A 56,032-nucleotide genomic window follows, 5' to 3' on the forward strand; every position below is an offset into this window, starting at 1 on the left:
CAATAATTGCAGCCGCGCAGAAGGCACATGAACCCGCTCGTAGAGTACGCCGCTGGCCCAGCCCTCAAACGCCCCGCTCGCGCCCAGCGAACCCTTGGCCTCGCAGTCCAGAAACACATTCGGGCCAGCAGCCAGCAGGCCGCTCGCGAAGTCGTTCATGCCGGCTTCGCTCCATGCGTGATGCACCAGCACCTGCTGCCCATTCACGACAAACCCCTGCCGTCGATAGCCAGCAATCTCCGCCACAGGAGCCTCGCTGCGGACCTCTTCCAACGTAATCCTGCGACCGCCCCAGTTCACACGCACTGCGGAGCTTACGAAGTGGCGCGCTGTCACGTTCCTTACCCAGGCATCGCGCACGCGGTCCATTTGGATCGCAATCCAAGAGTGATCCTCATCCTTCGGATAAGCCGCATCGTAAGCACTCTCGAGCCTCAGCCCCTCAATGCCGATATGCGTCGGCGTATCGTCCCTTGTGACCTTCGCAACCGTGCCGAGACCGTAGTGCGCTTCAAGCGCCGTAGTGATCGGAGCATCGAGCTCCACCATCTTCCTCGCAGCATCGATGCTCACAACCGTGCGATCCCACCGCAGATCATGCGAGCCAGGCTTCCAGTCCAATCGCTGGTTCGCGAAGGTTCCCGGAAGACCACTCATACTGATCGCGCTGATCCATTCCTGTGTGCTCGGCCGGCGCACCACCACCGCATCCCCCACGGTGAGTCCTTCGACCGAAGCCAGCGTCAACGTGCGGCTGCCCGCGCGCGCATCCTCTGTGACGTCCGCAGGTTCTGCAGCTGTCGGATCGCCCGCAGCCCCGACCAGGACCAGCGACCGCCGATCCGCACCCTCGGCAACGATGGCCGTCGTCGCAACGCCCACACCGCGCAGCACCACACCGCTGACTCGCAAGTGAATCTGTCCGCGTACCCGATACCGTCCCGCCTGAAGCAGCAGCGCGCCTCGAAAGCCATCCGGCCGCAACGGCATCGTAGACACGCGATCCAGCGCTCCCTGCAGTAGCAGCGTGTCGTCTCCGCCGGACGGCCTTACCGTCAGCACAGAGGGCACAGAAGGCAGCCGCCCTCCAGCCTCATAGCCCGCATACGAGAAATCGATGCCTACTGGATTCTTCGGCGGTCGAACGCCGGTCTGCGCGAAGAGCCTTTCAGAAAACAGCAGGGTTGCGGCAAAGAATGCGATGGCGGCGGTCCTCTTCATATGTCTCCAGGGTTCGTGCGACATCATACCTCCGGAGCTGTCAGACCTGCCAGCAGATCAGCTTGACAACGTCCTGCGCCGGTTCATAGCATCGGTGCCGCTGAACACTTACGACTCTGCAGTCGCTCTGGCAACGTCTCCGCCCCGCGCGGAGCAAAAGGAACCAATATGTCTGAAATGAAGTGGGGACGGCGCAGCTTTCTAAAGCGCGCAGGTCAAGGATTAGCGGGCGTGTCATTGCTCAACGTTGTGCCCTCGGCGCTCGACGCGCAGAAGAGCGCGACCAAGGCCGTCGCAGGTGCTCCCACTCCTCCGGTTGCAAAGGTCCATCTCAACGTCCGCGATCTCGGCGCAAAGGGGGATGGCACGACCAAAGACACATTGGCGATCCAGCAGGCTCTCGATCGTGCAGCCGTCCTCGGCGGCGCTGAGGTGCTGGTGCCCGCCGGCAACTACCTCACCGGCCCCATCGTGCTGCGCTCCAACACAACCCTGCGCGTAGAGGAAGGAGCAAGCCTCCTCGGCTCACCCGACATCGCCGACTACCCGTTCAAGCAGGTGCGCTGGGAAGGCCGTTGGATCAAAGGTTACGGCGCATTCATCTCCGCCGAGGACGCCGAAAATATCGCCATCGTAGGCAAAGGCAAGATCATCGCCAGCTCAGCCATCAAGGGCCGTGTAGTGCACGCAGACGGCTCCCCGATGGTCTATACGAGGCCTCCCGCCGGTGCCCGCCCCAACCCCGATGGTCCCACCAACGTCGCGCGAGAAGACATCCTGCGCCATCCCGCACTGATGGAGTTCACGCACTGCAAGAACCTGCTCGTACAGGACGTCTACACCCAGGGCAATGACATGTGGTCGACCCATCCCGTCTACTGCGAGAACGTAACCTTCCGCAACGTCACGGTGCACAGCGGGGCCGACGGCATCGATGTGGACTCCTGCAAAGGCGTCGTGATCGACGGCTGCGACTTCGAAACCCGCGACGACTGCATCTCGCTGAAGAGCGGACGAGGCATGGAAGGCAACACCATCGGCGTTCCCTGCGAAGAGGTACGCATCTCCAACTGCACCTTCCGCGACGCCATCTGGGCCTGCATCGGAATCGGCAGCGAGACCTCTGGAGGCATCCGCAACGTCCTGGTCGAGCGCTGCAAATGCCTCGGCGCGAAGACCTTCGCCATCTACATCAAGAGCCGGCCCGGCCGCGGCGCGTTCCTCGAAAACATCGTCATGAACGACCTCGAGGTCTCCAACGCCGGCCAGGGCTTCCTGCGTATCAATATCCTGAACAGTGGCCTGCAGGATCCGAACCCTGTCCCCGGCGAGGCCGGCATCCCCACCATCCGCAACTTTTCCTTCAGCAACATTCGCGTGACGGACGTTCCCATCCTCGTGCAGGCCGACGAGATCCATCCTGCCAAGCCCCTTGAGGGTCTCGTGCTCTCCAACTTCTCCGGAACGTGCGGCAAGGGGATCGCGCTCGCCAATGTGCATCGGGCGGAGCTGAAGAACATCACGGTAACGGGTTTCTCCGGCCCACTGCTCAGCACCTACGCATCGACCGGCAAGGGACTCGCCAACGCCACCACCTTGCCCGCCCCAAAGATCTCCGAACCGGTCGCTCCCCCCACCCAGCCCTACGTATTGAGGTAGAGACCACAAAATACACCCGGTCGGTTATGCGTCATGAGCTTATCCGCGGTGATGGGGAAGCCGCGCACTCGTATGCCAGTGGCATGGAAGATCGCATTGCCTACTGCGGCGGCAGTCCCGGTGATATGCGTTTGCATGGCTGCGTTTTCGAGTTCCGAATGATCGTGCTGTCGGCTTCCGGAGCATCAACGCCGATCATGCATGCGGGCGCCGTGTGGAAGCGAATCGTCGCTTCGGCGGTCTTATTCGTGCCAAATACCAACGGGCGGCAGCCGAAGCTGCCGCCCGTTGGCATTTGGTCGAACACTAGAAGTGGAGCTTTGCCGCAATCTCGATCTGCCGAGGCGTGTAGCTAAAGCCGCTATTGTTGGTCTTCGTTACTTGTCCGAAGGTGCTCTGGTAAGTGGCCGTGGAACCGGACAAGGTATACGCTGTTGAGCTGACTGCGGAGACGTTCTGGTGGTTAGCAATGTTGAATGCCTGCCCGAACAGTTCCAGGTCGTAGCGGTCGTGAAGGCGGAAGTCCTTCTCGAGCCGAAGGTCATCGACCATGATGCGCGCTTGGAAGAAGTTATTGAAGCCCAGTTGCGGAAGGATCGCGGGGCCACCGGCGCCGTTGAATGAGCCCGCGATGCCGGCCGATCCACTGGTGCTCGCCGTGTATGGAAGGCCCGTCTGAATCTGGTAGGTCGAATCGATCTTCCAGCCGTTCGTGACATAACGCAGCGCGTGACCGACGTTGAAGTCGGGCAGGCTGTATACGGCATAGGCGACAAGCCGGTCCTTGATGTCCCAGGAGCTGTTGCCGTAGTTGACGCGAGGGTTCTGATAGGGGTCATACCAGGCCATTGTGTTGCCTGCGGTCGACGCATTCTGCGAAAAATCCAACGAGTGGGCCCACGTGTAGTTCACGTCGAACTGCAGACTGTGAAGGCTGCGGTTCTGGAACTCCACCACCAGAGCGTTGTAACTCGAGTTCACGTTGCTGGTGTATTCGGTGATGGCCTGAAAGTTCGTCGCGGATGCACCCAGCAGTGCCGTGTTGCCGTAGGCCGTGTAAGTAGGGATCTGCAACACGGTACCGTTCGCGATGGGGCTCTTGCCCGTCGTGTCGGCGATCGTGATGCTCTGCGTGGTCGTGGTGGGGTTCAGGTTTACGTCGAGAAAGTTAGGCAGATGACGGCCAAGGCCTCCGAGGTAACTGACTCCGAGCACGTTGCCCTTCGCAAAGTCATGCTGCAGGATCAGATCGAACTCCTGCACCTTGGGCATCTTCAGGTTCTGGTCGAGGAAGTACGCGCTGGGCTTCACCGAACCCGAAGCACTGAGCTGGCTGGCGCTGAAGCGGTTGGGAAAGAGCGGCTCCGCAGATAGGCCGTTCTTGAAGGTAACGGTGCTCGATGCCTGCGTGGCAGGGCTGCCCGTCGACGACAGTGCGGTTCCCAGATTGCCGTTGGTAATACGGCCGACATAGATTCCGTAGCCGCCACGCAGTACCGTCTTGCCCTGGCCGAAGATATCCCACGCGAAACCGACGCGAGGAGATACGCCTGACTTGTCGCTAGGAGTGTTATTGATGCCATTGAATGGCACAAAGCTGCCGGTCGCCGCAGTGAGGGCTGCCGAGGGCTTGGGCAGGTTTTCGTAGTCGTAGCGAACACCGGCCTGCAACGTCAGACGCGGAGCAACCTTCCAGTCATCCTGAACGAAGTAGCCCTGGTCAAAGGTCGAGAAGTCGAAGGTCGTCGGGCCATAGGACTGCTGGAAGCTCGAATAGCAGGGATACGTGCCGACACCGGAGACAGTCGCTGTCGCGGCCGATAGCAGCGCGGTGGTTGCATTGCACGTGCCGCCGTTGTAGCCCTTCGAGTAAAGGTCTGCGAAGTAGTTCGCAAAGTTCAGGCTGTAGGTGAACTTGCCTTCGTAGTATTGCGACTGGTTGGTGAGATCGTAATTGTGCACCATGTCGACGCCGAACTTCACGTTGTGACGACCGTGTGTAAAGTAGAGATCGTCGCCGATCTGCCACTTCCGTTCATCCGGGAACGCAGGACGGAACCCGTAATAGGGTGCACCCACGTAGAAGCCGGCCGTTGTGTATAGCTGCACGTACGGATCGTTGCCATCCGGCGTGATGAGATTGTTCTTGTCATACGCTGTCGTGGGCTGCAGGCCTTCATCATTCAGCTCGCGACCATATTGGTAAAGCAGCTCGTTGCTGAGGCTGGTTGTGACCTGCGTAATGAGCTTGGCCACGCCGTAGTCCAGCTTCACGAAGTCCGTACCGGCCGAGTTCAGGGAGTAGCCACCCGTCGCCGTCGTCTGCACGCCGCCAGGCGAGTCCCATCGCAGGCGGTGATAGAGAACGCTGAGCCGGTTCTTCGGGTTGATCGCCCAGTCAAGCTTCGGTGTGTTGATCTCCTGGTACCCGGTGCGTGGAATCGGGCCAAGGTCGGCGCTAAGGGCGTTGATACCGGACTGGTAGAGCGACGCCGCTTGCGTGTAGGTAACGTGGCTGCCATAGGTGGTCTGCGCGGACTTCGAAAGGCGCGCAGCCAGGGTGCAGATCTGCTGGTCCAGCGTGGTGTTCGCTGTAGTGACTCCGGTTGTGGAAGTGGGAAGGTAGCCCGTCGAGGTGCAGGCTGCGTCGCCCGCAGCCGCAAGGGCATCGGGGGTCTGATAGAAGACCGCGGGGTTGTTGGGCACGCCGATCATCGGGAAGATGTGCGAGTGCTGATCGTAGGTATAGATCCAGAACAGCTTGTCCTTGATCAGCGGGCCACCGACGGTGAAGCCGTAGATCTTGCGCAGATCCTTGGGCTTGAGCGGCGTGGTCACGTTGGCTCCGTTCACAAACGTCGTCAGCGTCGACTGCGGGTTGAATGCGGCCCACTTGCTCTCGCGGTCATAGAAGTACGCTTCACCGTGGATGTCGTTGCTTCCGCTCTTGGTCACCGAGTTGATCACGCCGCCGGCCGCACGGCCGAATTCGGCCGGATAGACGCCCGCGTTCACCTGGAACTCTCGCACCGCGGAGCCGGAGGTCGAATACGCCTCACGCGTACGGCCACGCTCTTCGGAGAAGTAGGCCTGGTTGTCATCCGCGCCGTCGATCTCAACGTTGTTCAGGATCGTGCTGATGCCGCGAACGCTGATTAGGCCAAAGCCGCTCGTGTCGACCGTCACGCCAGGCGTAAGCAGCGCCAGCGCCGACCATCGACGGTTGTTGACAGGAATGTTGTCCAGCGCCTCGGAGTTGATGTTCGAAGAGAAGCTGGGTGACTCAGAGTCAATGACCGGTGCTTGCGCTGTTACCTCGACCATGGTCTCGGCGCCGCCGGCACGCAACGTCGCATCCAGCCTGGTTGCCTGACCGACCTGCACGACAACATTCTTCGCCTGGTAGGAGCCAAAGCCGGGGTTGCTGATCGTTACGGTATAGGTTCCGGGCTCCAGCAGCGGAGCGGAGAAGACGCCCGAGCCATTGGAGTGAAGAACCGTCTCTGCGCTCGTCGCGTCGTTGACGATTCTCACGGTCGCATTGGGGACCAGCGCGCCCGTGGAATCCATCGCGTCGCCTGTGATCGCACCCTGGGTACTCGTCTGAGCATGCAGCGACAGCGTCAGGAACACACCGCTGTGGCACAGGCACAGTAAGAGAAGGTATCGAAATAGTCGCGTCATCATATTTCTCCTCAAAATGAGTGGTGCTATTGGTGATTGGGGTCTATGTGGGGAAGCAGATTCTGACAACTGGCAGTCGGAAAATCGATGGCAAGCAGAGCTGCGGCAGTGCAAGCGACGTCCTTCAATTCCGCTCGGGCAAGATGTTGTGGTCTTATGCCCGGACCATAGGCGATGAAGGTTGCGTCGAGCTCTTTCGGCCCGGGCAGATAACCGTGCATCCCCCGCGTCTCCCCGGAAGATGTCACCCAGGGCCCGCTCTGCGCGGATCCATTCGTATATCCAGGAGCCAGGCTTACAGCCAGAAAAGCATCTGGAAAAGCATGCCTCTTCTGAAGTTGGGCCCGATCCAATATCGTGCCGATACCCCATGTGCCCTCGGCCTTCATTCGTTCGAGAGTCCCCTGAACAAGCGCCTTTGCGGCCTCATCTTTTGGGTCTCTCACTCTGAAGGAGACCGTGCCCCCTGTGATCTGGGCCGCCACCCTCCAGCAGTTCGGTTTGGAGGCTTCAGCCGCCAGACCGAGACTGTTGAGAAAGGCGTTCGGCTGGAAATCCTTCGACACGGGAAGAAATCCGTGATCGCTGACGATCAACCATGAGGTGCGGTCGGATAGTCCTGCGTCGTTTACCGCGCGGCGGATTTCACCGATGGCTTCGTCGATCGATTCCAGCGTCCTGTACGCTTCGCGGCTCCCTGGTCCATAGATATGCTCCTCATGATCGAGGTCAGTCAGGTGTACGAGAAGCAGGTTGGGCTTGTAGTTGCGGATCAGGAAGGCTGCCTGCTGAGCCCTGCGCGAGTCGGGCACATGGGAAGTGATCTCCTTTGCGCCTTCTGCTTTCTCGAACTTCGCGAACAGCCCGGGCGTGCTCAACGCGTGTTGAAGAAGAAGTTGCTCCTGGCTCTCCGGCTGCCCGAACTCGGGGAAGTTCCAATCGATAGCGGCTCCCACCGTCACAGGCCAGAAGACGCCCGCGGTAGTCAGGTGCGCATGGTGCGCAGCATCCCAAAGGGTCGGAACTTGGATGAGTTCAGAGAACCACATCCAGGCTCCACGCATCTTCCCTTCAGGGTCGAATAGCGTGTTGCTTACGATGCCGTGCTCTGAAGGGTCTTTCCCCGTGACGATCGTGGTGTGGCTGGGATAGGTAAGCGTCGGGAACACACCTACGAGTCCTTCAGAAGCTGCGCCACCCTCTCGCATCTCGTTGAGGTTGGGGGTGCGGAGTCCGAGCGTTCTCGTATCGAGCGCAGTCTGAGCGATCAGGCCGTCCACCGAGATGATTACCAGATGACGTTCAGCTGCGCGTGAATTCGAGATGGCGGATGTGCTCTTGCTTAACTGAGCGTGTGCCGAAACGAACGCGACACAAAACACAAGGACAAGCACACAACGGCGGAGCATAGGGCGGATGCACTCCCAACGAGGCACACGTCCAGCACTCACGCAATGAGAAGACAAGGTTTTTGCGGTCATCACACCTGCATCCTCCTTCAAGGGAGCCGAAAATGCAGGGGGTCTACGGAAGGTCTACGGAGGGGGTACCCCGGTGAATCATGTGCCAGTAACAAACCAGGCCCACACATTCAACAAACTGACACATGGCCCAGGTATTCTCCACGCAGTGCGAGCAACTGAAGGGGCTACACCCAGCGTTCTGGACGATATGCAAAACCCCGGTATGACATACTCCGGGCCGAAGTCCGACCCTCGGTGGATTGCACTCCAAGCGATCTTAGCGAGCCGCCAATTCGCAAAATCTGCACGCCTCAGCTCCTTTCTTCTTTATATCGGGATCGCCGAATTAGAGAATCGTCAGGACGAGGTCACCGAGCAGCAGATCGGCCTTCATGTCTTCAAGCGGCCTGCGGACTTCAATTCTGCGGAAGACAACATCGTTCGCACCACCGCCCGGCAGCTCCGGCAGCGTCTAGCCTTGTACTACCAGGAAGACGGCAATGCCGATGAGATCAGAGTCGATGTCCCTCGAGGCGGATATCTCCCGGTCTTTCAAACTCGATCGGTGGTGACAGTTGAGCCTTCGCCAGTTCCCTCTTCCCCTGAAGCGAATAGCCCGGCGCTAGCTCCCGTCGGTGGAGAGGAAGAAGAGATCAAGTCTCTCCCGTCCGCTCGGTGGCCCTTCCTGCTGGCCGGAGTCGCATTTCTCCTTGGGATTGGTTGCACACTCTTAGTACGTTATTGGGGCTCTCACCAGGAGAGCCGCCCGTCCGTCTCGCACGCCCTTTGGTCCGTTCTCTTCACCGCGGGTCAACCAACGGTTTTTGTTCCCGGGGACGCCGGCCTCACCATGTATGACAATCTGGCTCGGACACAAGTTGGAGTGAACGACTACATGACCGGCGCATATCTTCGAGAACCTGCTGCTCAGACACCAGCTGGCTATCGATGGACTCCGCTTGCAGGTCGACGCTATGTAAGCATCGTGGACCTGCGATTCGCGGATCATCTTCGAGCGCTTCCCGAGTTCCGTTCCGAGCGATATCAGATCGTCTACGCTCGTGATCTGCACGTTACCGATTTTCGGAACTCCAATCTGATCCTTGCCGGTGGACCTATCCACAATCCGTGGATCGAGGTGTTCGATAAGGGCCTCAACTTTCACTTCGTCTACGACGGCCCAACGAACGTCGTGCGGGTGATAAATCGGTCGCCACAAAAGGGCGAGTCCGCGGTCTATACGTGGTCTCCTGATGCGCCGAACCGCGGCTATGCGTATATCGCTCTTGTTGACAATCTCCAACACGATGGCAAGGTACTGCTGGTCGAAGGAACCACCATGGGCGCTGTCGATGCGGGCGAGTCCTTCCTATTGAATGATCCCAGGATCGGCGAGATCCTGCAGAAATCTCACACATCTGGCCAAAGGCTTAATAACTTCGAACTCCTGTTGGAGTCTGCTGTGATCGACGGAATCAGTCTGCATACAAACATTCTTGCTACCCGATTTCACTCTGCCTCTTAGGTCAACCGCTTCCTTCACCCGTGACGGGTGGAGGTCGGCAGGCCAGCTGAGATCGCGGTGCACCACGGCTACCACAGCTCATCGCCTGAGATCTAGCGGCCTACGCCATCACGCGCCACGCCAATAGATTGATGTGTACTGCGCTCGCTCCCATGCTCTGGGTGCTCAGCAATAGCTCGAAATGCGGAATCTTTCCGTGATTCCGTTGGATCTTCTTGAGAAAAGGCAGCAGCTCGGTATCGTCCGACACAAAGTCCCAAGCGGCTTCAGTCCCTGCCATCGAAGTCCCCTCGATAATAAGGGCGTTTCCATTGCCTGAGAGGTTCGGCACAAAGGCCACTACACCAAAGACCTGATGCTGAGGATCTCCATCCACGGAATCGTAGCGTGCAGCCTCACCTGCCTGCGGAACTCGATTGAAGACTGAGAAGACTCGTGCTTTGTAGTCGTTCTTTAGAACGAAGTTCATATTGCGCTCGAAGAGCTCATCCCAGGGATTGGCTTCTGCCGCGCCAATCAGGATCACATTGCCATCCTTGAGGTCATTGGGCCGCACGTCGCGAGCGTAGCGCACCTGGAGATTGTTCTGAGCCGCTTGCGCGATCCCCGCAAGTTTTACTGCCGCTTCCAGATCCACGATTGAGGTATATCGCCGGCCGTTGAAGTCGGTCCGCAGTCCGCGCATGGCCGAGGACATCGAAGGGTCAGGCGGCGTGCCGTTGGGGCTTCGATAGTCCCCGATGATGTATTCACTCAACGAGATCGTGCGCTGGTCGAACACATGCGAAAGCACAAGACCGGAGTCGGCCGGTATGACTAGCGTCTGCCGACCCTTTTCGAACATCTGGCTCCACAGTGGATGTTGCGCCGGGGGAATACCCGCGCTGCGACGAAAGTTCAGGGCAAGCGTAACGACAACCGCGATCGCCAGCACACCACACAAAGCCCAGGGCAAGAGCGCGCCGGCACTACGCGATGGCGCAACTACCTGCGCCGAAAAGTGAGGTGTTGGATGTTCAGTCGGTAAGAGATGAGAGGCTGAGTGCCCGCTCGGCGGCTCTTCGGCAACGCGGCGCGGCGCGAAGACCGGAACATACCCACCCTTGGGAATCACCAGGCGGATCTTCTCTTCGGCGCCCTCCTGCTCGTAGTAGAGATCAAGACGCTGCCGTAGGCGACTGGCCTGTGTGCGCACGATGCCATCCACGGACGAGTCATAATCCGGCGAGCGGCCAAACACCGCGCGACCGATCGTCTGTTCGCTCAGCTCGTTGTCTCGTCCGCGGAATGTCATGTCGCACAGGTGCGTGAGGAGCGTGCAGAGCTTGGCGCTGCGGGCAAAGGTCGGGCTGCTCACGATGCGGTCCACCAACTCGCGTTGGGCGAGTTGGGGCTGGTGGAAGGAAGCAGCGGGGACGGACGCTGGTTCGCCCGTGGAGCGTTCTCGCTTGAGAGTTTGCATGCGAAGCAGTCTCAGTCTACCGCTGGCGGTGTAAACAGTCGGTGAACCGTTCACGGGACTGTCACTGTATCGGGATACATGTCGTTTGTACAAAGTGCAGATTTGCAGAGGCTTCGCTAAGTATCGCTACCGTCACAGTGAATTCGCTTCAAGGAGGGGTTCGTCCCTGCTACCCATGTGTCGGACACACCAAACGCAATAACCCTCAGCTGTCCCCTTGAACCGATTTGCAGGAGCCCTACGCAATGATGTCTCTGTATTTGAACCCTTCCTGGAGTTTCCTTCGTTGGCGAAAGAATGCCCCATGGTTCCTTCTGATCCTCGCAGTCGGTTTAGTGCACCGCGCCGACGCTCAATTCGACTCTGGTGCCGTGCTTGGGAATATCAAGGATCCCTCGGGAGCCTCGATCAACTCGGCAACCGTGGACCTGACCAGCGTCGCCCGCGGCACCAAAGTGAGCCGGCAGACCGATGTCGGCGGCAACTACGAATTCGACAGCTTGCAGCCTGGTGACTACATCGTCTCGGTGTCCGCGCCTGGCTTTCAGGGGTCGAAGACCGATGCCTTCCGTGTAGAAGTGGGAGCCCGGCAGCGAGTCGACCTGAAGCTGGACATCGGCCAGGCCTCCGACACCATCGTTGTCTCCGGCGCCGCCACGCTATTGGAAACTGAAACGAGCGATCGTGGTCAGACAATCCAGGGACAGGAGGCGGTCACGCTCCCGCTGAATGGTCGCTCCTATGCGGACCTCGCTCAGCTCGTCCCGGGAGTCCGTCGCTCACTCATCGCGACGGTCGCCTCCACGCCGCCGCGCGATGCTTCCTATGATGTCAACGGCTTGACCTCGATGGACAACAACTTCACCCTGGACGGCATCGACAACAATGCCTACCAGGAAGCCAACCAGGGCTACTCCAACGAAGCGGTAATTCCCTCGCCCGATGCCCTGCAGGAGTTCAAGGTCCAGACCGACAACTACTCGGCAGAGTACGGCCGAGCCGGCGGTGCAATCGTCAACGCGACTACCAAGAGCGGCACCAACGCCTTCCACGGCGGAGCGTACGACTACTTCCGCAATACTGTGCTCAATGCCTTCGGACCGTTCTTCGGCACAGGAATCAAGCCGACTCTGGTGCAAAATCAGTTCGGTGGCACCTTCGGCGGTCCCATCCGCCGCGATCGCCTGTTCTTCTTCGTCGACTACGAAGGCCTGCGCTCGGTCTCGCACGCACTTACTACCGCCACTCTGCCCACAGCCGCCGAACTCACCGGCCTCTTCACCGTCGACGGCACTGCCAACGGCACACCGATTCCCATCAAGAACCCTTACACCAGCGCGATATATAGCAACGGGCAAGTGCCCCTGACCGATCCCAACATCGACCCGATCGCCCTCGCTGCGTTCAAGCTGCTGCCGACACCCAACATTCCGGGCGCGGCGCTAACCGCAGCCAACTTCCAATACCTGCCCGCCGCTCCCACCGTCGACAACAAGGGCGATGTGCGTGTGGACTACATCCGCAACGATCGCCAGAACGGCTTTGCGCGCTATAGCCAGCGTGCGGTGAGCTATTACCAACCGCCACCGTTCCCCGGTGCAGCCGGCGGTAACAGCAACGGCACACTCTATGCGCGCACGTGGCAGGGTGTGGCTGGTTATAACTGGGCAATTACAACGAACTCCGTGCTCGAGCTGCGCTACGGCCAGACCTTCACCGAGAGCGGCAAGAGCCCCGTCTTCCTCGACGCGCCTAACCTCCTTGCAGGCATCCCCAACGTGCCCACGGATCCCGCCTATACCGGCGGACTCAACGCCCAGGCTGTCTCGGGCTTCACGCAGTTCGGCGAGCAGGGGACCAATCCGCAGTACAACAACCCGATGCAGATCAACCCCCGCGTGAACTACACATGGGTGCGCGGCCGCCACTCGCTCAAGGTGGGCTACGAGTTCGGCTGGCTGTCGCAGATCATCTCCGACTTCCATCCGAAGTTCGGGCAGGACACCTACGCCGGCGCCTTCAGCTCAGCCGGCAGCACCACCACAGCGCAGGCGGCCAACCTGGCAGACTTCCTCTTCGGTGCGCGCAGCAACTATCAGTTGAACGCCTTCAACGTGGTGGACTACCTTCGCTACTGGCACATGGGCTACATTCAGGATGACTGGAAGCCCCTCTCGTCGCTGACGCTGAACCTTGGCCTTCGCTACGAGTTCATGTCGCCGAACTACGAAAAGAACAATAAGTTTTACAACTTCGACCCCACTGGCGACCGCCTGCTTGCCGCCGGTAGTGGCACCGACGTGAACAGCACCGCTCCCGGCAACGTCTATAACCTCCACTATGTCGGCGGTAACTCGCTCTATAGCCGCGGCCTGGTGAATCCGGTGCACACCAACGTCGCGCCGCGCGTGGGCTTTGCCTACCAGGCAACGCCCAAGACCGCTCTGCGCGGAGGCTATGGCATCAGCTATGCGTACCTCTTCCGCTTCGGAGGCGAAGGTCTGCTGGCCTACAATGGCCCCAACAATTACGATGCCACACTGCCGACCAACCAGACGCCAAGCCAAGGTCTGTGCTCCTCGTTGACGCAGGATCCGACCACCTGCTTCCGGCGCACGCAGGATGGCTACCAGACCAACTTTGCCGGGCCGACAAACTTCTCCACCATCAAGGCCCAGACTCGCTACACTCCGGCAAACTTCAAGCCTGCATACGTGCAGGCCTATCACCTCTCGGTCCAGCAGGAGCTTCCCTTTCAGAGCACCCTGGAGGTCGCTTACGTCGGCAACCATACTGTGCACATACCCGCGCTCGAGGATTTCAACCAGGCCCGCACCTGCCTCGCCAGCGAAATCCCGGTCAGCGCTCCTGGCCAGTGCACAACCTCCCTGCTCAATCGTCGCCCCATCGCCAACTTCACTGACATCCTCACTGAAAGCAACGCGGGCTTCCTCGTCTATAACTCGCTCCAGACCAAGTTACAGCGCCGCTTCCGCAATGGCCTGTTCCTGATCAACTCCTTCACGTGGTCCCGGGGCATCGATCTGACCTCTGCCGACCTCGAGACACAGAACGGCGATACGGCAGTGACCAACATCCGCAACACCGCCGCCGACCGCGGCCCCTCCGGCTACAACCAGCCACTCAACGATACGACCTCAGTCATCGCCGATCTTCCCTTCGGTCATGGTCACCACTTCGGCGCCAGCGCTCCGGGCTGGCAGCAGGAGCTGCTCGGAGGCTGGCAGCTCACCGCGATCAACGTCGCCACCAGCGGTGTGCCGATCAACCTCGCCTACACCCCAAGCAGCAATCAGGTGGTCTCCACCACCAGCGCCGCGTACGCCGTCCGTCCTAACCTCACGGGCTCCCCGAACGCGGTCTACGGACACACATTGGTGAAGACCAACAGCGCGCTCAACGGCTACTTCGTAGCCGGCTCCGGCACCACCCCACCCCCGGGTATCTCAATTCCCGCGCCAACGCAGCTCTTCGGCACTGCGGGACGCAACAACCTTCGCGGACCAGCATTTGGCCAGTTCGACCTCGCAGCCCACAAGCAGTTCACCCTCCCCGGAGACCGCTTCAATGCAGAGTTCCGCATCGAGGCCTTCAACGTGCTCAACGCCACAAACTACATCAGCCCGACGTCGAACGTGGCTTCAGTGAACAGCACAACAGGAACACCGACCTACAGCGCCAGCTTCGGAAGCTTCACGGGCAGTACCAGCGTGTACCCCTCACGCCAGGTCCAACTCGTGTTACGCGTCGGCTTCTAGGCAGCCCGTACAAACAGGCCGGCGCTCAGGCGTCGGCCTCACCTCTTCCCTCTTCTTCTTGTTCACAGCCGGCGTCCCGCCGGAAAGGATATCTCGTTGTCTATTCCCCTCTCTTCGCTGACGCGCCGCCACTTCCTTCTCCAAGCCTCCGCTGCATCCTCTGCCATGCTGCTCTCGTCGCGGTTGGCAGCTGAACCAGGCGTCCCTCAAGCCAGCACGGTTCCCAATCGTGACACCGTCCTCAAGTTCAACCCGGATGGCACACCTCGGCACTTCGCGGGCAACACGGTCATCTGTCACCTGTTGTCGCAGTGCGCCCTGCGCGACGTCATGGTTGAACTGCACGACAGGATGAGAGCCTCAACCTTCAAGAGTAAGTTGGGACTCACCTCAACTGACAGTTATCACATGACGGTCTTTCCCGGAGCCAACGACCTCGACCGGCATATCTATGGCTGGCCCTCGTATGTCCCGATGGACACCACCATCGAGCAGTGCAATGCCATGGTCGCCGAGCGCATCGCCGATACACGGTTCCACTGCGAACTCCCCCTGCGCATGCGCATCGACGCCACTGCGACGACGGACTATCAGACCGCCCTCAGCCTGCGCCTCGTGCCAGTGGATGATGCAGAGAATCGCAAGCTTCGCACCCTGCGCGATCAGTTGGGGGACGCATTCGGTTTTCGAACCAAAGACCACGCCACCTATCAGTTCCACATGACGATGTCTTACCAGCTGGACGGCTTCACGCCCCAGGAGCGAAACGACTATCACACCATGATCAGCGCCTACGTCCCGCGCATGGTCAAGGCGCAACCCGTGCTGGAGTTAGCCTGCCCCGAATACTGCACCTTCGAAGACATGTTTCGCTTCGAACCGAAGAGACTCCTCACCTGCGCCTGACCGAGCCCCGCCAATCGACCGGACGCTGGCTTAGCGCGCCTTCCGAATCTTCAGGTCGCTCTGGCTGCTGTCTTCGCCCGCATACAACAGCCAGCGCTCATCGGGGGAGACTGCGATGTCCGGCGCGTTCGGCACGAGCGGGCCTTCGCTCACACCCACCGATACCGTCTGCCCGTCACGATAGCGAAGGAAGGAGTAGACGTGGGTCCGCGCATCGAAGCGGCTCAGGTAAAGACTGCGGTCGACAGGGAGCCAGCTCATCACCGGGTCCGCGCGCAACCCTCCCATCAACTTAGCCGGATGGTCTCCATCCAGATCGCTGCTCCACAGCTCTCCGTTCCGGCTGCTGTAGATCAGGCCCTGACCGGTGGGCGCAACGGCGAAGATGCCTGCCTGTGCGATTCGCTGGACCGATCCATCCACCAAGGATCGACGCCACGCTGCCAGACTCCCATCGCGGTTGGAGTTAAAGTAGAGCGACCGTCCATCCGCAGACCAACTCGGCATTCGCTCTTCGTATGCATTGTGCTCCAGCAGCTGGGGCTCTCCGCCTGCAAATAGGATGACAAAGATCGCTGAGTGATCCTGGGGCCGAGCGTCGAACGCGATCCGATCTCCGCCGGGAGACCAGCTGATGCCTCCCAGCCATGGAACGTTGAGGTGCGTCAGTTGCCGAGCTCCCTTGCCTTCGCTGTCGGCCACCCAAAGCTCCATACTTCCGGAGCGATCGCTGACGAAGGCGATCCATCGACCGTCCGGCGAGTAACGAGGGTCGTAGTTCCGTCCCGACGAAGACAACAGCCGCAGTGGGGGGCGCGCGGAACCGTCGAGCGGTCGCCGCCAGATGTTCCAGTTCGCGTGGGATTCAACATACAGCAGCCAGTCCCCAGAGGGAGCCATCGCCGGCTCGGCGGCGGACGAGCTGTTCGTTGGGGCGATCCTCACTTCACCGCCCTCCGCCAGAACCGACCATAGTTGAAAGCTTCCTGTACGACTGGAGGAGAAGAGGATGCGTCGGCTGTCGGGCGTCCACGTGAGGCCCTGGATCGCCCTCCTGTCGGAGGTCAGTCGCCGAGGCTTGGCCAGTGGCTCCATCGGCTGTACGAACAGGTCTGCAACACCATGGCTCGAGTACCGTGCATAGGCGAGCTTCGTGCCATCTGGAGACAATCGCGGATAGAGGTCGTGATCCTCTCCACTTGTGGAAGTCAGAGGCGTGCGCCGGCCCATGAGATCGAAGAGGAAGATGCCGCCTGAATCCCGCGCGGGATCATAGTCTGCGAGGATCAGGCCCTTGCCATCCTTGGTCCAGACAGGCCCAGGAGCTCCGAGCAGAGGGCTGTTGTCGTCCGCCCACTGCCCGATCTGCTTGGCGACATGCGTCACGCTGATCTCCGACCCATCGCGAAGCCGATCCACGTTGAGGTCGACTTCATCGCCATGCACCTGAAGGAAGGCGATCCGCGTACCGTCCGGGGACCACGCTGGGAAGAGCCTGACCGCAGGAACCGCGTTCAGCGCATGGGGCGAACCATTCTCCACCGGACGCAAATAGATGTCTGGCCCGCCATCGTCATTCGTCCACACGTAGGCGACGGTGCGGCCATCGGGTGAGATCGCCGGACTGAACTCACGGCCCATCTCAGAGGTGAACGGAAGAATGCTGAAGGGTTCGTTCGCGAACAGAGACGAAGCCTGGCTGCGATGCCGATGCCACAGAGCGACTCCGAGAAGGGCAAGCGCTAGAAGGAGCGCAACAGCGAGCCCGAGCCAACGGGTGTTCGCGGTGCCAGGCGAAGACCCAGCCTCGGCGGATGGCACGGAAGCGGCCGGAGGCACAGGCTTCCACTCGAATTCCGGAACGTAGCCGCCCTTGGGAATATGGATGCGCAGCTCGTCCGTCCGGCCGTAGCTCTCGTAGTAGAGCTGCAGCTTCGACCGCAGGCGGCGCGCCTCGGAGCGGACGATCGTATCCACCGTCGGGTCCCACGTTGCCGGCTTGGCGAAGACCTCTCGCCCGATCAGGCGCTCCGACAGCAGACCCTGTCGGCCCTCCAGCGACGCCGTCACGACAAATCGCAGAAAGCTCACCATGCGCTCAGACCGGACAAACTCCGGGCTGGTGACGATCTTCTCCAGATGGCGATTCACCAGAGCGGCATCGGGCGGAACGCTACTCGTCACATATCCCGCCGCAAGGTCCGGCTGCTTTTCGAGGGTTGTCTCCATCGGCCACGTCTATCCCGGCCCGGATCGTTTCGCGGGCCCCACCCCCGACACGCCAGGTTCTGTCAGCTCCGCCGTCAAAGGGGTTCGACTCAAGTCTACCGTTCCCACAGTGGCGGAGGATAAGGTTCACGGCCGACCGCTTCGATTCACGTGAAATTCAAAATGCCACTCGGCAAGAGGACCTCCACCACAAGTGATTGAAACCAATGGGCCGTGTAATAGGAGAGGAGAGTTCCTCCCCTGTCCAGATGTGCCTTCCTCACCTCTGCGCCACTTGTTCGGCTCGCCCCGCTTGCCCATGTTGAGGGAACCAGTGATGCGGCTGCTCCTGAGCCAGCAAGAAATGAGAGACATTCAAGATGCGCATGAACCACTTCGCCGAGGCTCCCTCTCCACACTTCCGCCGAGGGCACTTCGCGCTCCCGACACTCGCCCTCGTGCTCGTCCTGGCGCTCTCGGGCCATGCCCGCGCACAGGTTGATCTTGGCAGCGTGACCGGGAGAGTGACCGACTCCACCAGCGCTGTGGTGGGCTCAGCCGCGATTACCGCGACCAATATCGCGACCCATGGCGTTCGATCCACCATCAGTAACCACGATGGTCTCTACACGCTTCCCTCGCTGGCGCCCGGCTCCTACGATGTCCAGGCGGTTGAGCCCGGGTTCGGCGCGGTGACCGCACGGATTGTGATCGCAGCCGGGCAGGACAGCACTCAGGACTTCACGCTGAAGGTTGGCAGCGCCGCAATCCAGGTCGACGTCGCAGCGCAGGCGGCCGGCCTGGAGCTTGAGCACCAGAGCCATGAGCTGAAGCTCGATCTCGACTCGAAGGAACTCGTCGAGCTGCCCACCAACGGGCGCAACCCATTAGCACTGGCCCTGCTCGCGCCGGGAACAGAGTCGGCTTCGGACGCCTCCGAGAACACCTCCTCCGGGCAGTCCTTCGGCACCACCGCCAACCAGCTCAACATCGGCGGCGCTCTCGACTCGCAGACCGGCTACCTCCAGGACGGCGTCCAGAACGTGACCCTGTTCACGCAGTCCGCCAACATGCTCGCCTCGGTCGACGCCATCCAGCAGATGACGGTCATCGTCAACGGGGCCGACGCTCGCTACGCCCAGCCCAGCATCGTCAACATCATTACCCGCGGCGGCACGAATCGCTTTCATGGGTCCGCCTTTGACTTCCTGCAGAACGACGACCTGAACGCGCAGAACTACAGCCTCACCGGAATCGGCCAGACCAAGACCCCCGTCCGGTACAACCTCTTCGGTGGAACCCTCGGAGGGCCCATCCTGCACAACCGGCTCTTCTTCTTCGGAAGCTATCAGGGCCTGCGCGACGCCAACACTGCCTTCGTCACCACCCGCGTTCCCACTGACGCTGAGCGCAGCGGCGACTTCAGCGCCGACACCGTCACTCTCTACGACCCGCTCACCTACAACACCAAGGGGACCAACACCAGCTTCATCACCGAGACCGGGAAGAACGCCATCCCAACAGCCCGCATCGATCCTTTTGCGACCAAGCTCCTGGGTTACATCCCGCACGCGAATCTCCCACTCAACACGGCCCTCAACGTCAACTACCAGGCGCCTGTCCGCTCCACCATCAACTCCGACCAGTACCTCGGTCGCATCGACTGGACCCTCTCGCCAAAAGACCAGCTCTATCTCGCCGGTGGTTACAGCCAGAACCCCACAGTCACGCCATCGTTCATTAGCACGCTCTACGGTAACGCCTACACCATCAGCGCGACGAACGCCTTCGTCGAAGAGACACACGTGCTCTCGCCGCGCATGGTCAACACAGGTCGCATCGGCTACAACCGTTCCATCCTTCTCTCCACGGTTCTCGGCGTGGGCTCACAGCCCTACTACCAGGAGTTCGGTCTCAAGAACCTTTCTCCGCTGCCGCAACAGTGGACTCCGCCCACCCTCGCCGTATCTTCCTTCTTCGCGGTTGGGTCGACGACTACGGTTGGCAATCGCTATGCGCCGCAGGGCGCGACCCAGAATCGCTTCCAGTACGCCGATGAGGTCAACTACCAGATCGGCCGCCATCGCCTCTTCTTCGGCGGTGAGTTCATCCGCACGCAGTTCGATGGCAACTGGACCATCCAGAACGACGGCTACTACACCTTCAACGCCACGATGACCGGTCAGTATGTCTCCGGTACTCGCAAAGCCGTTGGCAGCGGCTTCGCAGACCTGCTCCTCGGCTTCCCTTCTGCGGCTGCCGGCGCAACGGGCGTCTCCGTCGGAGCCTTCCGCGAGTGGCAGGTCGATGGCTACCTGCAGGACGACTGGCAGCTCAACCCAAAGCTCACCCTCAACCTCGGCCTGCGCTATGACTTCGACAACCCGCCCAACGACCGCAACGGCCAGTCCAGCGTCTACGATCTGCCCAGCAACCAGACGATCCCCGGGACCTGGCGGACTAACTATCGCGATGTCTCACCGCGCATCGGTTTCGCCTACTCACCCAGCGAAAACACCGCGATCCACGGCGGCTACGGCATTTACTACGCCGGCTCGCCATATAACTTCCTCCAGTTCCTGCTCGCTCATCCGCCTAACTTCATTACGCAGAGCCTGAGCTTCACGCAGAAGGCTCCTACCTCGATCGAGAACGTATTTTCCGCGAACCCGTCCGCTGCTGGCATTACTCCACAGACACTTGCGCTGCATATGCCTGACGTCTATGCCGAGCAATTCAATCTGCTTGTCGAACACAGCTTCGGCAGTAACTATACGATGGAGCTGGGCTACGCTGGTGAGACAGGCAAACACGCATCGGTCCGTGTCAACGCCAACCAACCCAGCACCGCCTCGACCGGCAGCGCTGTGCTGAACATCCGGCCGTATAGCTACGCGGGCGATGTCTTCGGTCAGTACAACATCGGCGCCTCGAACAGCAACGCGCTCGTCGCCAACGCGATGGCGCACATCCGCGGAGGTTCGCGGCTTACCGCCAGCTACACCTGGTCGAAGAGCATGAACATCTCCGACGGCGATCGCAACACCATTGAGAACTACAACCAGCCGCGGGACTACTACGCCCTTGCCGCGTGGGATCGCACGCATCACCTCAACCTTGCCTCGATCTTGCAGCTTCCCTTCGGCCGCGGACAGCGCTTCCTCAACCATGCGCCGCGCTTCGTCGATCTCGTGGCTGGCGGCTGGCAGGTCACCGGGATCTACCGCTATGCGACCGGGCTCCCCGTCTCGGTCACCGCGACCAACACTGCGGATACCAGCAGCATCGGCACCTTCATGGCGCAGAAAGTCTGCGACCCGAACCAGGGCTTTACGCGTAGTGTCGCGGAATGGTTCAACGCCGCCTGCTTCGTGCAGCCGGGTAATGGGCAGTACGGCATAGGCGGACGCAACAGCGTGCGCCAGCCCAACCTCAATCAGCTCGACCTCGGCCTCGGCAAGTCGCTTCACTTTAGCGATCGCCAAAGCCTGCAGCTGCGCCTCGAGAGCTTCAACGTCCTCAACCATCCGCAGCTTGCCCTTCCAGGCTCGACCAGCATCACGAGCACAAGCCTTGGAGCCCTCACCGGAACGGCCAAGCCGATGCGCGTCGGCCAGATCGCCCTGCGCTACTCCTTCTAAAGCCGCTTCATCCGCTGGTCTGGCGTCATCCCTTCGCCAGACCAGCTCTTCTTCTTTCGTCTTGAATACCCAAGGAAATTCTCACGATGCTCCAAACCTTCGCCGTGTCTCTTCGGCGCGCCGCCGGCCGTGCAGCCTTGCTGACGCTCCTTCTCTGTCCCGCTCTCACGCAAGGCCAGTCGAGCTTCATGCCAGGAAGCCGCACTACCCTCGACGCACATAACTGCTATCCCTACGAGGGACGATGGTCGGATCGCATCGATCTCGCACTCGCGCAAGGACTGCCCATCGCGATTGAGCAGGACCTCACCTGGTATGCCGCCCCAAAGACTGGCAAATCGAAGTCGGTTCTTGCGCACACCAGCGTCTTCCATGGCAACGAGCCCACGCTCGACCGCTACTTCTTCGAGCGAATCCGCCCCATCATCGAAGCGGAGCTCGCGCACCCCAACCGCGCGCGCTGGCCGATCATCACGCTCAACCTCGATATCAAGACAGAGGAACCGGAGCATCTTCGCGCCATCTATCGAACGCTCGAGAGGTACAGCGCCTGGCTGACCACCGCCACGAATGTCGCCGATGTACGCTTGGTTCAACCACTGCATCCAGGACCTCTCCTGGTGCTCGCCGGCCCATCGGATGCGCTTGAGCAGGTCTTCCATAGGGAGGTTCCCCTCGGTGCGCCACTGCTCGTCTTCGGGGCTGTGCATCCAGCATCGGTTGATCCAACAGTTGCTCCCGAGGACCTTGAGCGCGAGCCCGCAACCAACTACCGACGCTGGTGGAATAACTCCTGGGCGACGGTTGAGGCCGGCGGCCCGAGTAAGGCGGGTGAGTGGACTCCCGCAAAGAATGAGCGTGTGCGTCGAATGGTCGAGCACGCACACAGCCAGGGACTCTGGATCCGCTTCTACACCCTTGACGGAGCCACGCAGCAACAGCAGCAGGACAATGGCTGGTTCAAGACATACAGCTTCGCATCGCTCGCGGCTGCGAAGCTGCGTTGGAGCGCCGCCATCGCAGCGCATGTCGATTACCTCGCAACCGACCAGTATGAAGATGTGCGACAGGAACTCCATTCACTCGAGGGCAAAGCAGAAGCGAAGTAACTCGTGTGCATCGCTACGCAGCCGTGAACGACGCAGTCAGCCTCACCCTGTCGCCTGCATTCACGTCGATAGAACACTCGGCACAAACGCGACCATAGTATGTCGATGAAGATATCGCTGTTGTCAGTCCTGTCGACACAGCGGCATGCACCAGCTTGCTCTTCTCCGGCAGCAACGCCCCGAGCGAGACGTGCATCGTGTGCGCGGTGTGGTTGCGGACCTCGACGGTGACCTCGCTGTCTGTGCGCTTATACGAGCAATCGCACATAATGCTGCCGATACGACATCCGCTCCACGCAAATTCGCTCCATGGAATCCAAGGCCTGAATCTGAGGGTCTTCCTGGGAGCATCCGCGGAGAGCCCGAGGAGGTGCCGTGTGAAGAAACAGACGTAAACACCCGCCGCCCATCCGCACTTGGAGTTGGTACGCAAAGGATGCTCGGGGTGCATCGTCTCTTCGTGCGGATAGGGCCACCACCAGAAGGAGCCATCCGCGTCCGTGAGCGTGCGGATGCGCTCCAGGTGCCGCAGCATCTCGGCCTCATCTTGCGATCCGGCCAGCGCGGTTATCCAGCCAGGGAAGGTCGCAGACGACCATTTGCCATGCGCGTACCACCAGATGCCGTCGACGTTCGCGATCGCGTACGGGTTGGATGGCATGAGAGCCTCATGGGCAGCGTTCAGATAGAGCGGATCATCTTCCGCGCAGAAGTCGTAGAACGCCGCGAGTGTGACATCCGATTCCTCGCCATCGTGTCCGCCGATTCTCGTGTGGTCCTGCATTGCAGCTTCGACAAAGCGAGGCTTGCCATCTTCGATGACGATGCAGTTTGCAAGGATTGCCTCGCGCAATCGCTGCGCATACGCCTGCCACTCCGCAGCTAACTCTGCCAGCCCATATACCTCTCGTGCGAGTCTTGCGATGCTGACGAAGGCGCGCCACAAGAAGATATTCGATCCCGTATGGAAGTCTCCGCGCGCATAGCCATCCGAGACATAGACGGAGGGAAAGAGGAATACATCTTCACGCCGACTTGCGAGCACCTGATTGAGTATCGAGAGTGAGCGCTCGAGGGTCGCAGGATGATCGAGGAAGAACTGGCGATCCTCGTTGTATTGGTAGTACATCCCCGCAAGCACGATCCCTGCAACGCTGTTCCCGAGCGAGTTCGTCACGCCTCGTGCTCCGGGAAAGCGGTCCGCATGTTCGCCGAGCATATGACTCGGAACGCCATGGTCCAGGAAGAACTCGATCGCGCCGCGAGCGAGCTGCGGACAGAGGAAGCTCTGCGGAAGGCAGCTATAGAAGCAATCGCGCATCCACACGTTCGCGGCCACGGGAAGATCGCTCCCGTTAAAGCTCCCGCCGAAGCGGTCGTCCCCTTCGAGCAGAAGGGACTGCCGCGTCAGCTCGGCAGCTCGAACATAGAGCTCGCCATAGAACGGCGCATCAGAAAGGCTAAGCTGCCCGTAGCGCGCCAGGTGAAACTCCGTTGTCTCGTCGAACCACGCGTTGGCGGAGCGCGTGGCGATCGAAGCACGCGTGATTTGCAGTTCCTCATCGGTTGCATCGAACAGCAGCGCCAGGACCGTGCCTTCATCGGCACGAATGGCGATAGGCTGGGATTCCTCAGGCGTGAACCATCCACGCCCGGAATCCACCATGAGAAGCACGCGGCCATTGGCCGTTGTGCGATCGGCACTGGGCCGCGCGAGAAGAGGGACAGAAACAGCAAAGGTCGATGGGTTCGGTTCCAAAGAGCTGGCCGTCAGCCGCACAAAGATTGCGCGCGGTGCCGCAGAGGCTATCTGCGGCGCGAACACAAGCATCCTCAGCCGGGTCGCATTGACGATCCACTCGAAGCGAGGAAAGAGGTCATCCTGCAAATGAATTTCCGGCTGCCCCAGATCTTCAAGCGGAATGGCTTTGGAGTCGCCCGCGGCTACAAGCAGCGGGATCGGCCCGCAGCGCTCGATAAGCTTTTCGACATAGGCCCCGACGGGCGTTGCCTTAGTCTCGATCGGTGCAACGCCTAGCTCGATGGCAAAGCGTTCCAGCAGCCCAAGCTGGTTGATGGAGCACGCAATGCGGTTGTTGGATACATCGAAGCACAACCGGTCCTGCGCACTCGGCACTTCAGGCACACGGTAGAAGCTTCGTGCGTTGAGCAGCTTGGCATAGCCGCTCACGCCGAAGAACAACGAGTCCCGCGACGTGGCCGCGACGGAGCTCTGCTGAAGGAAGGGCAGCATGGCAGCGCGTACTCCGCCATGCCCCAGGGTGATTGCGGTCATGATCTGCTGCACAAATAGACGACGGGTGAGGGACACTCGCGACTCTCCGGAAGAGGGACTTGGGCCTTAGTAGGAGAGCCGAAGGGCGACCTGCAGCTGGCGGGCGGGATACACGCTCGATGAAGTGTAAGAGCCGAAGCTACTGGAGCTGATGTCGGAGTTGGGTGCCTGATAGTTGACGCTGTTGAAGAGGTTGAACGCCTCCGCGCGGAACTCGAGGTTGCTAGAGTCCGACCACAGCGGAAACTTCTTATGAATGCCCAGATTCACACTCTCGTAGGCGGGGCCGCGGAGAGCATTGCGGCTCACGTTACCGAAGGGCTGCGTGTAAGCCGGAGCCGAAAGGTTCGCCTTACTCAGCACGCCGGCGAGTGAGCTCCCGTTCTTCACCCACGTCGAGGGCGAGGTATAGACCGAAGCATAGGAGCCTGTGATGTTAGGACGATAGCTATACGCAACCGACGCGTTGGAGACCGTCGCGTTGGAGTTGCCGCTCGTTGCCGGATCGTAAGTGAGGTTGATCGGCAGACCACTGGTGGCCTGGTTGATACCGGCGATACTCCATCCCCCGAGCAAAGTCTGCAGGACATGGTTGGCGTTGTCGCCCCACATGCGTCCGCGGCCAAAGGGAAGGTCGTAGTTCAACGAGGTTGTGTTGTTCAGCGGCTGGTCGTATCCGGAGCGGCCACGGTCGCCGGCGATGTTATACGCGTTCACCACCGCGCCATCGCCGTTGTAGACCTCGTACTGCGCACCCGCATTGTCAAACGCCTGCGACCAGGTGAACGAGTTCAGCAAATAGAGTCCGTGCGAGAAGGACCTGCGCAGCTTGACCTGCAGCGAGTTATAGGTGAGGAAGCCAGCCGAGAACGGCTCGATGATGCTGTTGAAGCCTGCGATGGGCCTGCGGCTGATAAGCGAGGAGCAGGGAGCAGTGGTGCCCAGGGCTGGTGATGTGCAGTTTGTGCTGCCGATGCCAGGATTTGGCGTGGCCTGGTTGAAGTCCTGCAGGACGCGCAGGTGCACGCCATGCGCTCCGACATATGCCACATCCAGCAGCGTGTTGCTCGAGATCTCTCGCTGCATTGTCAGCTGATACGACTGCGTATAACCCGTGGGGCTGTTCGCCGGCTGATAGCGATACTCTCCACCGGTCGCGGTGTAGGCCTGCGTATCGGTGAAGCCTGTGGGGTAACCCTGCTGTGTCGTCAGAAAGCAGGTTGAGGGATTGGAGTTCGCACTGACGCACAGGGGCTGACTGTTAGTCTGGTTGATCACCGAGTCCGCCACAGTGTTATAGGCTAGAGAGCCTTCCGCGCCATTGCGATTGCCCTGAACGTAAGAGAGCGCATAGCCTCCACGAATGGCAGTTCGTGAGTCTGCGGAGAACGCAAAGCCAAAGCGCGGCGCGAAATTCTTTGTATTCATGTGGACCAGCGCGCGGTTGTAGATCGATCCTCCCCTGGCGTAGATCAGTGAGTTCGTGGCGGGATTGAAGTTCGCCAGCTGGTTGCCATCCACCCACTGCGGTGTGGCGAGTTCATAGCGAAGGCCCAGGTTAAGCGTCAGCCGGGTGGAGATCCTCCAGTCGTCTTGGACGTAGAAGAAGTGGAAGCGCTGGTTGTAGTTGAAGAACTGATTGCCGGAGAGCGTGTACGACGACCGTGCGCCTACAAGAAAATCGGCGAGGTCGTAGGCCTGTTCCTTCAATGTTGAAGACGCTCCCGAAGGCGCAGCCGTGCCTTGAGAGAACTCGCCATTGTAGACATCGTCGCCGTAGAGCGGGTAAAGGTCGTCATAGCCGAGATACAGCGCAAGATACTCATATCCAGCCTTGAGCGAGTGTCTACCGTGCTGAAAGATGTAGTTGACCTTCGGGTTTACCGTGTAGGGATTGACCATCGCCGGGTTCGACGATTGCGTGCCCAACGCAGTGAACCCGGTAATCGACTGCACGTTCAGGCTGGGCGTGGAGCTCGTGGGAGCAGGCAGTCCGGGCAGGTTGAACTGCTGCATGAAGCTGGGCTGTCCCGCCGTGGCTGGATTCTTGCCGCTCACGGTCCAGGTAAACGCGACGCGACCCTCGATCAACGACGTCGGCGAAAGGACATACGTGAGGCCCGATGCAACCTGCGTGTTATAGCCATACTGGTAGCCGGCTCCGCCTCCACCTGCCGGACCCGAGATGCCAGGACCGCTGAAGATATTGAAGCGCTGCTTCGAGAATCTTCCAAAGATCTTAATCTTCTGGTTCAGCGCGAAGTCGATGCGAGCATCGCCCTTGTCCTGATCGTCAGTGCTCCGGGCCAGCGTAGTGTAGTTATTGCTGGTGCCGGCGACATTGTTGGCAGGCAGAGCTGCAAGCACGGCCACCGCGAAGGGGCTCTGGGCGCTGGCGGGAACGATACCGTTGCTGTACACCGTACCGGTCAACGGGTTCTTCAGCGGGATGACATAGCCCTCCGTGAAGATGCCCTGGCGCTGATCCGCCGTAGGCAGCGTCGAGGTGGAAAATGTCTTCGCAATGTAGCGAAAGCCCTCGTAGTCGACAAAGAAGAAGAGCTTGTCCTTGAGGATTGGACCACCCAGCGTGGCCCCGAACTGATTCTGGATGAGGGTCGGCTTCACACCCGTGCCGAGGAAGACACCATACGCATTGAGCGCGGTGTTACGCAGATAGTCGTAAGCTACGCCGTGGAAGCTGTTCGATCCGCCCCGCGTGGAGACATTGATGATGGCGCCGCCTGCGCGTCCGAACTCCGCGCTGTAGTTGTCCGTCTGGACCTTGAACTCTTCGATCGCATCGGGCGAGGGATGAATAACTTGGCTCGAAAAACCCTGGTTCTCGGTCGAGTAATAGTTGTTGTCCAGGCCGTCGAGCAGGAAGTTATTCGCGGTGGAGCGGTGGCCATTCACGTTGTAAGAGGCCTCTCGGCTGCCCGGAATGCCGGTGTCCAGTTGGGCGTTGAGGCGCACGCCCGGAACGAGGATTGCCAGATCCGTAGCGACGCGTCCGTTCAGCGGCAGATCCACCGCCTCACGATGGTCGATCACCTCGCCGCGGTCACTGGTATCGGTCTCGAGCAGAGTCGCCGCCCCACTCACGGTCACGGTATCGCTGGCCTGGCCAATCTTCAGAGCCAGGTCGACGCGCTGGCGGGCCGCGACTTGCACCGCGAAGGCATCGCTTTTCGAAGCCGAGAAGCCGGGCTTTTCCGCCGTGATCGTGTACTCGCCCACCTGCACCGACGGAAAGGTAAACTCACCCTTCTCGTCTGTCGTTCGGTGATCGACGGTTCCCTGCTTGAGGTTGGTGAGCGTAACGATCGCGGCGGGCAGGACCGCTCCGCTGCCATCGCGGATCGTGCCGACGACCTCCGCGCCGTCGAACTGTGCTCTGGCATAGCCTGACAGGAAGAGAACAAGGACCATCGCGACAAGCGAACGGTAAACGAGAGACCCCGGCCGGCTTCTCGGCGAGCGCTCGGTGGGGACGTGCATCTCGTAGCAGAGAATCGTCTGGGAATCGGCGAGCGGGAGCATACATTTTCCTTCAAGAGAGATGGACCCGGCAGTGATCGAGCATCTTCCCGTACCGAGGGAATCACGCCGTGCTGGGATGACTCTCACCGCACAGTGCAAACGAGACAAGGTATCGGACAGATAGCCGGAATGAACCTGCGGGGTAAGCCGCACGCGCCGCGAATGCGAGAACCGGAGCTTCGCTCAGAGAAGAAGGATTCGAATGCCATCCTAGGACGCCTTGCTTTCAGCCACATGAGCGCCCATGAAAGCGAAGACCGGGGGTAAGCGCTGGGGTAAGCTGCGCCGTAAGTTGTTCTGGTGCTTTGGATTGTCCGTTCACCAGGAATTCACATGCCGTTGATGGCGTTTTGCGAAACTGAAGAAAATTGGAGAGCGCGGGCGTGATCGAAGCTCCGGAACGGACGAATCCGGCTCTGCAGGAGCAGGCGAATCTATGCTTGGCTCGCATTCTTGCGAGCCGCTTCTTCACTTCCAGTCCCCGGCTGAGCCAGTTCCTTCGCCACGTCGTAGCGCATTCCCTCGAGGGCGACCTCGCCGATCTGAAGGAAGTCAGCATCGGCATGGCTGTCTTCGGCAAGTCCCCCTCCTACGATCCAAAGGAGGAGCCGATCGTGCGAGTGGAGGCGCGGCGTCTTCGCACTCGGCTGGATCAGTACTACGCCGACGCGGGCGCGACTGACCCCATCCGCATCCACCTGCCCAAGGGCGGCTATCAGGCCCGCTTCGAGAGGATCCCCGGCTATCGCCGGCAGGAAGAGACGGGCGAAACCGCTGAGTCTCCGAACACTCTCCCCGCTCTCGCCGCCGAGCCGGCCAGCCGCCTCAGCGAAGCCTTGGTTTCGCCCGCGACCGTCACCTCACATCGCTTCGGTGGCCTGCGCGTCCTGATGCTGGTCGCACTGATCGCCTTCTTCGGCGGTGTCGCCTCGGTTCTCCTCTCGCGCATGGGGAGGATGCAGCCGGTGAGCTTCAAGCGGGTCGTCCCCCTCACCAGCTATCCCGGAAACGAGCTGCAGTCCGCGATCTCCCACGATGGCCGCCAGGTTGCCTTCGTGTGGGGTGGCGAGACCGGCGGCAACTACGACATCTACGTGCGCCTTCTCGATCTCGGCACTCCCGTGCGGCTGACGACCGACCTCGCGCACGACCTCGCGCCGCAGTGGTCGCCGGACGACCGCTTCATCGCCTTCCTCCGCGTCTCCGAGCAGGGCGTCAGCGTCATCGTTCTTCCAGCCCTCGGTGGCGCCGAGCGCACGATCGCCACCCTCAACATGCGATTCGCCTGGCGGTCGGACGCGATGCAGGTGAATGTTGGCTCCGGTCCCGCGTGGTCCGCGGACGGCAACCAAGTCATCGTCACCGACCAGGCCGCGCCGGGCTCCTCCGCCTTTGGCCTCTTCGCGATTCCGCTCGACGGGTCACCTCGCCACCGCATCACCGCGCCGCCCGCACTGGCACACGATTTCGATCCGGTGATGGCGCACCACCACCATCAAATCGCGTTTCTACGTGAGACCAGCAACTCCTCCGGTGACATCTTTATCACCCGCACGGATGGCAGCCAGCTTCGTCAGATCACGTTCGACCGCATGCACATCACCGGCATCACGTGGACCGCTGATGACCGCTCTCTGGTCTTCGCCTCCAACCGCGGAGGAGCGGATGAGCTCTGGCAGGTCTCCGCTGCCGGAGGCGCAGCCGAGCGGATCCCCACCAAGGGCGCGGAGGTGACCTACCCCTCGATCTCGGACGATGGGAACATCCTTGCCTACACCGCGACCACGAGGAACTCGAACATCTGGCGTCTTCCACTCTCGCCCACGGAAACCATGCCCGCAAAGCCTGAACCACTCATCGCCTCCACGGGGATGAACGACAGCCCGCGCTATTCGCCCGATGGACAGCACATCGCCTTCATCTCCGACCGCATGGGATCGTGGGAGCTGTGGGTCAGCGACAACGACGGTAGCAACGCGCGGCAGCTCACAAACTTTGGCGGGCCGGTAGTAGGCACACCCCACTGGTCGCCCGATGGGCGCATGCTGAACTTCGACGCCAGGCCCAATGGACGATCCGTGATCTATACCGTCGCGATGGACGGTGGCACGCCGCAGATAGCCATCGACGATGGCTATGAGGATAAGAAGCCAAACTGGTCACGCGACGGAAAGAGCATCTACTACACCTCCAACCGCGACGGTGCCTCCCAGCTTTGGCGCAGCGGCGTGCATGGCGAACATCCTGCACGGCTGACGCTGGATAAGTGCGACGATAGCGCCGAGTCGCTCGATGGCACGACAATCTATTTTCAAAACGATAGCTACGGCATCTATCGCATGCCCGTCTCCGGAGGCAGGGCTGAGCTGGTTGAGCCCCTGAAGCATGTCTATCCCAGCCGGTACTTCGATGTCACCGACAGGGTGTATGTCGTCGATCAGGAGACGGCGCCAAGGCGGCTTCAGCAGTTCAATCCGGAGACCGGCATCGTGTCCACGCTCGGCGCCATCGACGGCCAACTTGTCTCCGGAACGCCGAGCCTCAGCGTCTCACCTGACCACCGCTACGCTCTCTTCGCGCAGCAGGACAAGACCAGCAGCCAGATCATTACCCTGAGAAAGTAACGCTGTCGCGCAACGATCTCCCCTGTTCGGCCACTCGCAATTGCGCCTGTCCGAATGCGGTTTGGTGCTCAGCGCCCTCATTTTTTATTCGGTCTTGATTGGTATCAGGAAGAGAGCGGGGAGCTGATCGAGGAACTTCTCGATGACCGGTTCGACCAAGTCGAGCGCCTGAGTGCAGCCAGGTAACCGACCTCTGGCAGGACAACAAATACCCAATCCGCGATTCGTCCGCAAGCAAGTGCTGCAATCGTTGTGATGTCAACGCCAGCCATTCCGCGGCTACTGCGCAACGTATAACGCAAATCATGCCAACGAAAGTCGGTACTCTTGTCCTTCGAAAGCACCTCTCCGAACCTGCTTATAAAAGATCCATCAGCCACCCGCATGTTGGCTCAGATCACTGATTCGCTGGTGCCGGGAGGGGGACTTGAACCTTGAAATGTATCGATTACACGTAAGTTACTGATTCGAGAATCGTCAGAACCGATGAAATCGCCAGACTCGATTGCCTTAGGCACAAGCTGGGCACAATACCCTGACTAGGATATTCACGCTTCCGGTGTAACGGTTCTTTGCACGCTCTAGGTCTTGTTTCAATGGGGCTGCTACATAGCGCATAGGGGCCCTCGAGTCATAGCCCCGTGAGAGGGTCCGCTGCAGATTGGCACATCGTTTGTAATCGGCTAGCGTACTGAGTCTGAAGTAATTTGCATAATAAAGACTTGACTTCTCATCGAATACAGTGAGGAGGAGAGTTCTATGCGTATCGGACGGCCATTGTCTCCACTGAAGGTGAGCGCAGAACAGCGTGAACAGTTGCAGTCCTGGTCCCGTCGCGCGAAGACGGCGCAGGCCTTGGCATTGCGGTCGCGGATCGTGCTGTTGGCTGCCGACGGCGTGCCAAACAAAGAAATCGCTCGCAGGCAGGGGTGTTCGCAGCCGACGGCAGGCAAGTGGCGGCAGCGGTTCCTCGACTTCGGTGTCGACGGTCTGCTCGACGAGCCGCGTCCCGGAACCCCGCGCAAGCTGAGCGACCAGCAGGTCGAACGGGTCTTGACTCGCACACTCGAGACTCAGCCCGAGGCCGCCACGCACTGGTCCACGCGCGACATGGCCAAGGCTTGCGGGCTCAGCCAGTCGACGATCAGCCGCGTATGGCGCGCTTTTTCGCTCGCCCCCCACCGCTCCGAGACCTTCAAGCTCAGTCGCGATCCACTCTTCATCGAGAAGGTGCGCGATATCGTGGGCCTGTACCTCGCGCCGCCGGATCGAGCCCTCGTGCTCTGCGTGGACGAAAAGAGCCAGATCCAGGCGCTCGACCGCACCGCACCGCTTTTGCCGATGCGGCCAGGCCAGATCGAGCGCCGTACCCACGATTACGAGCGCCATGGCACCACCAGTCTCTTCGCCGCGCTCGACACCCGGACCGGCAAGGTCATCGGCCAGACCCAGCAGAGGCATCGCTCCGGGGAGTTCCGCAACTTCCTCGACACGATCGAAAAGAACGTCCCACCGGAACTGGACGTACACCTGATCCTCGACAACTACGGAACTCACAAAACCCAGATGATCCGCAACTGGCTGGCCAAGAGACCGCGCTTCCATCTCCACTTCACGCCGACATCAGCCTCATGGCTCAACCTGGTGGAACGATGGTTCGCCGCGCTCACCGAAAAACAACTCCGGCGGGGCGTTCACCGATCCACCAAGGAACTCGAACAAGCCATCGGAACCTTCATCCAGCACCACAACAAAGACCCAAAGCCCTTCGTCTGGCACAAGACTGCAGACCAAATCCTCGAATCAGTCGCCCGCTTTTGTATAAGAACTTCAGACTCAGGACACTAGGGAATCATAGCGTTGATCGACGGCGAGTTGTAGAAACAATTCGGAGGTGCAGGTGCCGCGTTGACCGTGATGGAAACTCCCGCCGCATTCGTTTTGCTGCCGTTGGTTCCGCAGCCGACCAGCAGCAGTACCAACAACAGTTACGTCGTGCAGATACAAACCTTACGTTTGTCAGCATCGGCGGCCTCCAACTCGTATGCAAGCTCCATATTGCTGAATCATATCGGGGTGGTGTGAATCTCCACCGAATGTGAGCGAATCGGTGCCAGATCGATCTAAGTGCAATCTGCGATTGATGCATAACCGGACGCGTAACCGGCGTCTAGTTGCCGAGTCACCAATCGAGCTACGAACAGCAACGATACGCCAGTCTATCGGAATCACTCCGCCTCTGGGTTCTCACCTTGCGATAACAGTCCAATGCACTCATCCAGCGGTCAGCCAGAGCCCGAACGGGATCAGTCCTCATAAGCACGTATATCGGTAGCAAGGTGCGGGATATCAGAACCAAGGTATGCGCTCACTCGCGTTCTCCCCTGTGGCAGGGAAGCGTCTCCAAGCAGTCTAAATAAAGGGGGCGGCTTGTACGCTGTGTTGGCTTCTACTGAATGTTGATGGGGATGGTGAATGATCGCGTGAACGATCCACTGGTCCCTGTAACGACGACGGAGGTTGGGCCGGCGGGGACCGGCGTGTAGAACTGCACGAGGTTGCTTCCGCAGCCTGTGCCCAACACGAACAGGCCAAAGGCGGCGAGGGTGAGGGCGATCTGGGAGAGTCTGCGACGACGGCGGAAGACTGGGAGCAGCGTCAACAGGCCGGTGGGCAGGAGCGCGAAGGCGATGTTCCGCGCGGTGCCCTCCACGCTTGCTTTGTAGTTGGTGGGCAGGGTCGCCGGCGTGGAGACGGATACCGTACTTGTGAGCGTTTTGCCGGCCAGAGTGAGGGTGGCGGGCGATAAGGTGCAAGTGATGTAGCTTGCAGGGACTGCGCAGGTGAGGGTCACGGTTTCTGTCGAGCCGAGGATGGGAGCGACGAAGACGGCGGCCTGTTCCGGGGTTGCGGCCTGCTCGTTGGGCTGCGTTGGGTCCCCGCCGGGGACGATGCCGGGAACGATGAGGATCGGTGAGGTCGTTGAGGTTACGGTGAAGTCGGCCTGATCAATGATGAGTGACGTTGGGGCTGTCGTGGTGTCGATGACGTTGAAGTTGGAATCTCCGCTGTAGCTGAAGGTATAGACGTGCGTGCCGAGGGTGGCACTGGTGGGTGTATAAGTGGCGACGCCCACCGGAACATTTCCATAGCCGGAGACTACGGTGGGGGACAACGTTAAGGTGATGGGTGTGTTGGTTACAGGAGTTCCATTGCCGCTTGAGGTGATGGGAGTGAATGTATCCGTCATGGTGAGGGTTCCGCTGGTCGTCCCGTAGTAGAGCGGCTGTGGGGATACGGTGATGGTGATCTTGGCGCCGCTGAGGTTGGTGGGCAGTACCGCGGTCGCTGCTTGCGTTACGGTGATCACCGGGGTTGCCTTGGTCACGACGAGCGACCCGTCGGTGATGGTTACGGTGTAGTTATTGATCTTGTCATAGGTCGACCCCTTGCTGAGGATCGAAAGGGTTGGGACGATTTTGTAGGTTCCCACGGGCTGCAAGCTGGAGCGCGCCGGGGTGAAGGTGTAGACAGGTGAGTCGCCGTTCACGAGTCCGGTGGTGACTGTCACCGGCGGACCGTAGGAGACGTCGGGGTAGCCGTAAGGCTCGGTGACGGTTGGAGCCATGACTGTTAGCGGGGCGGGATTTTCGGTGACGATTGCGGGCGTGCCCGAGGGCGTGACCGCGGGCTGCGGCGTGTAGGTGACCGCATTCCCGCCGGTGAGAACCGCGACGATCGGGTAGGTTCCGACCGGGGTGGACGGCGTTGCCTTGGAGGTAAAGGTGACAGTGATCCCAGCCTGATCCGCAGGCGCGATGCCACTGACAGTACCGGTCAACGCAGGCACTGCTCCGCCGTAGGTATACGAGACGGAGTTTGCGACGACCGTTACCGGAATACCTGGAATGGCGATGGTGAACGGCGCGGCATTCGTCGGGCTCGTGGAGGCATCGCCGTTATAGACGGCGTCGATCACATAGGTGCGGCCATGCAGAAGTGTGGGGAGTGCGAACGTGGCGGTGGAGGAGTTGCCGGAGACGGTGAGGTTTTCCGTTACAGGAGTTTGCGCTGCACCGTTGATGGTGTAGTTGAAAGTGACGGTGCCGCTGGGCGGTTGTGGACTGTGCGGTGCTGTTGCGGTCAGCGTGATGGTCGCGGGAGAGTCGGCGACCGGGCCTGTGGATGGCGAGGTGACGGCCATGGTGATGGAGGCCAGCGGATTCTCGCCTGTTCCAATGAGTGAAATGTTGGCCGCGCCGCCCTGCGCGCTCACCGATGCGGTAAGCGGGCCGTTGACGAGCGGCTGGAAGCCAACGGTGAGGCTGCAATGCAGACCTCCGGTGAGCGTGCCGAGGGGGAAGTTGCCGGCTCCGCACGAGTCGGTCTCGCTGTAATCGGCTGTGGTGGCTCCCGTAAGAACAGCGAACGGCGAGGAGGGTGTGAGCGGGGAGGTGCCGATGTTGGACGCGCTCAACACCACCGTGGACGCAGGCTGGAACTGTGCGACGGTGCCGAAGTCTACTGTGACCTGCGAGCGGTTCATGTAGGCAATGCGGTTGTTCCCGGTGTCGGCGACGTAGAGGTTGTTGGCGGAGTCCAGGGCGAGTCCACCGGGAGAGCTGAGACCGGTAAAGCCCAGCGTGATGGGGTCGCTGCCGGGGCCGGTGCCGGCGGGTAGTTCCAGCACGGCGTTCGAGCCTGCATCGGTCACGTAGAGATCACCGGCGGCGTCGACTGCAATGCCTGTGGGCTGGGCGATAGGCGCGGTGCCGAAGCTGATGAGCGATGTGGGTGACGCGATGGCCGTGCCGCCGGTGGGCACCTGGAGATCCCCACCCCCGGCTGCGATCTTGATAATGCCATTGCCGTTGCCGGAGTCAGCCACATAGAGGTTGCCGGCGGTATCGAGTGCGACGGCTACCGGGGTGGCAAAGGCTTGCGAGCCGGAGAAGTCGAGCATAGGCACAGGGGCCAGTTCGCCGAAGGGCGAGATCTCCACAACACGGGCGTTGCCGGTGTCGGCGACGTAGACATTGCCAAGGGTATCGACGGCGATGCCCTGCGGGTTCTTGAGGCCTGTGGAGCTGTTGAGACTGGTGGACAACACGGTCTGTGTGGCGGAGACCGCGGCGATTTTGACGATGCGGTTGTTGCCGGTGTCGGCGACGTAGACGTTGCCGGCGGCATCGAGTGCGACTCCTTGCGGCGCTTTGAAGCCGGAGCCAACGGTAGTGGTTGTTCCTCCGCCCGGGGGGGTCATGGTGATGCGATTGTTGGTTGGATCCGCGGTATAGACGTTGCCTTGCGCATCAATCGCTACTGCGGTCGCGGCACCGACGCCGGAGACAGCAAAGGTTGAGGGAGCCCCGCCATCGATGGCGAGTTCCGGCCCGCCGCCGAGGCCGGAGAGTGCGAAGTCATACGTTCCGCCGGGTGTCGATGTTTGGAGGGTCGCGACACGGATCCCAACGGCCTGCGGTGTGAAGGCGAGCGTGACATAGCACTCCATACTGTTATCGCGGATCGTATAGTTCGCGCAGGTGACGCTGCTGACGGCGAACTCGGTCGTTGCTCCCAGAATCTTGAATGCGGTCGCATTGTTGGCGGTGGGCAGGTTGGATGCGTCGAAGTGCATCTGCAGGGTCTGGGTGAGAGAGGCTCCGAGATTGGTCGAGGCGAACTGTGTGCCCAAAGAGATTTTGCGCACGATATTGTCGCCGGTGTCGGAGAAGTAGAGGTTGCCAGCCGCATCGAAGGTGACGTATCCGGTGCCAGACGAGCTCATTTTGGACTGCTGCACCGTGCAGCCATCGCCATAGGCATCACTTGTCTGCGCGCCGGAGGTTCCGGAGCAGTAGGCTGGCAGAGCGTTGGTGCCGGCCGGCGCCACCAGGCCGGAGTTTCCCGCACCCGGCATGAGGCGCGAGGCCATCTGGCTGTTGACGTCCACACGGTAGATGGTCTGCCAATGCGAGTCCAACATGTAGAGATTGCCGAGCGGGTCTACAGCAATGGATACGGGTCGGAGGGCGATGTTGTTCGCACCGTTTGCCGGGACGGCAGGTTCCAGCGGCGCGCTGGTCGTGCATGTGGGGGGATTGCTGTAACCGGTGCAGTATGTGCTGGTGATGCTGTCTATGACTTCATACCATCCGCCGACGGTAGGTGTGAGACCGCTCTCGAGGTCGATCAGGTGGGCCAAGGCGGCACCGCCGGCGTAGGCGACACCGCCATAGATGGACCCTGTAGCTCCCTTGCCGTTGACCTGATACACATTGCCGTACTGGTCTGTTGTCATCCCCGTTTGTACGTTATAGAGGGCTTCAGTCGCCGGGCTGCCCCATGGCGGAACAGAGGACGGGCAGGCAACCGTGATGGTCGGGTTGCAGCCCACTACGGCTCTTACATAGCCAGGTTGGACTGTTACACCGAGAAGGGTTTGCGGAGTCGCCTGGGTGTTGATGACACGGACGATGTTGTTGCCATAGTCCTGCACATACAGGTTGCCTGCGGCGTCGATGCCCATCTGCAGGGGATCGTGGAAGGTTGCCGAGGTGGCCAGCACGTTGTCCGTGGTTCCGGCGGTCCCGGTACAGCCGCCTCCTGTCTTCGGAACGGCCGTGCCGGCGATGTGATAGATGTAGCCAGGCTTGACCGGAGGGTTGGCATTGACCGTTTCTTTATCGACGAGCCCGATAAAGTTTGCTACCTGGTCGCCGCCGCGATAGATGACCCAGACGCCCTGGAAGTTATAGTCCGAGAAGTAGACGTTGCCGAAGCCATCCACCACTAGCCCTTGCATGTTTGATCCAACCGGGTTGCCGTAGGCCGGCACACCATCGGAGCAGCCCGAGTTGAAGGTGGTGCAGGACGTACCGGTGCACTTGGAGGGTGGCACGCCGGCGACGGTCTTGATGAGATTGGTGCGCGGATTCCATTCGCGGATGAGCGCGTTGGCCTGGTCCGCGATGTAGACGTTTCCCACCGAATCGACCGCGAGGGTGTGAGGCCCGTTGAGAGTGGCGCTCAATCCTGGGACACCTTCGCCACCGTAGCCAGCCACGGAGCTTTGCGTGTTCCCGGCGATGGCCGTCATGTTGTAGGGGACCAGCACTGGAGCCACGGTCTGAGCAGCCGCGCACAGGCCGAAGACGAGGAGGAGGGCGGTTGCAAGAGTGGAGATAACGTTGCCTCGGAAAAACATAAGCATCACCTGCCAGGGGGAAGATACGCACAGAACACCCGCATGCCACCGGGGACGTCGGGAGACTGGAGTATGGCTCTGTGTTTCGTGACCTGCTGCGCTGCGCTTCATTCGTCGGTTCCTTGATTTTTTCGTGCCATCAGCTTGTCGCTACGGCTTTGCCGGTTCACCTTGCGGCGCGGCGGTGGAGGGTTTATTGGTGACTGCCAGAGGGATCTCCAGCGTTCCTGTTCTGTCAGAGTTGGCATCGAGAATCCCCATGCGGACGAACAACTCGCCGGCGGGAAGATCGAGACCCTGCATCAGGTCGAATGGCCTGCGCTGCAGCTGCTGATAGCGCTCTTCGGTGAGCGTGAGATTGACCGTCTGGCTGATGCTGGTGACCGGTTTGCCGTAGACGTCATATGCCGCGATATCGAACTCTAACGACGCGATGTGCGATTTGTCGGGACCATCCTTGAAGGTGATTTGACGGCCGGGCAGGGAGTACTGAAAGTCGTAGCGATGGAGCGGCTTTCCGGCGAGCTTGGGGTCGAGCGCGCCAAGCATCTTCACGCCCGGCGGCAGGGTTCCATCGCCTTGCGGTTCCACGCGCACGGTGAAGAGCAGCTGCGTGGAGGTGGGCACACCGCGCCCCATCGAGGCAGCCATGTTGTTGCCGTAGGGCTCAGGCGCCGTGGTGGCGAGCGTGAGCCCGGGGGTGATCTCGTTGCGGGCGATGTTGTCGCTGTAATAGCCGGTGCGGTACGACAAGCGCACATTGGGGACGTTTACCTTGACCGTGATCTTGTGAAACTGACCGTCGTAGGTTGGATCGGGCGTGGCATATGCGATGGTGTAGTAGTTTTCTCCGTTAGCGATGGCGTGTGCTACCGCTTCCTTCAGCCCGTTCGTGTTGTAGTACGCGATGCCTCCGGTTGCATCGGCCACAGCGTCCATGGCCAGATGAGACTGGGCGTTGCTCATGCCGAAGCTCGCGATCGCCTGGCCCATGCTGGTGCCGCGTCCGTTGCTGAAGCCCGTTGGCGGCCGCACTACGCTCGCGCCAGGAGTGGTGGTCACACCTTTCGCGTCGACCGGATAGACCGCGACCTGCGCGGCTGTGAGGAGGTCGGTGGTATGGCGCAGGTCCTTGGTGTAATCCGCCATCGCGGCAAGGTCATTGACGCCGCCTTGCGGAAATACCTGCAAGGGAATTCCTGCCGTAAACCAGATCAGGTTTTTGCGGCCCTTGATGTCGGCGACATAGGAGGCGATTTGATTGAGCGCTTCCAGGGTCATGCGATTCCGCATATCCGCCTGGAACGATGCCTGCTCATTGGCGAACTCCTGCAGGGCCGAGGCCGCATCCGCGCTGGCGGCCTCGGTCAGCGAATCGATTGCGTCCGGAGTCGCGGTGTCGATGAAGGGCGAGGGCAGGGCACGATTCTTCTTGGTGTTCAAGGCCGCTAGCAGGATGGCGGGATCGCTGGTGAAACCTTGCAGCAGCCTCAGGTGCGAGCCCAATGCAATGATCGCGATGCGTGTGCCGGGCTGCATGCTCTTCAGGAAGCGAGTCGCTTCATCCTTGACGAAGATTTGATCCGCGGGTGAGGTGTTCAGCGCATCGAGCAGGAGGATGTTGACCGCGCTGGATGCGGGCGCGGGCTGCAAGTTGGTGTAGATGTGAGGCGGCAAGTTAGGTGGTTGGCGCGTGACCAACGGGGTGTTTGCCCCATACTCTGAGAAGGCTCGTATGGGTTGCGGCTTTCCGTCCTCGAGGATGGTAAAGGCGCTCTGGGGCAGGCCGTGCACGGGATTTTCTTTTCCGTCGTAGGCGAGCACGTCGACGAGGGTCAAGCGGGAATACGCTTTCAGGGAATACGTCGTGGAAGAGTCGCCCTGCTGCTCCATTTGTGGCGAGGCGGTCTGGGCCGGCAGGCACGGAGAGGCGCACAGCATGAGCGCGGAGGTTCCCATCAGAAATCGTTTCCATTCGAAGCCGGCCATCCGAGATTCCTTCCTTGAGGGTGTCCTTCGACGGGCATTGAGAACGACGACGGACATCGACTTTGGCTTGTCTGTTGAGGGTTACGGACAGGCGCGCGCACCCACTTCAAATGAGAGACAAAGTCGCTATTGAATTTCGGCAAGCACGCTAGCATGCCGCGGGAAGGGTTGAAAAGGAAATTTCGTGGGCGTGGCCGAAGACGGAAAATTCCGATAAGAAATAAATTTTCCATTGACAACCGGCGCTTGAGTTTCATAGTTTGGCGTGCGTCGCTACAGGCACGTGAAAACGCTTCCATGGGTTTATCGCTCCTCGACGTTGCCTCTTGGCTCCGCGGGATGGCGCTAGCCCGTGCCGCCGTTCAGCGCCCTGACTTGGCACGTTGGAGTTACTATGTCGCGATTTCCCACGGTGAATGTGTCGGTGGCCGCCGTATCTCTTCGCTTGACTGCCCTGATACGGAGAGCGGCTAGCCTGCTACTTGTCTTGGTCGTGCTGGCGGTATCCCCGGCGATGGCGCAGCAAGGCGACGGCACGATCCAAGGCACGATCACGGATCCTTCGGGAGCCGTACTCCCCAACGCCACCGTGACTGTCACCAACCTCGCTACGGGTGTAACAACGAAGCGCATAACCAACAAGGCGGGTGATTTTAATGCCTCGCCGCTACAGGCCGGGAAGTACCAAGTGGAGGTTGCGGCGAGGGGTTTTCAGACTCTCCTGCAGGAAAACATCACGCTGGACTCGTTGCAGACGCTGGGTCTGAACCTGAAGATGACGGTGGGTTCGGCCAGCGAAGAGGTCACGATCACCGATGCTCCGCCGATGCTCGATACGCAGGACGCTTCGATGGGCGGCACGATTGAAAACGAACTCTACACCAACCTTCCACTCTCGATGAATGGCGGACCGCGCGATCCGACGCAGTTTCAATACCTGATGCCGGGAGTGCAGGAAGGCGGAGGGACGACAGGCGTCTTCGGCGGCACCGGACAGGAGTTCCTGAACCAGAACTACATCAACGGCATTCCGGTAAGTTCGATCGCGGCGCAAGGCGACCCGACCACCGTGCGCAATGCGGTTTCTGTCGATGCGGTCGATCAGTTCCAGGTGAAGACGAATGGAGCGGGCGTCTCCTTTGGCGGTGCTGGCGTGACCAATTACACCATCAAGAGCGGCGGCAACCAGTTGCACGGGACGGTGTTCGATTACGTGCGCAACACTATGTTCGATAGCTGGGGATACTTCAGTAAGGTGCCGGCCGCGAACGGATACGCGCGCAAGCCGGGCGAGCATCAGAACTCATATGGCGGTTCGTTGGGTGGCGCCATCATCAAGGACAAGCTCTTCTACTTTGGCGCCTATGAGGGATTTCATTACACCAAGATCAGCAATACACCGCAGTATCTGACCATTCCAACGATGCGGGAGCGCGTGGGTGATTTCACCGATGCATTCGGTACGGGAGATGCGACGCAACCGGGCGTGGCCGGGATCTTCGATCCTGTTCCTGGAGGAACGCGCAACCAGTTTCGCGGCCTGCTGAATGGCGTTCCCACATTCAATGTGATTCCTCAGACCGAGATTTCCAGCATCTCGCAGTACTTGATGCAGGCGCTGCCGACGCCGACGAACTTGTCGACTTCAAATAACTACCTGGCCGGCCTGCCGCTGCAAAATGACGACTACCGCATCAACGCGCGGCTGGATTACACGCTGTCGGCGAGGCAGAGGCTCTCCATCGTCGGTCTGGGGGGCGTAAATGGATACAACACGATCCCTAATTACAGCAATCAGATCCAGTTGCCTGTGCCCTATGCCGCAGGGAGTTTTACGGCGCAGAAGAGTTCCACCGGAATTCTTACTTATACTTTCACTATCAATCAGCACCTGATCAACACGTTGAACTACGCTCTGACACGCACGTGGGGTCAATCATTCTCGCCGACCTTCGGTACGAAGTATTCGGCAGGGAAGGCCGGCATCGAGAACACACCTGCCGGTAACGCCACAGATGAGATGCCGAGTGTGACCTTCTCAGGTGGAGGGACTACAGCGGAGGTCGCACCTGTGAACTGGGCTGCCAATCTCTGGAGCGGACCGCAGGCGACGAATAACTTTACGCTTATCGACAACGTGCTTTGGGTGAAGGGGCGGCATAACTGGACGTTTGGGATCCAGATGCAGTGGTTGGAGACGAATGCGGCGTCGTACGGTGGAAACTCCGGTGCGACGCAGCTGACGTACAGCGGATACAACACGGAAAACCTGAACTACACCAGCACTACGAACACGACGACGGCTATCGTGCAGGGCGGGTCGGCCTTCGCCAGCTACCTTGTCGGTGCGGTGTATACGGGAAATGTCCGCACGCAGACGATCTCCGACGTAGGTGGGCGATTTAAGCCGATCGCGCCGTATGTGCAGGACTCGTGGCGGGTCACGCCGAAGCTGACCGTCAATGCGGGGCTTCGCTACGACTATTTGCAGCCCTGGCATGAGGCGAAGAACCGGTTCGCTTATGTGAACCCGAACGTGACAAATCCCCTTACAGGCAGCAAGGGAGTGATCTTTTACGGAGGGTATGGAGCGGGTCCTAACCCGAGCTACTCCCCCTACGTGTGCCAGTGCAGCACTCCGATTCATCCGTACAACAAGAATTGGGAGCCGCAGCTTGCGGTGGCGTATGCGGCCAATCGCACGATGGTGATCCGCGCCAACTTTGGGGTGATCACAACGCACGCGGGCGGCACGGGTGGCCACGCCAACGCCACCGCGGGTCCGGGCAATAACTCGGAGTATGCGTTCACCAACGTATGGCAAGGCGCCAACAGCACGTCGCCACCATCCTTCTTTCTTAATCCCGGAATCCAGGGGTCGCCGCAGAATAGCTTGTTCTCTCCGGGTTCGCCGGGGGGACAAGCGGACTACGCGTCGATTCCCCAATGGGTGGCGGCGAGCGACATCGTCAACCCGTTGAGCACGACGGGGAATTACTCGCTGACGGCCAGTAACCTCAACTACTGCCCGATCTCAAACCAGGTCAATGGCTCCTGTAATCCGACGACGCAGAACTTTGTCGATCTCTACTATGGTGGCCGCGGGCCGCAATTCGTCAACTACAACTTCGGCATCGAGCAACAGATCAACAAGCAGGGCATGGTCAGCATCAACTATGTTGGCTCTCAGACGCACTTCCTGCCTGGAGGCGCGGGCCGCGGGGCTGCGACGAACTCGATTTCCCCAGATTATGGAGCGGTTCTGGGCAGTCTCGTGGGCTCGCTGCCTTCTGCGTCGGGAGTCGTGGCCGCAGTGCAGAAGTCATTTCCTGACTATCGCGTCCCGTATACAAACTTCAGCGGCAGCCTGGCGACCGTGGCTCGATCGCTTTCGGCCTTCCCTCAGTTTGGGAACCTGACGGATATTTGGGGAGCTACGGGAAACTCCAACTACAACGCGTTGCAGATCCTCTATGTGCAGCGGCCATGGCATGGCATCAGCGGGTTTGCGAACTATACGTGGGCGAAGTCGATTGACGATGTTGGCCAACACCGCACGCAATATCCGGTGAGCCCGATTGATGGCGCTTTCCCGCACTATATTCCCGCGAATGCTGTCGACCGCGGTCTGGGCACCTACGATCAGCGCCACAACTTCAACGGCACGTTCAATGTCGAGCTGCCCTTTGGACGCGGGCGCAAGTGGATTACAAAGAATCGGATTGGCGGTCTCCTGGCGGGAGGCTGGTCCGTTGCGGGTATCGTCAAGTTGCGCGAGGGTTTTCCGCTGCAGATTTCCATGAATAATATCGAAGCTTGTAACAGTGCCCTGATCGCGCTGCAGGGCACATGCCTGCCGGACTACAACGCAGCTTTTACCAAACAGAGTGCTCGCATCAATGGCAAGTGGGGTCGCGCCCCGGGAGCGAACGCCGGCAACATCCAGACGATTCAGTACATCGACACCAACGCTTTCAGTTGCCCCAGCCCCAGCGCCACAAACGGTGGTTGCGGAGGGTACATGCTGGGCAATGTCGCGCGCTCCGCACCGTATGCTCTTCGCGGGCCTGGGTGGAAGGACATGGACATGGGCATTCGGCGCACGTTTGATGTGGTCAATCGCGAGACGCTGCATCTCACCTTCCAGTTGGAGGCTGATGTGAGCAACGTGACTAATTCGACCTACTTCAGCCTGGCTTCGGGCGCAACGAACTGGAACACTTGCTCTGCCGGCCAGACCACGCTGCAGCAGTGCTCGGCACTGGCGTTTGGCACGATCGGGGGGCAGAATTCGAATGTGCCTCCGCGGGACTGGCAGTTCGCGGGGCGATTCCGGTTCTAGCGGTTAAGTCCCGGCATTTGATGGATTGGGCTTAGCGTAAATCGGTCAGGTTCTTTTTGCCAGCATTTGCAGAGGAACTCATAAGGTGTGAGGCCCTTGACTGTCTTGAGCCTTCGGGCGAAGTTGTAGGCATTGAGGAAGTCGCTCAAGTGCGCTTTGAGTTATTGGTGGGTGTTGTAGGGTAGCGTTTGACGGTGGCGTCTTTGATGGTTCGATTCATGCGTTCGACCCACCCTGCGCGCTAGTGCGGAAGCCCCGTTCACGGCGACCTTCCGCACTAGCGCGTCGGAGGGTCAACCAACCGTTCAACGCCTCGGCCCATGATACCTAGAAGGGAGAAACCCAGGCACACACCAGCCGCAAGGAATTCTGCCATCGCGCAACCCTATTCAGTCCATGAATGTTCGTCTTGGTGCCGGGAGGGGGACTTGAACCCCCACGTCGCTTTCGCAACTGCGGATTTTAAGTCCGCTGTGTCTCTTTGTAAGTATCTAACATAAAAAGAGTTACGCTTGCATAAATGTGGACTGTGTAAGTTTATGTGTAAATTTTGCCGCTTTTCACGCGGGGCTGCGGTCGTGGGTCATAACTTACCCTTTGTGGGACCCGACGGTGGTGGGAAGCATGAACTTCGGTTGTAGAAACTTGCGTAACTCGCCGGTCAAACCCTTTTCGGACCACTCCGTCTTGCCTGCTTTGTGCCGCTGCACCCAGCCCTGCGCTGTTGTTCCATGGAGCTTCTTAAACCAATTGAATAGTTCATCGTGTTTAATGAAGAACCAAGGTCGCCCGGGTATGTCGCCAGTCGGGTCGGGGAACAGCATCCACATGTCTTTCCCTCCGTAGAGCTTCCAGTGAACAAGAGGACGGGCTTTCATCTGAACCGAACGGAGTTCTCCATCGGGTATGCGGATCACCAAGTCCTCACCGGATACGTCGGCTTCTGGCCGATACACTCGATAACCGGCACGAATAAGGATCGCGGTCACTTCCGCGCGGTTAGCAGCTTCGATCGCATTGGTACTGGTCAGCTTGTTAACGGTCATGAAAGTTACCTTTTTAGAACTGGTGTGGGCTTGACTGCGGGGTTAGCTTTTGCCTGCCGTATCAGAGCTTCAATCTCCGACGGCGATAATCTGTACTTGTCTGCCAATAGCGTTCGGAGTTCTGGCTCGTCCAACTCCCCATCGTTCCGAGACACGTTGGGAAGAACCTGATCGACCACTGTCACGACGAATTTGGCTGCGGGCTGGCGATCAACCCGCACAACGATTGGCCTTGGTTTATCACTCATAGGTCAATTATCACACTTAGAAATCGCCTTCCAACGGACCCTGTGTGAAGCAGAATGGGAGTCTACGCCCAAACCGGCAGAATTAATCCGGCTCCGATCTCTGTCCAATATTCTTGAAATCGTCAGGACGGAAGTTTGGACAGACGTTGCATGAATGTTGGGGCCACGTTGCGGGCAAGCCGGTCAAGGCGGGCAACCAAAAGCACGGCGCGGCTCTTCCGGCACTCGGCCAGGGCGACGAGTAGTTGGGGGCGGTTCGTATGGCGCTTGCCGCTCTCCGTCTCGGTAAATTCAGCCACGAGCTGGCCGGGGCCGACGTGACGGGCCACGGCCTCCCGCTGGGCCTCAAGCATAGGCGGGATGAAAGCCTACTAGCGCCGATTCAGCGATTGGCTATGGTCAGCGAAGGTCAAAGCTTACCTCGACCGGCATATCAAAAGGCACAGGGGAACCATTCTCCCTGGCTGGTTGGAACACACTTCCGACCATGGAGGAGACCGCTTTTTCATCCAGACCGTAGCCGAGCCCACGGAGCACTTTTATGTTCTGGGGATGGCCCGTTTCATCTACGACCATGGAAAGGAGCACGCTGCCGTTGATTTTGTTGGCAAGTGCCTGCTCGGTGTATTCAGGCGCTTGCCTGTGCAGCCAAAGTGGGGGGATTACCTTTCGGCCAGGAATGGGAAGGTCATCAACCTTCGGCGTAGCTGACGCATATTTCAATATGGCCTGTTGCTCCTGCTCCTGCTTGTGCACCTTGTCCAATTCCTGGCGGCAATAATCCATGTCTTGATTCAACTGGCTGCCCCGCTGAGTCTGAGCGGTCGCTGCCTGCTGAGTCTGGGCGGTCTGAGCCTGGAGCACGGCCGCAAGTCCAGCGGGGTTGGTCTGTGCCTGAGCGCGCAGATCAGCGAGCTGCTGGTTTTTGTCAACGGTCGGGGTCATTACCAATTGGTGTAGGTTGGCCTTGTCCGACTCAATCCGCTGGGTGAGGGTCTGCTCCTGCTTTTGTAGGTCGGCTAACTTAGCAGGTGCCTGCGCAACTGACTCCTCATGGTGTTTCTGGAGTACCTGCACATATTGATCGTGAGCCTGCTTTACCTGCTCCCAATCTTGTTCGGTTGCCGTTTGTACTGGGTGAGTTACGTTGTCGCTGAAATTGGTGCCTAAGACCGTAGTGAATTGTTGGATAGCGGCTTGAGTCAATCTGTCGCGGAGTGCGTTATAGGTGAAGCCTCCATCCAATCCCACCTGGAAATTCTGGGTCATGTGCCATGTCTCGGAGCCAAAACCATGCCCTCCCACCTTTTCGCCTGTAAGGCAGAGAACTCCCCCCAGGTTGACGGTCCTTCCAGCCCATTGCTGCCATTTATCCAAGCCACCCACGACCCGAGCGCATGTAACGGCTTCCTGATTGTCTGCCCAGCTCACAACGATGACGTTCTGTTGAGTCGTTTCGTGCTCGTAATGCGCATAGATGGTTATGGCCTGGGATGAGTAATCGACCTTGGAGGATTCTGGTTTCTCGTAACCGCTATCCTCTCGGATGATTTCATCCACATAGGTCGCTGCTTCTGTGGCGCATTTCTCCGGGGTGCTCACAAGGTCACAGGGTTTCGCTTCATTCATCGCGAACTTATACCGGGGATGAGCGGCATAGGCCGAGTAACTGCCGGAACTGCCCCCCACCCAGTAATAGTTCTCAGCCTTCATGAGGGTTTGCAGGAGTGCGGGCTTAGTGTCATAGGGAACCAGCGCATACTTCTTGGCAACCTCTTTTTCCAAAGCCCGGTCGAAACGGTATTGAGATTGCAGGGAGCCGGTTACGTGTGCTCCGGGTCGAGTCATGGCCGAGACAAACACACGGGGTTTCTGAGTCGTCGAAGAATGCACAGCGGAAGGCTTCGAGGTTTGGGCTGAAGCTGACGCGCTGAGGGCCAGCACAGTGATGAGTAGGAGCTTCTTCATGATCTCCTCTTAGGTCGCTTACAAAAGCCCCTGAACCGCTTGCGACGGCCAGTGGGCAGTTTTCATTTGTGCACCTTGCAAGAACCTTTCACCTGCGATTGAGCCATACTGGGGTGTAAGCCCAAACCGCCGAAAAGTCCGTCGCCAGGCGCAGATAGCCTTTTCGGTCAATCACGCCAAAAATCTTTGAATCGATCCGGTGCCAGTTCAGTATAGCGGGTAGTGTTCTGGATGTTGCGGTGTCCCAAGTATTGTTGGGTGAGGCCCCCCCGCTGATTGCTCCGGCCAACGAAGCGCGGGCGGGGTGCCGGGGCCGCAGGGAGCGGCGGCTTTCTCCCTTAGAGACCCAAACCAAAATCTTCTCCTTGCTCCTGTTTCGGCGCTATCTCCCGCTGCGGCGTGACAGCCTGTTCCTGCTTGTGTTCTGGCTTCATCTCCGGCGCATGGGCGCTGCTGTGCGATACATCATGCCCCAGCGCGGCTCCCAGCTTCTCGCGGTCGTTGGTGAAGATTTGCGCGTCGTATGCGCCGCGTGAGACGGCAACGTAGGCCATGCGGTTGTTGAGCAGGTCTTTGGCCCCTAGCTCGGTATCGACGTGGATCAGCACCCGGTCGGCGGTCTGCCCCTGGCTGGAATGACTTGTGACCGCGTAACCGTGGTCGAGGTGCGGATTCTTCACCGGATCGAGCTGTACCTCCCGGCCTCCGTCCATCTTGACAGACATGCGGCCTTCGGCGATGCGCTCTAATGTGCCAAGCTCACGGTTCGCTAGCTTCAACTCAGTAACAGGAGCGGTGAGTTGCACCCGGTCGCCGGTAGAGAACGCCCTCTCCTGCTCACGATAAACAGAGACGCCTTGCTGGCGACGTGGATCGTAGCTTTGTTCCGTACCGTCCTTCCGCTCGACGGTTAGCCGGTTGTTGGGCGCATCGACGCGGGTAACACGGGCATACTCGCCTTTGCCGATGCCGGTCTCCTGCGAGCTGCGGCTGTAGCGCAGCACGTCGCCCTCGTTGTAACGTGCCGCCCACATGCGGTCTGCTCCGGTGAGGTCTTGGCGCGGGACAAGAACCTTGGTCTGGTGCTCTTCCTTGCTAACAACGCCCTTCGCTTGCAGCTCAGTATGAATCGCCTGATTGATCTCGGTGCGGGAGCGATTGTCGGGTGCGACGACCAGCGTGTTCTCCGGCGATTTCGCGTACTCCCTCGCGACGGCTGCAATACGTTCCTCCGGGCCCCTGACCTCATGGATGCGCCCCTGCCGGTCCAAGCCCGCAATCGCTAGTCCAACGTCGCCACGCGCAAGCTGCTCAACTGTCTGCTTCAACTCCGGGTCTTTCTGGCGAACGATCTCCTCCAGCCTTACCGTCTTCATACCGGCTTCTTGTAGCTGGGCGAAGATGCGACCGGCCTCAACGGACTCATGCTGGCGGGTGTCACCCACCAGTAGAACGCGATCCTTTGGATGGAGACGGCTGACGAACTCGTGCATCTGGCGGGTTGAAGCGAGCGAACTCTCATCCACCACATAGAGGCGCTTCTCGCCAGTATCCACTTTCTGTCCTTGAGCAAGATGCGCTTGCAGCGTCTTCGTCTCGATGCCGGCCTCGCCGAGCTTCTGCGCTGCACGGGATGTGGGAGCGAAACCCTCTACCCGATACCCGGAATGTTCCGCGCCCTCGCGCACTACGGCCAGGGCCGTCGTCTTCCCCGCCCCTGCGACTCCATCCAAGCCGATGATCTTCTCCCGCGACAGAAACACATCATCGACTGCTTGCCTCTGTCCAGTGTTTAGCTCCGGGTGACGTTCCTCGGTATCAATGCGCGTTCTTCCGTCCACCATCATTGGATCGGCGAAGCCGCGCTGGTTCCCGTTCTTTACATGGCCGATAGTCTCGCGCTCCATGCGAAGCGTCTCCGCCGTCGTGTACTGCTGCCCCTCATGCTTCGGCCCATGCTGGACAGTGCGAAACTCTCCCGACTGCGCTCTGCGGTCGAACTCCTGCCGGACCTGTGAGAAGCTGGCCTCGCCCATGCCTCTATCGAGCGCCGCCGTCAGAATCGACCTTCCACTCTCTACCGCCGAACGCTCGAAGAGATGTTCACGGGCGTAGGTCACGGACACCTGGGCGGACTTACCCGGATGGGACTCGTGATTTTGTCCATGCTGCCGCGCCTCTGCAACAACGCGGTCAGCCTGGTGGCCGTACTGTGCCGACAGCTCCCGGTGTTGCCGCAACACTTCTTCCGGCGATAGCAGCTCCTTGGAGTCCCGCGTCCGGTGCGCCGCGATCTGTGCGGCGGCTGGCCCGTCGATTCCGTTGGCGCGGATGTAGTCCTTTACTTGCTCCCGGCGAAGACTGTTGGCCGCAAGGTATTCCTTGCTGTACCCGGCGATCTGCGGCTCACCCCACTCGCCGCGTTCGACCTTATAGCCAAGGTTGTTCAACCGGACGGCCAACTCCGATCGGTAGACGTTGGTGGCGTAGCTTTGCGAGGCGAAAAGCTCTTGCGGTTGCAGGGAGCGGGTCTGCCCGTTCTCGCGCTCGGTGACGTTGAAGATCACGGCATGGGTATGGAGCTGCGGCGCGGCGTAGCCTTCCACTGGTCGCGCGGTGTCGTGCTCAAAGGTCGCGGCGGCAAACTTGCCTGTCGTCTCCGGCTCCCGAATGTTGCCGATCCGCGCCTCGGTGTACCGCTCCAACTCAGTCAGCGCCACGCGGACACTCTCGCGGTGCGCCTGCCGTACACGGTCATCACCGCCTACCAGTGCGGTCAGCGAGACGGACTTCGGCGCGGAGAACGTCGCATCCCACCCCGCGCGGTGCTCGACAGACGTAATCTCCTTGCCGCCCTTTCCTTCGTAGGTCTTTGATACCTGGTGCCGAACAAGTTGCTCCTGAGTATTTGGGTGCTGTCCTTCGCTCAAGCGGGCGAAATGTTCCGCGCCCACGGCTCCCGAGAGTCCCCACTCAGCGGAGAGCCGCCCCTGCCACTCGCTATGCCCCTGCTGGTCGCGGCTCCAGTAGTTCTGCTCACTCGAAGCGAACTCCCGCGCATGATACGTCCGCGCTTGGCCTGCCGAGAGCGGTTTGGAGATGGACAGCATTGTGGCCCGATTTCAGTGCGGCTAACGAAATACCGCGTGTAGCGATGCTAGACCTCTATGGCTCAATTCACCTATCGAACACCATCGGTTGCCTTGGCAAGCAGTACATCGACAGATCGCCTAGGAGACGATCCTCTCCATTCAGTTCAAGTTGTAACCAAACTCGGACTTGCGCGACATGAGCACATCTTTCCAGTGAGTCTCCCGCTCCAGCACCTGCTCACGCGTGTCAAGCAGATCGGCTATTTCAAGGATTGCGTACTGAAAGTGTTTAGCATACGCGGAGCCTTCCACTTCAATGAGGTTTATCAGATCAACATTGCCGCCGTGGCCCGTCTCTGCATAGCTACACCAACGCTGCCAGATCCCACCTACCCCATATGCACTGCCTACATACCCTTTGCCTGTTTTCCTGTCCATGACAAGGTAAACACCACCAACACTAGATAAAGCCGACCGCCAAGATTCTACTTGGACAATCAGCTTCAGAGTATCGTGCAAAATCCGAACTTTGTTGAACCCCTTGAAGTCTTGGATAACGAAAGGCAACTCCTGAAGTTTGGCTATCACCAATTCGCTTCCGTATTTGTCGCCCCAAATATAGGATTGGCGGAACGGACGTTTGTACCTGACAATAATCCGGCCAGCAAGATCGTCCTTCCCAAGCAAAAGTTCAGTTTTGTACCTGAACTTGGAGTTGGTACTTTCGACACCCAGAATGCGGTATACACCAGCAAATAGCCACTGGTCTTCGCCGCGTCGGATCAAACTAATGACTGTGTCGCACTCGAAGTTCTTGGCATTTTGGTCTTCCTGCCATTCCTTAAAAGTGCCTTCCCAATAGGCTGCTAGCGGCGAATTGTTCCCGTTACCTGTAGTCGCAAGATGAATCTTGTAACGCCCAAGCTCAATGCCCTGAACCTTCAGAATGTCGATCAGCCCTATCATCGGAATGCCTCTATCAATGCAGTCCCCCGCGTTCGTGTCGCAACGGCTAATAACAGGATAATAGGCGAAGTATCGCACGGGTAGAACCCGCCGAACCAGCAGCGTCGTTCAGACACCCGCGTTAAATGTGAGGGGCACCACCTAAATCAAAAATTGTGTCGTCAATCAATCCCCTTCGACTCATCCCAGACGTATACCTCTTTTGCTTCGAGATCGGTCGCTGGGGTCAAAGGGAGTGAGGCCTGGTACGCAGCCACAGGCTTATTCTGAGACGGTTTCGTCGGCACTACAGGCACCGGCGGCGTCGCTTCCGCCTTGAATCTTTGGGTCAACTCGGGCAACTTACGTTCAATAAACTCTGGCTGCTTGCCTCTTTTCTTTGCCAGCGCAAAGCGTACCGGCACGACCCGATTCTCCTGCTTGATGAAACCGCGCAGCGGCTCCAGGCCGGAGATTTCTGAGGCCATGACAAGCGGCTTGGTGACGATCTCCAGCGAGAAAGACTTCTTGCTCCGCAGCAGTCCCATGCTGCGCGACTCCTTCAATCGCTCAACCTCGATCTCGCGGATGGCATCGGAGATCCATTTCGCGGCGCGGGGTTCGGAGGTCTTGAAGAACACCTTGGTCGCCGGCTGCGAGAGCATCGCCTCGGCGTCCTTTCCGTAGCGCTTTTCCATCTGGCTGCGCCCTTGGAATCCCAGCACAACGGGGTTGCCATACTTGCGATTTTCGGTGACAGCGGTATGGAGCTGAGGCAGCTTGTTGAGGCTGGCGAGTTCGTCGATGACGAACCATACCGGCTTTGCATAGCGGTCTTCGCAGTAGCCCATCATGCGCAGAATAAAGAGGTCGAGCCATACGGAATGCAGAGGCAGAATCTTCTCCCGGTAGCTGGGATTGGAGGTCAGAAACACCCACCGCTTGCGCTCGGTGTGCCACTCGGCCGTAGAGAAGGTTTTACCATTGGCAGCGTCATATTCAGGTAGCAACTCCAGACTGTCGGCAACCATATTGAGGCTTGAAATAACACCCGCCCTCTGCGCCGGAGCGGTGGGGTCGATGAGGGCGGCAAGTGGCGTTCCCTTAACCATCCGTGCCATCTGATCCCGGTCGGACATCCACTTCAAGATGTCCCTCGGCTGCGGCTTCTGCTTAAGAAGATGGGCCAGGATTCTGCGCGGACCATCGGTAAAGAACGCCTTCTCGTATTCCTTATCTGGAAGGAATGCGGCGGCGATAGTCGTCGCGGTTTCCTCCCGTAGAAGCTCAGACCTCAGCGACCAGTAGGGACACCTGGCATCGAGGGGATTCAGGATCAGGTCGCCACGCTTTGGATCGTAGAACTCGCCTACAAAATCCATCGCAGGATCGTAGACGATGGCGGTCTCGCCGCGCTCTTGGACCTGCCGAAGAATCTGCCGAATGGCTGAGGACTTGCCGCTGCCAGTGTCGCCCATGAGCATGACGTGGCTGGACTCCAGACGGCGGGGAATGCGATAGCTCGGCCCGAATGGTAGCCGAGTTTTCCAACTGGAGGGCGAGTCGCCCCACTGCAATTGAAAGCGGATTCCGTCTTCCTTCGTTACCTTGTTCCACATGAACGGCGATGACCACTCCGGCCCCTTCGTCCGCCGTCCGTGCCGCTCCTCATGCTTCGATTTGGTCTTCCACCACGCCCGCATGCCGAGCAGAAAAAGTACCACTGCCGCACACGCAAACAACGGCTGCAGCACCATCCTCCAGATGCCCCTTCCGTCGAAAATCTGCGCCTCCAGATAACGCTCCAACTTGGCGGACTCGACCTGCTGAGGCTCGCTCTTGACCACTCCGCGCCAGCCGTCGGCCACGGCGCGGGACGAAAGTTTGACGGGCAATTCGTTCCCGTTGCCGATGGTCGCTGAGACGACATCGGCCCCCAAAGCCACCTCTGGTTTCCGTCCCGGCGCCGTCTTTAGCAGCCATTCAACCTTGGTCGTCGCGTCGGGCTGGCTCCCGCGTTCGGTGCTGTCGAGATAGGTAATCAGATAGTAGTTCTGGAGCGGCGGCGTCACCAACCAGAACCATGCCGCCACCGGCAAAATCGGAAGTCCCGTCAGCATCACGATGGCGACTATCAGCCACGGAAAGCGTTTGGGAAATTGCATCGGGCGGCTCATGGTTTGCTCCCGTTTTTCGGCTCAGGCTTCTCAGAGGCGGACGAATCCTGGAGCAGCTTGTGTGCCTTTGTGGCCTTCTGAGCGTCAGCGGTTTCGCGGATTTTGAGGACGGTTTCGGGGAGTAATTGCTTGCCTTCCGCTGCCGCCTGAGCGGTCGCATGGAAGAGGTTTGCGAGCATGAACCTGGTGGCGCAAACCTCAGCGAGAACCACCTCAACCGGGTCTGCTGGCCGCTGCCGCGCCTCCACCAACGCCGTGTCGCGGAGCCATTCGGCGAGCGACTTGCCGCTCCGCTTGGCCGCCGCTTCGACCTCCTCCAACTCCTCGGTAGAGAGCCGGGTCGCTACAGTCTTGGCGCGGAGGATCGTCCTTGCCCCTGGAGTAGCGAGCGCCTGCGTATCGAAATCGTGGCCCGTGCGGGTGGTGCTCATGGGAGCCCGCCTTTGGGCTAACCCTAGTCTCATCGCAACAGGGCGTCAAACAAGACCGGTCACGCTCTACCGTGAACGCCTTTTGAATCAGCATGTTTACGCGGTTCGCGCGAAAGCGGCTTCCGTGTAAACAGTTGTTTCCATCTGGAATCATGAATCAGCCAAGTGGCTGATTCGATACACGATTCCAAATGGAATCGCAGGGATACTTAGGGATTCTTCACAGCAACCATTTGGGGGTGATGTGTCAATCCTTCTTCCGCTGCATCGCAGCGTTGCCTTACCATCGCCGACCCGGACCTCGTGGACGGGGCGGCGATTTTTTTTGCTCTGGGGGGATGCGACCGCCCAGGGAGAATCCACTCAGAGCCGGAGGCCAGTCACGCAGGGCATAGGAACCCGTAGGCAGAGGATTCCCGGTGTCTCAAGGGAGAGATGGGTCTGTGACGGCTCAGAGGCGGAGGCAACGAGCCTTCACGTCTGTTCGTCTGCCCACAACTTCGCTTGCTTCGCGGCGACTCCAGCGCGGTCCAGTTCGGCAAGTCGCAACTTCCATTTGTCCACCAGCTTTGCAGCCTGTCGAGAGCGCCGCTCGGCACGGGCAAGCATCCTTTCTGCATGGATGCGCTGCTGCGCCGATTTGTCCAGAGGCTTGCCGGCGGAATGATCGGCCACATGATTCCTGACGCACGAGAAAACGTACAAAACGCATTTTATACAAGCTGGGGAGGGTTCCGCGAGAGGTGCCTGCCCTTGCGGGCAGGCGCTCGATTGAATCGGGGTTAGGCTGTCTTTTTCAGGACGGCTGGCGATACCATCTCCGCAGTATTGTCATGCTGCGCGTTCGGTGGTTTGTGCGCCTCCGGTTCCGTTTCCGCGACGGGTTCTGCCGCGTGGGTTTCGAGTGCGGAGAGGATGAGGGCGGAGGTCTTCTGGATGACTTCCAGACTCTCTGCGAGTAGCGCGGCGTTTCCAAAATACAAGCCTATGTAGTCCGCCGATGCTCTTCCGTTGTGCAAACCGATGGTCGTCCCCACCACGAATGCAATCGCCTCCGCTTCCGTCTCGCGCACGGTCTTGGTGGTGGTAATGCGCCGCTCGGCACGATGCAGGAAAGCGTGTGCGAGTTCATGAACTAATGTGCTGAATTCTTCCGCCGGAGACTGGCCGGGAAGCACCACGATTCTGTCTCCGTAGCACATCCCCAAAGCAGGGGCGATGCTCTCTTTGAACTCCAGTTTGATGCCCTGGGCGATGACAAAATCCACGAGCCGTTCGCGGTACTCGCCGACATTCCCGGTGACACGTTCGGACAGTTCGGGAAGTCCCTTACCGTCGGTCTGACTCACATCTTATCTCGTGATTTGCGCCCGGCACGGCCTGCCACCGTACTCCGCCGCAGGGTGCGGATGTACTCCTCGATAGCAGTTCATGGATGCTTGGACTGTTATGCCTACTTACCTTGCG

27 protein-coding genes and 2 pseudogenes (1 of these 29 running past the window's edge) are annotated in these 56,032 nt (G+C 59.8%); 9 read left to right on the forward strand and 20 right to left on the reverse strand.

What is annotated here, in order from left to right; translation table 11 throughout:
* Positions 1–1,221, reverse strand: partial view of a DUF6298 domain-containing protein gene (locus tag AC5E6W_RS17760; RefSeq protein ID WP_491753667.1) — the 5' end (the start) only. 1,860 nt of this gene lie to the left of the window's left edge; only the first 1,221 of its 3,081 coding nucleotides appear in the window; its start codon is at positions 1,219–1,221; the stop codon falls past the left edge of the window.
* A 231-nt stretch (positions 1,222–1,452) separates the two neighbouring features.
* Here AC5E6W_RS17760 and AC5E6W_RS17765 point away from each other — a divergent pair, with 231 nt between their 5' ends.
* Positions 1,453–2,880 carry a glycoside hydrolase family 28 protein gene (locus AC5E6W_RS17765; protein ID WP_491753668.1) on the forward strand — a complete coding sequence of 476 codons (1,428 nt, stop codon included), beginning with the start codon at positions 1,453–1,455 and terminating at the stop codon, positions 2,878–2,880.
* Here the strand turns inward: AC5E6W_RS17765 and AC5E6W_RS17770 are convergent.
* The 3 genes from AC5E6W_RS17770 to AC5E6W_RS17780 all read right to left on the reverse strand — a co-directional run bounded on the left by AC5E6W_RS17770 (position 2,865) and on the right by AC5E6W_RS17780 (position 8,045).
* A complete protein-coding gene (locus AC5E6W_RS17770; RefSeq protein ID WP_491753669.1) occupies positions 2,865–3,017 on the reverse strand; it encodes a hypothetical protein in 153 nt (50 codons plus the stop codon). The genes AC5E6W_RS17765 and AC5E6W_RS17770 overlap by 16 nt on opposite strands.
* Before the next feature lie 169 nt (positions 3,018–3,186).
* Positions 3,187–6,567: a TonB-dependent receptor domain-containing protein gene (locus AC5E6W_RS17775; RefSeq protein ID WP_491753670.1), complete on the reverse strand. Its 3,381-nt coding sequence runs from the start codon at positions 6,565–6,567 to the stop codon at positions 3,187–3,189.
* Positions 6,568–6,590: 23 nt separating this feature from the next.
* The gene (locus AC5E6W_RS17780; RefSeq protein ID WP_491753671.1) at positions 6,591–8,045 is read right to left on the reverse strand and encodes an alkaline phosphatase family protein; all 1,455 of its coding nucleotides are present in this window, start codon (positions 8,043–8,045) and stop codon (positions 6,591–6,593) included.
* Positions 8,046–8,118: 73 nt separating this feature from the next.
* Between AC5E6W_RS17780 and AC5E6W_RS17785 the strand changes: the two genes are divergently transcribed.
* Positions 8,119–9,552, forward strand: a complete 1,434-nt coding sequence (locus AC5E6W_RS17785) for a hypothetical protein (RefSeq protein ID WP_491753672.1) — start codon at positions 8,119–8,121, stop codon at positions 9,550–9,552.
* A 100-nt stretch (positions 9,553–9,652) separates the two neighbouring features.
* On the opposite strand, the gene AC5E6W_RS17790 is transcribed toward AC5E6W_RS17785, so the two are convergent.
* Positions 9,653–11,014, reverse strand: coding sequence for a hypothetical protein (locus AC5E6W_RS17790; RefSeq protein WP_491753673.1), 1,362 nt, complete (start codon positions 11,012–11,014; stop codon positions 9,653–9,655).
* Positions 11,015–11,259: 245 nt separating this feature from the next.
* Here AC5E6W_RS17790 and AC5E6W_RS17795 point away from each other — a divergent pair, with 245 nt between their 5' ends.
* Together AC5E6W_RS17795 and AC5E6W_RS17800 are read left to right on the forward strand one after the other, a co-directional pair.
* Entirely contained in the window at positions 11,260–14,793 is a 3,534-nt protein-coding gene (locus AC5E6W_RS17795) for an outer membrane beta-barrel protein (RefSeq protein WP_491753674.1), read from the forward strand.
* 96 nt (positions 14,794–14,889) lie between these two features.
* Positions 14,890–15,699, forward strand: a complete 810-nt coding sequence (locus AC5E6W_RS17800) for a DUF1868 domain-containing protein (RefSeq protein WP_491753675.1) — start codon at positions 14,890–14,892, stop codon at positions 15,697–15,699.
* Positions 15,700–15,729: 30 nt separating this feature from the next.
* Here AC5E6W_RS17800 and AC5E6W_RS17805 read toward each other — a convergent pair whose 3' ends face one another.
* A complete protein-coding gene (locus AC5E6W_RS17805) occupies positions 15,730–17,928 on the reverse strand; it encodes a hypothetical protein (protein WP_491753676.1) in 2,199 nt (732 codons plus the stop codon).
* Between the two features lie 359 nt (positions 17,929–18,287).
* On the opposite strand from AC5E6W_RS17805, the gene AC5E6W_RS17810 reads away from it, so the two are divergent.
* Positions 18,288–21,548, forward strand: coding sequence for an outer membrane beta-barrel protein (locus tag AC5E6W_RS17810; RefSeq protein ID WP_491753677.1), 3,261 nt, complete (start codon positions 18,288–18,290; stop codon positions 21,546–21,548).
* 86 nt (positions 21,549–21,634) lie between these two features.
* Positions 21,635–22,657 carry a PI-PLC domain-containing protein gene (locus AC5E6W_RS17815; RefSeq protein WP_491753678.1) on the forward strand — a complete coding sequence of 341 codons (1,023 nt, stop codon included), beginning with the start codon at positions 21,635–21,637 and terminating at the stop codon, positions 22,655–22,657.
* 13 nt (positions 22,658–22,670) lie between these two features.
* On the opposite strand, the gene AC5E6W_RS17820 is transcribed toward AC5E6W_RS17815, so the two are convergent.
* Together AC5E6W_RS17820 and AC5E6W_RS17825 are read right to left on the reverse strand one after the other, a co-directional pair.
* Positions 22,671–24,989, reverse strand: coding sequence for a glucosidase family protein (locus tag AC5E6W_RS17820; protein ID WP_491753679.1), 2,319 nt, complete (start codon positions 24,987–24,989; stop codon positions 22,671–22,673).
* Between the two features lie 30 nt (positions 24,990–25,019).
* Positions 25,020–28,496: a TonB-dependent receptor gene (locus AC5E6W_RS17825; protein WP_491753680.1), complete on the reverse strand. Its 3,477-nt coding sequence runs from the start codon at positions 28,494–28,496 to the stop codon at positions 25,020–25,022.
* A gap of 440 nt (positions 28,497–28,936) precedes the next feature.
* On the opposite strand from AC5E6W_RS17825, the gene AC5E6W_RS17830 reads away from it, so the two are divergent.
* Entirely contained in the window at positions 28,937–31,120 is a 2,184-nt protein-coding gene (locus AC5E6W_RS17830) for a hypothetical protein (RefSeq protein ID WP_491753681.1), read from the forward strand.
* A gap of 759 nt (positions 31,121–31,879) precedes the next feature.
* The gene (locus tag AC5E6W_RS17835) at positions 31,880–32,968 is read left to right on the forward strand and encodes an IS630 family transposase (protein ID WP_491753682.1); all 1,089 of its coding nucleotides are present in this window, start codon (positions 31,880–31,882) and stop codon (positions 32,966–32,968) included.
* A 601-nt stretch (positions 32,969–33,569) separates the two neighbouring features.
* Here the strand turns inward: AC5E6W_RS17835 and AC5E6W_RS17840 are convergent.
* Complete coding sequence (locus tag AC5E6W_RS17840; protein ID WP_491753683.1) at positions 33,570–38,327, reverse strand: SMP-30/gluconolactonase/LRE family protein; 4,758 nt, start codon at positions 38,325–38,327, stop codon at positions 33,570–33,572.
* Positions 38,328–38,477: 150 nt separating this feature from the next.
* Complete coding sequence (locus AC5E6W_RS17845) at positions 38,478–40,286, reverse strand: VWA domain-containing protein (protein ID WP_491753684.1); 1,809 nt, start codon at positions 40,284–40,286, stop codon at positions 38,478–38,480.
* A gap of 424 nt (positions 40,287–40,710) precedes the next feature.
* Between AC5E6W_RS17845 and AC5E6W_RS17850 the strand changes: the two genes are divergently transcribed.
* On the forward strand, positions 40,711–44,658 hold the full coding sequence (locus AC5E6W_RS17850; RefSeq protein ID WP_491753685.1) for a carboxypeptidase-like regulatory domain-containing protein: 3,948 nt from the start codon (positions 40,711–40,713) through the stop codon (positions 44,656–44,658).
* Here AC5E6W_RS17850 and AC5E6W_RS17855 read toward each other — a convergent pair.
* From AC5E6W_RS17855 to AC5E6W_RS17900, 10 genes and pseudogenes are all read right to left on the reverse strand, one after another.
* A pseudogene (locus AC5E6W_RS17855) lies at positions 44,655–44,893 on the reverse strand (integrase core domain-containing protein); the annotation flags it as partial. The gene AC5E6W_RS17850 and the pseudogene AC5E6W_RS17855 sit on opposite strands and share 4 nt — an antisense overlap.
* A gap of 355 nt (positions 44,894–45,248) precedes the next feature.
* Positions 45,249–45,704: a hypothetical protein gene (locus tag AC5E6W_RS17860; RefSeq protein WP_491753686.1), complete on the reverse strand. Its 456-nt coding sequence runs from the start codon at positions 45,702–45,704 to the stop codon at positions 45,249–45,251.
* 370 nt (positions 45,705–46,074) lie between these two features.
* A complete protein-coding gene (locus AC5E6W_RS17865; protein WP_491753687.1) occupies positions 46,075–46,305 on the reverse strand; it encodes a recombinase family protein in 231 nt (76 codons plus the stop codon).
* A 46-nt stretch (positions 46,306–46,351) separates the two neighbouring features.
* Positions 46,352–47,920 carry an energy transducer TonB gene (locus AC5E6W_RS17870; protein WP_491753688.1) on the reverse strand — a complete coding sequence of 523 codons (1,569 nt, stop codon included), beginning with the start codon at positions 47,918–47,920 and terminating at the stop codon, positions 46,352–46,354.
* A gap of 338 nt (positions 47,921–48,258) precedes the next feature.
* Positions 48,259–51,030, reverse strand: coding sequence for a MobF family relaxase (gene mobF / locus AC5E6W_RS17875; RefSeq protein ID WP_491753689.1), 2,772 nt, complete (start codon positions 51,028–51,030; stop codon positions 48,259–48,261).
* A 141-nt stretch (positions 51,031–51,171) separates the two neighbouring features.
* Positions 51,172–51,978, reverse strand: a complete 807-nt coding sequence (locus AC5E6W_RS17880; RefSeq protein ID WP_491753690.1) for a GIY-YIG nuclease family protein — start codon at positions 51,976–51,978, stop codon at positions 51,172–51,174.
* Between the two features lie 161 nt (positions 51,979–52,139).
* Positions 52,140–54,134, reverse strand: a complete 1,995-nt coding sequence (locus AC5E6W_RS17885) for a type IV secretion system DNA-binding domain-containing protein (protein ID WP_491753691.1) — start codon at positions 54,132–54,134, stop codon at positions 52,140–52,142.
* Positions 54,131–54,565 (reverse strand): plasmid mobilization protein, encoded by a 435-nt coding sequence (locus tag AC5E6W_RS17890; RefSeq protein ID WP_491753692.1) that lies wholly within the window; start codon positions 54,563–54,565, stop codon positions 54,131–54,133. Before AC5E6W_RS17890 ends, AC5E6W_RS17885 begins: the two co-directional genes overlap by 4 nt.
* 474 nt (positions 54,566–55,039) lie before the next feature.
* Complete coding sequence (locus AC5E6W_RS17895) at positions 55,040–55,240, reverse strand: hypothetical protein (protein ID WP_491753693.1); 201 nt, start codon at positions 55,238–55,240, stop codon at positions 55,040–55,042.
* A gap of 107 nt (positions 55,241–55,347) precedes the next feature.
* Positions 55,348–55,917: pseudogene (locus AC5E6W_RS17900) on the reverse strand (ImmA/IrrE family metallo-endopeptidase); the annotation flags it as partial.
* Positions 55,918–56,032 lie beyond the last annotated feature (115 nt).

This window comes from Bryocella sp. (assembly GCF_058498515.1).

What these genes read in the sequence shown, in the direction of transcription:
- AC5E6W_RS17770 (WP_491753669.1), bottom strand. Translation starts at nt 3,017, where the DNA reads ATGCAAACGCATATCACCGGGACTGCCGCCGCAGTAGGCAATGCGATC.
- AC5E6W_RS17775 (WP_491753670.1), bottom strand. Translation starts at nt 6,567, where the DNA reads ATGATGACGCGACTATTTCGATACCTTCTCTTACTGTGCCTGTGCCAC.
- AC5E6W_RS17780 (WP_491753671.1), bottom strand. Translation starts at nt 8,045, where the DNA reads ATGACCGCAAAAACCTTGTCTTCTCATTGCGTGAGTGCTGGACGTGTG.
- AC5E6W_RS17790 (WP_491753673.1), bottom strand. Translation starts at nt 11,014, where the DNA reads ATGCAAACTCTCAAGCGAGAACGCTCCACGGGCGAACCAGCGTCCGTC.
- AC5E6W_RS17795 (WP_491753674.1), top strand. Translation starts at nt 11,260, where the DNA reads ATGATGTCTCTGTATTTGAACCCTTCCTGGAGTTTCCTTCGTTGGCGA.
- AC5E6W_RS17805 (WP_491753676.1), bottom strand. Translation starts at nt 17,928, where the DNA reads ATGGAGACAACCCTCGAAAAGCAGCCGGACCTTGCGGCGGGATATGTG.
- AC5E6W_RS17810 (WP_491753677.1), top strand. Translation starts at nt 18,288, where the DNA reads ATGCGCATGAACCACTTCGCCGAGGCTCCCTCTCCACACTTCCGCCGA.
- AC5E6W_RS17815 (WP_491753678.1), top strand. Translation starts at nt 21,635, where the DNA reads ATGCTCCAAACCTTCGCCGTGTCTCTTCGGCGCGCCGCCGGCCGTGCA.
- AC5E6W_RS17825 (WP_491753680.1), bottom strand. Translation starts at nt 28,496, where the DNA reads ATGCTCCCGCTCGCCGATTCCCAGACGATTCTCTGCTACGAGATGCAC.
- AC5E6W_RS17835 (WP_491753682.1), top strand. Translation starts at nt 31,880, where the DNA reads ATGCGTATCGGACGGCCATTGTCTCCACTGAAGGTGAGCGCAGAACAG.
- AC5E6W_RS17840 (WP_491753683.1), bottom strand. Translation starts at nt 38,327, where the DNA reads ATGTTTTTCCGAGGCAACGTTATCTCCACTCTTGCAACCGCCCTCCTC.
- AC5E6W_RS17845 (WP_491753684.1), bottom strand. Translation starts at nt 40,286, where the DNA reads ATGGGAACCTCCGCGCTCATGCTGTGCGCCTCTCCGTGCCTGCCGGCC.
- AC5E6W_RS17850 (WP_491753685.1), top strand. Translation starts at nt 40,711, where the DNA reads ATGTCGCGATTTCCCACGGTGAATGTGTCGGTGGCCGCCGTATCTCTT.
- AC5E6W_RS17860 (WP_491753686.1), bottom strand. Translation starts at nt 45,704, where the DNA reads ATGACCGTTAACAAGCTGACCAGTACCAATGCGATCGAAGCTGCTAAC.
- AC5E6W_RS17865 (WP_491753687.1), bottom strand. Translation starts at nt 46,305, where the DNA reads ATGCTTGAGGCCCAGCGGGAGGCCGTGGCCCGTCACGTCGGCCCCGGC.
- AC5E6W_RS17870 (WP_491753688.1), bottom strand. Translation starts at nt 47,920, where the DNA reads ATGAAGAAGCTCCTACTCATCACTGTGCTGGCCCTCAGCGCGTCAGCT.
- mobF (WP_491753689.1), bottom strand. Translation starts at nt 51,030, where the DNA reads ATGCTGTCCATCTCCAAACCGCTCTCGGCAGGCCAAGCGCGGACGTAT.
- AC5E6W_RS17880 (WP_491753690.1), bottom strand. Translation starts at nt 51,978, where the DNA reads ATGATAGGGCTGATCGACATTCTGAAGGTTCAGGGCATTGAGCTTGGG.
- AC5E6W_RS17885 (WP_491753691.1), bottom strand. Translation starts at nt 54,134, where the DNA reads ATGAGCCGCCCGATGCAATTTCCCAAACGCTTTCCGTGGCTGATAGTC.
- AC5E6W_RS17890 (WP_491753692.1), bottom strand. Translation starts at nt 54,565, where the DNA reads ATGAGCACCACCCGCACGGGCCACGATTTCGATACGCAGGCGCTCGCT.